The organism is Alitibacter langaaensis DSM 22999 (assembly GCF_003096995.1).
Classification (GTDB): domain Bacteria; phylum Pseudomonadota; class Gammaproteobacteria; order Enterobacterales; family Pasteurellaceae; genus Exercitatus; species Exercitatus langaaensis.
Genome location: NZ_QENU01000003.1, coordinates 169,778 through 210,995, shown reverse-complemented (window position 1 = coordinate 210,995; position 41,218 = coordinate 169,778). Strand labels below are relative to the sequence as shown.

Below are 41,218 nucleotides of genomic sequence, written 5' to 3'. Positions count from 1 at the left end.
GGAATGTGAATTTCGGTTTAACTTTGGAACACCCAAAATGCAGCTAAAAACATTGCGAAAATGGTGTGAAATTTAGGGCTAATCTACGTCAGCCCCATAATTTATATAAAATGTATCAATCTTTCCCAATGCTAATAGATCGCAGATTTAGTAATCTCGGTTTTCAATCTACTCAGCCTATTATAAATGGAGAGCTATTTTTTAAATATATTGAACACTATCGAGATAATTATATTTTTCTCTTTAATAAGCAAAAAGGTTTTTTGAGAAAAAGTGATATTTTTAAAGATAAATTAAAAGAAAAATATAGTGGGTTATTAGATTTTATAGATAGCTATCCAGGAGCTTACCGAGTTGGAGATAAGTATATTAAGAACTTATTTCAATGTTTAATTATGCTTTACTACGATAAATTTTGTCAAAAAGGGATAGAAATGTCTGAAAATCAGTCTAGAAATCTAATTCAAGCGATAGAAAAATGTTTTAGATGGTGTTATCGTATTCGATTAATGCAAACCCGAGTATTTTATAGCACTATAGAAAAAGAAGTTTATGGTAAAGATAGCCTTTTCTCTCACCTTTTAAAATCAGATAGTCCAAGAGAATTTCTTGAGTTTGTTATTAATAGATATGAACAAAAATTTGATAAAAATGATAAGACAGGTTTAAAAGGTCTATTAGAATCTGATTTGGAGAAATAAAATGAGTACTGATTCAGTAAAAATGCTATCGATAAGTGAACTATGTAATGACGATAGATATGTAATCCCTATTTATCAGCGTAATTATGCTTGGGAAGTAGATGAAATTGAGTTGTTGATTGGAGACATTTTAGAAGCTCAAAAAAAGAATGGAAAAAATAATTATTATATTGGCAGTTTAGTAGTTGCAAAACGAAAAGATGGTTATGAAGTAGTTGATGGTCAGCAACGATTGACCACATTAAAACTCTTATTAACTTATTATAATAAAGTTTATGAGGATAATAGAAATATTGATTTAGCTTTTGAATATCGCAAGGATTCTAATGCTAGTTTAGCTAATTTAAATGGAAAAAATGAATGCAAAAATAATATAGAAGTTGGATATAAAACTATCTCTAATATATTATCTAAGAAAGATAATGAAGATAATAATATTAATACTAAAGATTTCTTTAATTTTCTACTAAAAAATGTAATGATTGTACGTACTCAACTTCCTGAAGAAACAGATCTTAATCATTATTTTGAAATTATGAATACAAGAGGAGAGCAACTAGAACAACATGAGATATTAAAAGCTCGGTTGATGAGTTTCCTAAATGATGAAGATAGAAAACTATTTGCATTGATTTGGGATGCCTGCTCTGATATGAGTGTATATGCGATTAAACGTTTTCCTTATTCTCAAGATCCTACGAAAACTATAAGAACTTCAGAACATTTTTTTGGCTCTGATTTAAATAGAATACCAACACCAACATCAAAAGATTTTGATGAAATGAAGAAAGTTTCAAATCTTGAAGAAAATAGTAATAGATCAAACTCAGGGACAATTTTGTCTGTTTTATCAGATGAAAATGATAAGAAAAATAACCCAAACAAACAAGATAAACAAAATGATGAGAATGATGATGGGAAGTTTAACTCTATTATTGATTTTCCAAATTTTTTAATGATGGCTTATAAGATCTTTAAACAAGAAACTTTAGAATCTGAAGAAACCCCATTAAATGATAAATATCTTCTTGGTAAAATAAATTTTACTGATAAAGAAGAAATTACTGATGAAGATAAAAATAAAGTTAAGGAATTTATCATTCTCTTACTAAAATTAAGATTGATTTTTGATAGATATATTATTAAAACAAAGGAGAATAAAGAAGGATGGGTTCTAAATAGACTAAAAATATATAATAATAGTAAGGGCTCTAATTTTAACGAGGTAAATACTTTTGGAAATGAAGAAGATAATAATTTATCTCAAGATAAAATAATAATGCTATTATCAATGTTTCATGTGTCATTTAGACAAAGAATATATAAAAATTGGTTGTTTGAATTGTTATCTGAATTGTGTGGCAGTAGCAAGTTAGAAAATAAATATAATTTAGAACAAACTGAATATGAGACAATTTTAGAAAATTTAGCTCGTAAATATTATGAGAAAAACTCTGATATAGATAAACTACTTAAATCTGGGCAAGAGATTCCTAATTATATTTTCAACTACCTAGATTATCTCTTGTGGAGAGATTGGGATAGTGTAAATAAAAATGAAGAAGAATATAAATTCTTAAATAAAACTCAATTTGTATTTTCATTATCTTGAAATTCTGTTGAGCATTATTTCCCTCAAAGTAAAAATGATAATGAAGAATACAAGGATATAGCAAAATATTCAAATTGGTTAGGTAATTTATGTTTAATTTCTCAATATCAAAATTCATCTTTGAATAATAAATCCACATCAGAAAAAAGGAATGAATATGAGTTTGGACGTCTAAAATGTATGAGTCTTAAACAAGCTTTAATGCTTTCTTATGATGATTGGGATGAGAACAAAATTAAAGAGCACCACAAGAATATGATAGAACTTTTAGATAAAAATGCTATCGAAAACAACACTAAAAGCTAACCAAATGAATCTAATAATTCTATAGAATAGTGGTTTCTAGTGCTAAATGTCTAAATATTTACTGAGTTATTTAGCTAAGTATAAATATAACAAGGTATTTAAATTTTAGAAAACTGTAATAAATAGATCTTAAAAAGCGAGAAATAATCATCTCGCTTTTTTATTACTGCTATATCGAGCTTTGTTTGTATGAAATTTTATATTTTGAATAAATTATTAGGTATTTTCTCAAGTTACTTTCAGCACTTCGACTAATCTTTTTAGACTATAAACTCTTAGATCGTTTCGTAAACCAACGCAGATTATTTCATTGACAATTTACATGCACTCTCTATAATTTTCTGTAAATAAAAACAGATTAAAGAATGTTATGGATATTTCAGAATTACTTGATGGCTTAAATGATAAACAGCGTGAGGCGGTGGCGGCACCACTGGGCAATTATTTAGTATTAGCAGGGGCGGGTTCCGGCAAAACGCGGGTGTTGACACATCGTATTGCGTGGTTGATCGCCATTGAGGGGATTTCTGAAGGTTCGATTATGGCGGTGACGTTCACCAATAAAGCCGCCGCAGAAATGCGCCAGCGTATTCAAGCTACATTGGCTCAGCATTCTCAACAGTCTATTTTTGGTATGTGGGTGGGGACGTTTCATAGCATCGCCCACCGTTTATTACGCTCTCACTACGCCGATGCAGGCTTGCCACAAGATTTCCAAATTTTAGATAGCGAAGATCAGTTGCGTTTAATGAAACGTTTGCTGAAATTGCACAATTATGATGAAAAAATGTTTCCAGCTAAGCAAGCCTGTTGGTACATCAACAATAAAAAAGATGATGGATTACGACCGCACATGATCGATGATATGAATGTTCGTCAAGAAAAAGAGTGGATTCGGATTTATCAAATTTATCAAGATGCTTGTGATCGTTCTGGTTTAGTGGATTTTGCGGAAATTTTGCTGCGAGCCTATGAGCTATTCCTAAAAAAGCCGTTAATTTTGCAAAGTTATCAACGCCGTTTTCATCAAATTTTAGTGGATGAATTTCAAGACACGAATAACATTCAATATGCGTGGATTAAATTGTTAGCAGGGGAAACGGGCAAAGTGATGATTGTGGGCGATGATGACCAATCTATTTACGGCTGGCGTGGTGCGCAAATTGAAAATATTCAACGCTTTCTCGATGACTTTGCACAAGCAAAAACTATTCGTTTGGAGCAAAATTACCGTTCCACTGGCAATATTTTAAAATCCGCTAATGAATTAATTTCCAATAATGAGAATCGCCTTGGTAAAGAGCTTTGGACCGCCGATGACGAGGGCGACCCTGTGGGGATTTATGCGGCATTTAATGAATTAGATGAAGCCTTGTTTGTGTCATCACAAATTAAAATTTGGTTGGAAGATGGCGGCAAGTTAGAAGATTGTGCCATTTTATACCGCAGCAATAGCCAATCTCGTGTGATGGAAGAAGCGTTAATTCGCGCCAATATTCCTTATCGTATTTATGGCGGTATGCGCTTCTTTGAACGCCAAGAAATTAAAGATGCTTTGGCTTATTTGCGTTTAATTAATAATCGCCATGACGATGCTGCCTTTGAACGTGTGATTAATACGCCAACACGCGGCATTGGCGAGCGCACTTTAGATATTTTGCGCCAGCTAACCCGCGAGCGACAAATCACCTTATGGCAAGCGACACAAGTGGCAATCCAAGACAATAAATTGGCTGGGCGAACCGCCACCGCATTGCTGCGTTTTGTGGAATTGATTAATTCATTGGCGCAAGAAACCAGCGAAATGCCCTTATTCGCACAAACGGATTTTGTGATTAAGCATTCGGGCTTGTATCAAATGTATGAGCAAGAAAAAGGGGAAAAGGGCGAAGTGCGCATTGAAAACTTAGAAGAATTGGTTTCTGCCACCCGAGAGTTTATCAAGCCTGATGAAGCTGAAGAAATGACGGATCTCACCGCATTTCTCACCCATGCCTCGTTAGAAGCAGGGGAAGAACAAGCCAGTCCGCATCAAGCCTGCGTGCAAATGATGACGCTGCATTCCGCCAAAGGGCTAGAGTTTCCACGGGTATTTATAGTGGGCGTGGAAGAAGGCATTTTCCCAAGTTTTCTCTCTTTAGAAGAGCCAGGGCGCTTAGAAGAAGAACGCCGTTTGGCTTATGTGGGGATTACGCGTGCGAAGAAAAAACTCACGTTATGTTATGCGGAAAGTCGCCGTTTATATGGCAAGGAAGAGCGCCATATTCCATCACGTTTTATCAATGAATTGCCCGAATCTTGTGTGCAGACGGTGCGTTTGCGTGGCACAGTAACACGAGCTTATAATCAAAGTGCGGTCGGAACGGCAAAAGTTTTGTCTAACAACGAAAACGGTTGGAAAACAGGGCAAAAAGTACGCCATGAAAAATTTGGGCAAGGAACGGTGATTAATGTCGAGGGCGCGGACAATAATACGCGCTTACAAATTGCTTTCCAGGGGCAGGGCATTAAATGGCTGATCGCTCATTTAGCGAAATTAGAAAAGCTATGATTAAAGAACTGTGATTTAAAAGCGATGGTTTAAAAACGATAATTGTAGAGCAACGATGATTAAAGGTATCCTGTTTTCTGTGACAGCTTCCGTGCTTTTCGGCATTGTGTATTTTCTGTCAACCGTATTGCAGCCAATAGAAGGAACGCAGTTATTTGGTGTTCGCACATTGGTGACGGTGCCCTTTGTGCTGTTTGCTATGGTGTTGTTGCATAAAAAACAGGAATTTATTGCCTATTTAAAACGACTCAAAGAGCAACCCTATTTGCTAGCTTTGGTGGCATTTGGCGGCTTAAATATGGGATCGCAAATGTGGCTATTTTTATACGCGCCAGTGAGTGGCAAAGCCATTGAAGTGTCTATGGGCTATTTGCTTATGCCCTTAGTGATGGTGCTGTTTGGTCGCCTATTTTTCCGAGAAAGGCTAACCACCATTAAATTGCTTGCCATATTATTTGCTTTGATTGGCGTGTTAAGCAAGGTGATTTTAACGGGCGCATTTTCATGGGAAACCGCCTTTGTTTGCGTGGGCTATCCTGTTTATTTTGCGGTGCGTAAGCATTTTAATATGCTGCACATTTCAGCCTTTGCAATGGAAATGTTAGCCATGGTGCCTGTGTCCCTTTATTTTACTTGTCAAATTGATTTTTCATTTGCTGAAATGCAAAACCCTAATATTTATTGGGGGCTATTTCTGTTGGGGTTAGTAGGCGGTAGTGCCTTTATTTTGTATGTGACGGCGAGCCAAATGTTATCCATTAATTTATTAGGTCTATTGGGTTATCTCGAGCCGTTAATGATGCTACTTGTGGCATTCATTATTGGCGAACGTTTAGACCAAACTTCTTATATTTTAATGGCTTGTTTATTTGTCGCCATTAGTTTGTTGATTTTAGACGGCGTTGTTCGTGTAAAAGCAAGGCTGCTTTATTAGCAATAATCGTGATGAATAAGTGGTGATGAGTAAGTGCCTGATGAGTAACAAAGATAGGTAATAAAGATAAGTAATAAAATGAGTAATGAATAAGCAAAGTGCGGTCAAAAATTTACATTTTTTTGACCGCACTTTGGCTTTATGTATAAGTGTGCATTATGGACGCATAGCTGCGCATTAACCCACGGGTTTGGCGTCTTCCACAATCACTGGGGATTTAGGTGTAGTTGGCGCAGGAACCGCCTGAATTGGCGCAGCAGGCTCTGCAGGTTTAGCGGGTTCGCCTGCTGGTTGTGCTTCATACACAGGTGCTGATGTTTCACTGCCAGCACAGAAATTTTGGTCTTTATCTGCCCACACAGGAATATTTCGCACAGGGCTATAACAATTCCAACTACCGTAACTATTAATCCCTACCATTTTAATTGCTTTAGGTTTTTCGGGCTTCAATGGTTTCGCAGAAGTGCGTTGTAGATAGTTTTTATAAAGGTATAAAGCACCGCTTGCCCCCGTTAGTTTAGTGTCGCCATTATCATCACGCCCCACCCAAACCGTCGTTACATTTTCGCCGTCAATTCCCACAAACCAAGTGTCGCGCGCATCATTGGTTGTGCCCGTTTTTCCTGCTAAATGCAAGTCAGCGAAATCATTCATTAAACTACGCCCTGTGCCACGTTCCACCACTTGCTGCATGGCATAAAGGGTTTGATAGGCTGCTTCAGCAGGCACCACTTGCTCTGGCGTGGTATCGTGCTGATACAATACATCGCCTTGACGTGTGCTGATGCTATCAATGGTGGTGAGCTGAATTTTTCCCCCATTGTTGGCAATGGTTTGATAGAGTTTTGTTACATCATAAGGGGAAATCGAGTAAGCACCGAGCAATGTCGCAGGCACGCGCGGAATTTTTACCTTATCCCAGCCCATAGCTTGCTGAGTGGCAATCACTTTGCTCAGCCCTACTTTCATACCAATATTCACCGTAGGAATATTCAGTGAACGAGCCAACGCATCCATTAGCATGACCGAACCGCCATATCGGCGATCATAATTGCGCGGCTGCCACGGCGGGCTGCCTTTAACGTTGATAGTAATAGGTTTATTGTTTATCGGCGTATTTAAACGGAACATTTCTGGCTGCGAAAGTGCGGTCAAATAAACGGAAGGTTTTACCAATGAACCAATTTGACGCTGCGCCATTGTGGCACGGTTGAAACCTGCATAATTAATTTGAGTGCCACCTACAACCGCACGGATTTCACCACGTTTATAATCAGCAACTACCATTGCTGATTGTAATGCCGGATTTTTAGTTTTTAACTGCAATTCCGCCGTGGCATTCACCACCGCTTGCTCTGCATAGCGTTGTTGGTTGGGATCAAGTGTGGTGAAAATACGCGCACCTAATAATTTTCCATCTTGATTTTCGCCAAGATTTTCGCGCAATTCTTTTTGCAAGGTTTGAATAAAAGCAGGGTAGTTGCGCGCAATATTCCCTTTGGCTTGAACGCCAAGCGGGCGTTGGCTGAGCGTTTGATAGAGTTCATTATCGATCATTTTATGTTCAAGCATTAAACGCAACACCACATTGCGGCGTTCAAGGGCATTCGTTGGATTGCGCCAAGGGTTATACAAAGACGGCCCTTTCACCATTCCCACTAATAGCGCGATTTGGTCTAGGCTAATTTCACGAATGGAATGCCCGAAATAAAAATGGCTTGCCAATTCAAAACCATGAATTTGCGAATCACCATTTTGCCCGAGATAAATTTCATTCAGATAGGTTTCAAGAATCGTATTTTTGTCATAACGGAAATCCAACATCACCGCCATAAAGGCTTCGTTGATTTTGCGCGTGACCGAGCGTTCGTTGCTCAAAAAAAGGTTTTTCACTAATTGTTGGGTCAGCGTACTTCCGCCCTGCACCGTATGCCCTGCGCGCAAATTGGTGTACATCGCACGAGCTATACCTAATGGGCTAATGCCGCCGTGTTCATAAAAGCGGCGATCTTCCGTTAAAATTAGGGTATCAATCAATAAACGCGGATATTGTTGCAAGGGAATGGCAAGGCGTTCTTCTTTGTCTTCATCCGATTGCAACATCGCGATTAATTTAGGCGCGAGGCGAAATTCAGGAACGGCTTTAACCGCGACCAAATCTTCGATGGCGGATAATCTTCCGTTGTCAAAACGTAAACGCAACACACGTTGCGGTTCTGGCTGCGTTGGGAAAGGAAAGGAACGGCGTAATAATACAATGCTGTTATCTTCAATTTTGAAATCGCCCGGCGCGGCAATTAATGTGGTTTGACGATAATCATTGTCGAGCAAGCGTTGTTTTATTTGCTCTAATGAGAGTTTATCTTGCACACGAATACTTTCTATACGGCTATAAACTTCGGCGGGCAAACGCCAAATTTGTCCGTCCATTTTGGAACGAATTTGTCCGTCTAAATAAATGCCGTAAAAGGCAGCAAGGCTGATGCCAGTCAACGCAAATTTTGCCACTGTGCCTTTCCAAGTACGATACCAAGGCTTGACTCCTTGGCGAGTTTCATTATTTTGAGATTGATTTTTTTGTTGCTCTGCAGACATTTGTTGTTGCTCACTTCCCTAAAAAACGGACAAATTCTACCATAAATCCTTGGCGCCTGTTGAGCTTTGTTTTCAGTTGGGTTGCTGTTCAGATTCTGTTAAGCAAAGCAGATCCTAAAAGTGCGGTCAGAATTTGAGAAATATTTTGATGTGGAATAAGAAAATTAGCCGTGAGGCTAGGGAATATGGGGGAAAACCAATAGCCGTTAATGTGAAAAACAGGCAAAAAAATAACCGCACTTTAGCGGTTATGGATAAAATTTAAATAGGATTTCAGGAATTGTTCAAAATCTTCTAATCCGCAAAAGGCGATGCTTTCTTCATCATAATAGTGAAAATCCTGTTCTAATTCATCATCTTGAGAAAAGGCTAAATTATTGGCGCGCACCAACACTTCATCGCCATCAATAAATAGGCTATATTCTTTGCCGACAAGACGGATTTCTTGCCCCAAATTAAATTGTTTGGCTTGCTCCAGCGCATCAAGTGCGGTGGAAATCAGAGCTGGATTTAGCGGCAATTCAGTATTCAGCCAATTTGCCACGGCAATATGCTCCATAGAGCATTTTGCGATGACATTTCCTTGAAATGCGCTGAATTGGAAATCCATAATCAACCTAAAATTTAGATGCTAAATGATGAGCCACAGCCGCAAGTGCTTGAGGCATTTGGATTTTGCACCACAAAGCGAGAACCCTCTAAGCCCTCGGTGTAATCCACTGTCGCACCGATCAAATATTGCAAACTCATCGGATCAACCACTAAGTTTACGCCTGAATTTTCTATGGTTAAATCGCCGTCATTGATTTTTTCATCAAAAGTGAACCCATATTGGAAGCCGCTGCAACCACCACCAGTGATATAGACGCGGAGTTTTAAATCTGGATTTTCTTCATCTGCAATCAATGCTTTTACTTTATTGGCAGCCGCATCAGTGAAGATGAGCGGCACTGAAATATCTGTCATAACTTACTTTCCCTTTAAAAAAATTGGCGTCTATTATCTAATAACCCATTAGAACGTTCAAGATATTTTCACTCTCTGTGGATTAGTGCTATTATACGTCCCGATTATTTTAGGAGAGAATTTATGGCAATCCCATTAAGAACAGAAGAAGAACTCGCTAAAATCCGTATTGCGTGCAAATTAGCCCAAGATGTGTTGGTGATGATTGAACCACACGTGAAAGCAGGGGTGAGCACCGGTGAGTTAGATCGTATTTGCCACGAGTATATGGTGAATGAGCAAGGCACGATTCCCGCGCCGTTGAATTATCACGGATTCCCCAAAGCGACCTGTATTTCCATTAACGAAGTCGTCTGCCATGGCATTCCAAGCGATGATCGAATTTTGAAAAATGGCGATATTGTGAATATCGACATCACGGTAATCAAAGACGGTTATTATGGCGATAACTCAAAAATGTATGTGGTTGGCGATATTCCTATTCGTAGCAAAAAATTAGTTGAAGCCGCGCAAGAAGCGCTTTATATGGGCTTGCGTGCGGTGAAACCAGGTGTTCGTTTAAATGAAATTGGCAAAGCCGTACAAAAATATACGGAAAGCCAAGGATTCAGCGTGGTGCGTGAATATTGCGGACATGGCATTGGCACGGAATTCCACTGCGAACCGCAAGTATTACATTATTACGCAGACGATGGCGGCGTGATTTTACAAAAAGGTATGGTTTTCACCATTGAGCCGATGATCAACGCTGGCAAAAAAGAAACCCGTCTAATGGGCGATGGCTGGACAGTGAAAACCAAAGATCGCAGCCACAGCGCCCAATACGAGCATCAAATTGTGGTCACAGACAACGGCTGCGAAGTGATGACCATTCGTGAAGAAGAAGAAAAAGCGGGCAGAATTTCCCGTATTATGGTGAATATCTAACCATTTTCTGGTAAAAAGGAAGTCCTTTGGTAAGACAAAATAATCGCGCCAGTCAAAAAATTGGCGCTTTAGTCGAACCATTGGGCTTTCTTTTTTATATGCGGAAGTATAAAAAGCCAGTGCGCAAATAATCTTGAACAACAAGAATATGACCATTAAAATGCCCGAAGTGCGCATTGCACGAAAAACGCTGATTCTCGCCACCTAAACATAACATTTTCCCCTATTGATATGCTATTAACACCGCAACAAGTAAAATCTCAAAAAGACAGGCTCAAGCAATCTGAGCTTGAACACTTTTCTCAAACTGATATAAATTCTCTTATTTCTGACCGCACTTTATTTTGCGATAACCTGCTGAAACAGCTGTGGGCGCAATTTGAGTTAGATAAAACTGAGCTGGCTTTAGTAGCAGTGGGCGGTTATGGTCGCAAAGAAATGTTCCCCCTGTCAGATTTGGATTTTTTGATTTTAAGCGAACAGCAAAATTCGCCAGAACTTGCTCAAAAAATCAGCCAGTTTATTCAGTTTTTATGGGATTGTGGTTTTGATGTGGGCGCAGCCGTACGAACATTGGCGGAATGCGATGCGGAAGGGCGCAAAGACATAACCATTGCTACGAATTTGCTGGAAAGCCGTTTGCTGATTGGCAACGAAAAAATTTTCAAAAAATTGACCGCACTTTTATGGCCGCCAGATTTTTGGGATCGCGAAACCTTTTTTAACGCCAAGGTGCAAGAAAAAACAGAGCGATATCAGCGTTATCACAACACGAGCTACAACTTAGAACCCGATATTAAACACAGCCCCGGTGGCTTGCGTGATTTGCATTTGATCTATTGGATTGCCTTGCGACATTCCAACGTGATGACCTTAGATGAAATTTTGCAATCGGGTTTTATTTATCCCGAAGAATATAGCCTGTTGCAAGAGAGTCAGCAGTTTTTATTTAAAGTGCGTTTTGCTTTGCACCTGATTTTAAAACGCTATGACAATCGTTTATTGTTCGATCGCCAAATTAAAGTGGCAGAGCTGCTTGGCTTTGAGGGCGAGGGCAATCAAGGCGTAGAACGCATGATGAAACGTTTTTTCCAAGCATTGAATAATATTTCCAGCCTGAGTGATCTGCTTACCAAACATTATCGTGAACATTTTCTAAGACAAGTTTCTTGTGGAAAAATAGAAGCGCTGGATAGCAATTTTGCCATACAAAATAATGAAATTGTCTTACGCAATGAACATATTTTTATGCAACAGCCCGATACGATTTTGGATTTATTCGCCCATCATGCGAATCAACCGCAAACGGAAATTCATTCGGCAACGCTGCGAAAATTGCATTTAGCCTTAAGTCAGTTGCAAGCCCCATTAAGCCAGCAGCCACTTGCTCGCGAGAAATTTTTGCGCCTGTTTAACTTGCCCAAAGCCATTCGCCGAGCTATCTCGCCGATGCATAAATATGGCGTATTGACCGCCTATCTGCCGCAATGGAAAGCCATTGAAGGCTTGATGCAATTTGATTTGTTTCACGCTTACACCGTTGATGAACATACATTGCGCGTATTGCAAAAATTGGAGAGTTTTTTAGAAGAAGATCAGCGAGAGCTACACCCAATTTGCGCCCGAATTTTCTCTGCATTTTCTGACCGCACTTTGCTTTATATTGCGGCATTATTCCACGATATCGCGAAAGGGCGCGGTGGCGATCACGCCAAACTTGGTGCGCAAGATGTATCAGAATTTGCACAGCAACATGGTTTTGAACGCCGTGAAATTGAGACAATGGCGTGGCTTGTGGAACAGCATTTGTTAATGTCGATCACTGCACAACGCCGCGATATTCATGATCCAGAAGTGGTATTAAATTTCGCAGAAAAAGTAAAAAATAAAGTGCGCTTAGATTTGCTGATTTGTTTAACTGTCGCCGATATTTGTGCAACCAGTAGCACCCTTTGGAACAGCTGGAAACGCGCTCTGTTCACCAGCCTTTATGAATACACTAATCAACAATTTGCACAGGGTATGGATGAGCTTATCGATACGGATGAGCAAGTCCAAGACAACAAGAAACAGGCGTTAGCGTTGCTACAATCTCAAGGTTTTATGGACGATGTCACCGCATTATGGGCGCGTTGTTCAGATGATTATTTCCTGCGCAACACGCCAAAACAATTGGCATGGCACGCCACCTTATTGACGGATTTTTGCGATGATATTTTGGTGAAAATCAGCAACCGCTTTTCCCAAGGGGGAACGGATATGTTCCTTTATTGTCAGGATCAAGCGCAATTATTTCATAAAGTGGCAAGCACAGTGGCGGCGAAAAAATTCAGCATTCACAGTGCGCAAATTAGCACGAGTTTAGACGGCTATGTGCTCGATACCTTTGTGATCACGGAATTAAATGGCATCCCCCTTAAAAATGCTCGCCGCCGCGAATTAGAAAGTGCCATTACAGACACTTTGCGCAGCGGAAAAACACCAAAAGTCGGCACATTAGGCAATCAAAAGCTACAACATTTCAACGTGCAAACGGAGGTTCGTTTTTTAGCCATGAATAGATCTGATCATACAGAAATGGAACTTTTTGCTTTAGATAAAGCCGGGTTACTGGCTGAAGTGAGCCAAGTTTTTGCGGAATTAGGGCTTAATTTATTGAATGCTAAAATCACCACGATTGGCGAAAAAGCCGAAGACTTTTTTATGCTCACCAACAAAAACGGCACAGCATTAACCGAAACTGAACGCAAGGAACTCGAAGTGCGGTTAAAAAATCAATTAAATTAAGAACGGTATGTGCTCGAGAAATGGCGAAGTATTTTCGATAGTTTGCCCTATTCATATCGGGGCATTTCTTAGCGATGACTGAATATTCCCATTTATGTTAGAATAGCGGCCAATAAAAAAGGCAATAATTATGACATTCACTGAGTACGTTGATATTTTACAAGCACTTCACCCGGAAAAACGCGTTCATCGTTTTGATTTTGAAGGACAATCTTATTGGTTAAAACAACCTGAGCAATCTCAAGGCAGCCAACGATTATTAAAACCCTTTTCAACTCAGGCATTTAAACAAGAAATCCAACGGATTAAATGGTTGATGCTACAAAAAGCACAGATTCCTGAAGTCAAAATTATTAATAATCATTGTCTAGTGATGGAAGACGCTGGTCGCACGGTACGCTCTTTGCTAGAAAGTGATCTTTCTGAACATCAAAAGCTACGTATTTTAGATGACTGCGTTAAGGCATTAATTCGTTTGCATGAACAAAATATTGTCCATGGTCGTCCATTGCTCAAAGATATTTTGTGGCAAAATGGCAAAGTCAGCTTTATTGATTTTGAAGTGGCTTCCCATTCACCGAATAAAAAATGGCAGAAAATTCGAGATTCGATACTTTTTATTTATGGAGTGTGCTGCGAAACTTCACCAAAACAAATTCAGCATACCATTGAAACATTTTCACGTTATGCGGACAGCCATATTTGGCAGGGGCTATTATATTTGATAAAAAAATATCGCTTTATTTACTATTTTTTACTGCCATTTAAACCCTTTGCTAGAAAAGATTTAATGGGCATCTATGCGCTATTTGAAAATTTATTAACGAAATGAGTTGAAACGTTTTTGCTAATAAATTGATTGTTATTTCTTAAGATTGACTATTGCTACCGAAACCACAATCAGCAATCCGCCGATGATCATACGTAGGCTTGGGATTTCGCCAAGCCAAATCCAAGCAATGATAATCGCATACACAGGTTCTAAGGAAATAATCATAGCCGCAGTGCGGGCATTAATGGTTTTAAGGCTGGATACAAATAATGTGTAAGCGAGGCTGGTGCAGAGTAAGCCGATGCAGGCGATCCAAAACCAATCCAGCGCTGGAACGGTAGGAAGTTGTTGATAGGAAAAGGGGAGCAGTACCAAAATCCCAAAGAAATATTGCCAAAAACTGGCTTGTGAGCCAGATAATTTACTGGCATTTTTGCGATTAAACACGGCGAGTAAACCGTAAATTGCCCCTGATAAAATCCCCCACAATAAACCTTGAGTGGCGCGATCACCAAATTCAAAGCTTGGCGTGACTAAGATTAAGCCGAGAGAAATTGCAATTAATAACCAAAATTCGCGGTATTTTAACCGCTCTTTAAATAGCAACGTTTCTGACAATGCGGCAAAGCCAGGAAAACTGGCAAAACCCAATGTACCAACCGCGACACCGCCGGCTTTAATAGCAATATAGAATGTGACCCAATGCGCCATTAGCATCATACTGAGTAAAATCTGAAAGCTAAAATCGCGCTTGCAGAGTTTGGTTAAGGGCTGTCGTTTGATAAGAAAAAATAAGCCTAAGGCAGAGCAAGCAATGATGACTCTGCCTAGCACCAAAACTTTAGGTGAGCTCTGAATCACCGCCCCCAATACGCCAGTTAGACCGAATAATACGGCGGTGAAATGGACTTTTAGTAAGGTGAGATTGTAATTGTCGTTCATGAATGACAACATTTTCCTGTGAAGCTATCAATAATCGGGCAGTGTTCGCTATCATCGCCTGGGCATTGCTCTGCTAGTTCTGCGAGTAATTTGCGCATGGATTGTAGCTGAACGATTTGTTTATCAATTTCATCAATGCGCACCAAGGTGCGTGCTTTCACATCGGCACTACGGCGATGGGGATTATTGTATAGATCGAGCAAATCTTTGCATTCTGCTAAAGAAAATCCGACTTGGCGAGCTTGGTGTAATAAATTGAGTTCATCAATATGCACTTGGGTGTAGGTGCGATAACCGTTGGCAGCGCGAGCGGGCGGCGTGATGAGTGCTTTTTGTTCATAAAAGCGAATAGATTTTGGCGTGAGTTGAGTGAGCTTTGCCACTTCATTAATATTCATCATATATCCGTTTTTTCTTTGTATTCGCAGAGATCTTCAATAATACAAGAACCGCAACGTGGTTTGCGGGCAACGCAAGTGTACCGTCCGTGCAAAATCAACCAATGATGAACATCTACCTTAAATTCCGCTGGCACTACTTTCAGTAATTTTTCTTCCACTTTCAGCACATCTTTTCCTGGCGCGAAACCCGTACGGTTAGCCACACGGAAAATATGGGTATCCACTGCAATTGTAGGGTGTCCAAACGCCGTATTAAGCACCACATTAGCAGTTTTGCGCCCCACACCCGCTAAGGCTTCAAGGGCGCTGCGATCTTCTGGCACTTGGCTGTTATGCTTTTCAATCAGATCTTTGCAGGTTTTAATAATATTTTCAGCTTTGCTGTTAAATAGCCCAATGGTTTTAATGTATTCCTTTAACCCATCAACACCCAAAGCATAAATTGCTTCTGGCGTATTTGCCACAGGGAAGAGTTTATCCGTGGCTTTATTCACGCCTTTGTCCGTGGCTTGCGCTGATAAAATCACCGCGATCAATAATTCAAAGGGCGAACTAAAATTAAGCTCTGTTGTTGGCTGCGGATTGTGCTCTCGCAATCGGGTTAAGATTTCAATACGTTTTTGCTGATTCATGATTTACGGCGATCCAACATATTTTTAACGGCTAAAATAATCCCCAATCCAATAAATGCGCCAGGAGGAAGAATGGCGAGCAACAGGTTGCTGTCATTATGGAAAAATTCAATGCGTAGTGATTTTGCCCAATCGCCTAGCAATAAATGTATGCCATCAAATAATGTGCCATTGCCGAGAATTTCCCGTAGCGCACCTAATACAAACAAGCTTAAGGTCATGCCTAAGCCCATTGCAAAGCCGTCGAAAGCGGAATAGAGCACTTTATTTTTCGATGCAAATGCTTCCGCGCGACCAATCACAATACAGTTAGTCACGATTAACGGAATAAAAATCCCTAAGGATTGGTAAAGCGAGTAAGTATAAGCATTCATTAATAATTGCACCGCAGTCACGGTGGTGGCAATAATCATGACATAAATTGGAATGCGAATGGCGTAGGGAATATGCTGGCGGAACAATGACACCATCGTATTGGTGCAAACCAACACCAGCATGGTGGCAAGCCCAAGCCCTAATGCATTCATCGCGGAATTGGACACCGCCAATAGCGGGCAAAGCCCCAGTAGTTGTACGATGGCAGGGTTATTACGCCATAACCCCTGAGAAAATAATTCCGACCAAATAGATTGTTGTTTATCTGTCATATAAAACTCGTTAATTTTTGGCCGCACTTGATGAGCTGATCGCTTCCAATGCGGAGCGTTTCACTTGATTGACGACCGCGCGCGGAGTAATTGTTGCCCCAGAAAACTGATCAAATTTCCCCCCGTCTTTTTTCACTGCCCAGTCTTCCAGATTATCTGGGCTAATTTTTTTGTGATTAAAACTTAAAATCCAATCAGAAATACGCGTATCAATTTTATCGCCTAAGCCTGGTGTTTCTGCATGCTGTAAAACACGCACGCCTAAAACTTCGCCATCCACAGTCATACCGAACAACAAACGAATATTGCCAGAATAACCATCAGGCGCGGTGGCTTCAATCACATAGGCAGAGGGCTTGTTATGCAAAAGTGCGGTGCAAATTTTGTTAATTTCTCGCGAGTCAGGAGTTTTGCAATTCGCCATTACATCATTGTCAAAATAAGACTGTGGCAAAACTTGCAATAATAAGGTTTGCTGCTGTTCGGCGATTTCCGAGTCGATTTTATCTTTCGTTAGCAAATAAATGCCTGCAGAAATGGCGGTGCAGAGCAAAGCCACAATCGCCAAGATCACGCCATATTTAGCAGAAATTTTACTGATGTTCATTTTATTCCCCCGCTAACCTTTTCTATTTAACCCATAACCCGTCACACGTGGTCGTGTATATTGATCGATTAATGGCACACAAATATTGGCAAGTAAAATGGCAAAAGCAATGCCATCAGGATAGTTACCAAATTGGCGGATTAAGCAAACTAAAAATCCGACTAAAGCCCCGAAAATCCATTTCCCTTTTGGTGTTACAGGCGCGGTAACAGGATCGGTGGCAATAAAGAATGCACCAAACATCATTGCGCCACTGAATAATTGTCCGAATAGATTCAGGCTATGTGAGTTGCCGAATAACTCTATTGCGCCAGTGAAAATAACGGACATCAACAGCATTGCCACAGGTGTTTGCCAGTGAATCACTTTTTTCCAAATTAAGAATATTCCCCCGAGCAAAAAGGCAATATTGAGTTGTGTCCAGCCTAAAGCAAATTGGCTATGATCCATAAAAATAGGCAATGCGCTGATAGTATCCGCTACGCCGCCTGCTTTTAATAATGTTTTGGCGCTGTCTAATGGGGTGGCAGAGGTAATGCCGTCAATGGATGAAACCAGTTGCGACAAACTAAAACCATCACTTGTGACACCTGAAAAAATCAAGCTGAAACTATCCATAAATGTAGGCGGTTCATTTAACAAGCTAATTGTCGGCATCCAACCTGTCATTTGCACAGGGAATGAAATTAATAGCACAACATAAGCGACCATCGCAGGATTGAATAAATTCTGCCCAAGCCCACCATACACATGTTTGCCAAGCACAACGGCGATGAATGTGCCAATCAAAATCAGCCAATAGGGGGCGTAAGGTGGAATTGACATCGCCAATATCAACGCGGTTAGGGTGACACTAAAATCGCTCACATAAAATAAAGCTGGCTTTTTACGAAGTTTAGTGATCGCAAATTCCAAGATCAACGCACAGCTAATGGCGAGCGCGATCTGAAATAACACCCCGAAACCAAAGAAATACAGCTGTATCGCCAATGCTGGCAACATCGCAAAAATCACCCACAGCATAATGCGAGCAGTGAGTTTGCCTGAGTGAATATGAGGAGAACTGGTTAATTTAAACATTAATTTTTACTCGTTGGCAATATTGATAATTGAAATAAGATCGTTAGAAACAATGAACATTTTATTGCGTTTCCTTTTCTCGTTGTAGCGCGGCTTTCTTCGCTTTTGCACGCGCAATCGCTGCGGCAATAGCAGCTTTTTTCGGATCTTGTTCCGCAGGTTCAGTTGCAGAAATTTCTTCATTTTCGACCGCACTTTGACTTAGCGCAGACGTTGTCGCAGAACTTTGCGTAGAATTTGTCATAGCAGCTTGTTGTGCGGCTTTCTTCGTTTTTGCGCGAGCAATCGCTACGGCAATCGCAGCTTTTTTCGGATCTTGTTCTACAGGTGCTGTTTCAGAAATTTCTTCATTTTCGACCGCACTTTGGCTTAGTGCGGAAGTTGGTGCAGACGTTATCGTTGATGTTTGCGTAGAATTTGTCATCGCAGCCTGTTGCGCGGCTTTTTTCGCTTTCGCACGTGCAATCGCTGCAGCAACCGCAGCTTTTTTCGGATCTTGTTCCGCAAGTTCCGTTGCAGAAATTTCTTCATTTTTGACCGCACTTTGGCTTAGCGTAGATGTTGGTGCAGACGTTGATGCCGATGTTTGCGTAGAATTTGTCATCGCAGCCTGTTGTGCCGCTTTTTTCGCTTTCGCACGCGCAATTGCTGCGGCAACGGCGGCTTTTTTCGGATCTTGTTCTACAGGCGCTGTTTCAGAAATTTCTTCATTTTTGACCGCACTTTGGCTTAGCGCGGAAGTTGGTGCAGACGTTGGCGCAGATGTTTGCGTAGAATTTGTCATAGCAGCCTGTTGCGCGGCTTTTTTCGCTTTCGCACGAGCAATCGCGGCGGCAATCGCAGCTTTTTTCGGATCTTGTTCCGTTGATTCCGTTGCAGAAATTTCTCCATTTTCGACCGCACTATGGCTTAGCGCGGAAGTTTGCGCAGACGTTGTCGCGGATGTTTGCGTAGAGTTTGTCATAGCAGCCTGTTGTGCGGCTTTTTTCGCTTTCGCGCGTGCCAGTGCAGCAGCGATCGCGGCTTTTTTCGGATCAAGTGCGGTCGGATTTTCTGATGTTTTTTCTGTTTCTGATATAGCAAGCGAGCCGCAAGCGCCATTGGTTAAAGGGTTATTTTCTGCTTGTTGCTGACGAGCAAGGCGGCGCGCTTTGCGTTGCGCCATTAATGCGCTGTTGTCTGGCAAGGTTTCGCCCTGTTCAGAAATAATGGTTTTGATTTTTGCGTCTGCGTGAATGTCCGCTGTTTCGCCTGCTTTTTTCGCTTTTAAACGCGCTAAGGCGGCTTTTACGGGATCTTCCCCTTGGCTTGCGGCAATTTCTTCACGGCGAGCCGCGGCGGCACGTTGCGTACGCGCTTGGCGTTCTTGGGCTTCTTGTTCTAAGCGAGCTTGGCGGGCTTCAAAACGCATTTTGGCTTCTTCCGCTTTTTTCGCTTTTTCGGCGATGTCCCAAATTTGCGCTTTTTCTTGGCGGAAATATTGAATAAGTGGAATATGGCTTGGGCAAACATAGGCGCAAAGACCACATTCAATGCAATCCATAATGTTTTGTTTTTGCGCATTGTCATGGTCTTCCGCGCGGGAATACCAGTACATTTGCTGCGGCATTAAATGTACAGGGCAGGCATCGGAACAAGCGGAACAACGAATGCAAGATTGTTCTGTTGCAAGGGGATCGTATTCAAAATGATCGGGCGCAAGCAAACAGTTTGCGGTTTTGGTAATCGGCGCTTGAAGATTTGGCACCATCAATCCCATCATCGGTCCCCCCACAAAAACAGGGAAGCGTTTGTCGGCTTGATAGCCTGCGTTTTCGAGCACGAACTGAATTGGTGTGCCAAAACGCACCCATTGATTGCCCTTGTGAGGAATTTTATCGCCCGTGAGAGTTACTACGCGCTCAATTAACGGCTCATCATTGATCACCGCACGTTTAATCGCAAACACCGTGCCAACATTTTGCATCAGCACGCCAATGCTAGAAGACCGTTGTCCGTGTGGCACTTCCATGCCTGTTAAAATTTGGATTAATTGTTTGGCAGCCCCCGATGGATATTTGGTTGGGATCACGCGAATATCAATGTCATCCGCACCGTATAGAGCCTGTTCAAGGGCTTTTACGGCTTCTGGTTTATTGTCTTCGATAGCAATCACAATTTTTTCGGGGCGTAGGATATAACGCAGAATACGGCAGCCTTCGATAATTTCTTGGGCATAATCACGCATTAGGCGATCATCGCAGGTGATATAGGGTTCACATTCGGCGCCATTGATGATTAATAATTTTACTTTATTTTGAGCCGAATTCACTTTCGTTGCGGTAGGGAATACCGCGCCGCCCAAGCCTGCAATTCCCGCTTGATAGATTTTATCAATCAGCTGTTCTGGCGTGAGTTGTAAGAAATCATCCACAGGATTTTGCGGGCGCCATTGATCTAAGCCGTCTGCTTGAATATGAATAGCGAGCTCTGATAAACCTGAAGGGTGGGCTGCGACAAAAGGCGCAATTGCTTTAACCACGCCTGATGTAGGCGCGTGCACAGGCAAGGTACGCAAATCATTGCCTTGCGTCAAAGGTTGCCCTTTGAGCACGTTGTCGCCCACCTTGACTAAAATATTGCCTGCATTGCCAGCGTGTTGTTTTACTGGTACAAAAAAATCTTGCGCAAGGGGCGCAAAGGTAATTGGTGTTTGGTTTGATTGAGATTTCATTTCTGGGGGATGAGTGCCGCCATCAAAATCCCATAATTTACCTGAATTATAGCGGCTGAGTACGTCTGTCATTGTTTTCCCCCTGCCGCTTGCTCATGAATTTCTTTGACAGGAATGACACTTGGCATCATTTTCCAATCCCAATTATCAATATTTTTTTCCACTTTCACCATGACAATACAATCTGTTGGGCAAGGTGCAACGCAGAGTTCACAGCCCGTACATAAATCAGGAATAATGGTATGCACCGATTTATTGGTGCCGATTATGGCATCCACAGGGCAAGCTTGAATGCATTTGGTGCAACCAATACACATATCTTCATTGACGAAAGCCACTTTGACTTCGGGAGCTTCAGCCCCTTCCATTTGTGGCACATCAACACCGAGCAATTCTGCAATTTTCACAACGGTAGGCTGACCGCCCGGAATACATTTGGTAATGACATCACCGTTTACAATGGCTTGTGCATAGGGCTTACAACCAGGATAACCACATTGCCCACATTGGCTTTGTGGCAAAAGCGCGTCAATTTTTTCAGCGAGCGGATCGGCTTCTACTTTCAGTTTAAGCGAGGCAAAGCCTAATAATACGCCAAAGCATAGCGCCAACGCAGCGATGACGATTAAAATATAGAGTAGAATTTGTATTGTCATGGATTAAGCTCTCACTAACCCAGTAAATCCCATAAAGGCAAGGGACATGAGACCGGCTGTGATTAATGCAATAGATGCGCCACGAAATGGCATAGGCACATCAGCCCCCGCTAAACGCTCGCGTAATGAAGCAAATAGCACTAACACGAGGGCAAAACCAAGAGATGCGCCAAAGCCATAAATTACTGACTGTACCAAATTATGGGCGAGGTTGACATTTAATAAGGCAACGCCAAGCACTGCGCAGTTTGTGGTGATTAGCGGCAAGAAAATACCGAGCAGGCGATAGAGCAACGGACTAGTTTTGTGGATCACCATTTCGGTAAATTGCACCACAACGGCAATTAATAAAATAAATAATAGCGTTCGTAAAAATTCTGCATTGAGTGGTTTCAAAATATACGCATCCACCAAATAGGCACACAAGGACGCCACCGTGAGCACAAACATGGTGGCAAGCCCCATGCCGATTGCGGTATCGACTTTTTTAGAGACGCCCATAAACGGACAAAGCCCTAAGAATTTGACCAGCACAAAATTGTTAATGAGTGCGGTGGAGATGATGAGTAAAATATATTCCATGATTGCAGAGCTAATAATTCGCTAGAAAATAAATGGCATATTATCCTAGTTTTGCCGCCTTAGGACAATAGAAAATTCGGGGTAAATTGACCGCACTTTAGTGATCGTCTAGAGCTCAAGGGGTTCTGTTTCTGATGTGGAAGAATGATCCAAGGGTGGGGGTAATGGCTCTGGATTGCCCAAAAAGTGCGGTTGTTTTTCAATCAATAATTCCCAAAGCATTAATACCCGCGCTAATGCTTCACGCACACGAGTGCGAGAAAACAGCGAAGGGGAGTCCGCAGCAAAGCAGATGGCATTAATGTGATGATATTTCGCGATAAAAAGCGCGCGTTCGCAGTGAAAACGCTGAGTGACAATCGTCATTGGCTCTGCTTGGAAAACTTCTTTGGCACGAATAATGCTATCCAACGTACGAAACCCCGCATAATCAGGAAAGAGAAATTGTTCGCTAATTCCCATTTTGCGCAGATCGCGGCGCATTGTGCGGGGTTCGTTGTATTGCAAGGTGCGGTTATCGCCGCTTAATAATAAATAATCAATTTTTTGGGCGTTAAAAAGGCTGTTCGCGGCGAGCATACGTTGCTGATAAAATTGATTCGGCGTACCTTTTATGGTGTATTTTGAGGTGCCAAGAATTAAGCCATAAGGGCGGTAGGGAATGGTATTAATGTCGCTATAAACATCACTTTTGACATAATAGGCGATGCCACGATCAATCACAAAAATGATTGAGGTCAGCATAAACACACAAGCCACTAGCCATAATAATACGCGCTTTATCGGAAATTTCCCGAAAAACGAGCGCACACGAAGGAAAAGCTGGCTTAATGACATAAATCTGTTTTACTAACGACAAACTGCGACTAACCTTAATCAAAAGTGCGGTCAAATTCAAGTCAAAAATTTAGGGTTGATGATTTTTAGCCGTTTAGACGTCTAAAATTGCTTGACAAGAAACAGTGACAAAGGTAGTTTATGGCTAATTTTATTTGTTTAAAGCGAGATGTGGTATGAGCGCAGCACTCTAGCCACAGACAGCCACTAGCGGGATTTCAATGGCAGTACAGAAAATCACTCTTTTTACCGATCAGCCACTGCGCTTGGTTTTTGGTGGACAACTGGATAATATTGATGTGGTTTACCAAACTTATGGCACGCTGAACAGGGAAAAAAATAATGCGATTTTACTTTGCCATGCGCTAACGGGCGATGCAGAACCCTATTCAGATGAACCAAACCGTGCAGGTTGGTGGCAACAATTTATGGGGCACAATCTCGCATTTGACACCTCAAAATATTTCTTTATTTGTTCTAATGTATTGGGTGGATGCAAAGGCACCACGGGGCCTGCGTCTATCAATCCTCACACTGGCAAACCTTTCGGCAGCCAATTCCCAGCGGTAACGGTGCAAGATATTGTCCGTGTTCAAAAAGCCTTAATTAATTATTTAGGGATTGAGCATTTACACGCCGTCATTGGCGGCTCTTTCGGTGGAATGCAAGCAACGCAATGGGCAATTGATTATCCTGATTTTATGGATAATGTGATAAATCTGTGTTCATCCTTGACCTTTAGTGCCGAAGCCATTGGCTTTAATCATGTTATGCGTCAAGCCATTATTAATGATCCCAATTTTAATGGTGGCGATTATTATGAAGGCGAACCGCCAGAGAAAGGTTTAGCCATTGCCCGTATGTTGGGGATGTTGACCTATCGTACGGATATTCAACTTGCGAAAGCCTTTGGGCGTGCCACTAAAGCGGAAACGAATTATTGGGGCGATTATTTTCAAGTGGAAAGTTATTTAAGCTACCAAGGGCAAAAGTTTTTAGATCGTTTTGACGCCAATAGCTATTTGCATTTATTGCGTGCGTTGGATTTGTATGATCCTGCTTTGGGGTTTGATAATTTGAAAAACGCGCTGGAACGTATCAAAGCGCGCTATACTTTAATTGCGGTAACCAATGATCAGTTGTTTAAAATCAATGATTTGCATAAAAGTAAAACGGCATTAGAGCAAGCGGGCGTTAAATTGCAATATTATGAATTTGCCTCAGATTATGGGCATGATGCTTTTTTAGTGGATTACGATGCCTTTGAGGCTAAAATTCTGAGTGGCATTGAAAGCTCGATTGGGCAGGAAAAATAGAATTGACAAAATGCGATCTGAAAGGATCGCATTTTGTGTTTTAGGATAGGTGGTTGGCTAATTTATAGTTCAAAATTAAGTGTTATAAGGCTATTTTTCAGCTTGATTTATCCACGCTAATTCAGATTATTTTGCTTTTTTGATTAGCACCATTTTATGCTGCTCAAAATTTTTTCTTAAATTTTTGACCGCACTTTTGTTCGGTAAAACCAAGTTTGGTGCAATATCAAACAACGGCACAATCACAAATTCGCGATTTTGCATATCATAATGCGGCACGGTTAAACGTTCGCTTTGTATTTCTAAATCCCCATACAGCAAAATATCAAGATCTAAGGTGCGCTCGCCCCAACGGCGCAGCCGCACTCGCCCTTGCTCATTTTCAATGCGCTGTAATTCATCAAGTAACGTTATGGGGGAGAGTGTGGTTTCAATGCTTAGCACCGCATTAACATAATCTGGCTGATCCTGAGGCCCCATAGGTTTGCTGCCATAATAAGGGCTCACATCACCGAGCTTCGTTTGCGGCAACTGTGAAATAGCCAGAACAGCTGAATCCAGCTGTTCAATGGGGGTGTTGAGATTGCTACCCAGTGCAATATAAACGGTTGTCATTGGCGATTAATCCACGGCTTTAGCTTTGCGTTTTTTACGGGGGCGATAGTAACGTTTTTTAGATTTCGGCGCATGTTTATTCTGTTCTTGCAGCAAGGCATCACGCTGTTGAGTATTGCTAAATTGATATTCATGCCACCAGGTTGCTAACTCAATCGTTTCGCCCCCTTCAATTTCTGCACGCATTGCTAATAAATCATAAGCAGCACGGAATTTAGGGTGTTCCATTGTGCGTTCAGGTTGTTTCCCTGCACGTTTCATCAATTGTAATTGAAAAAACCAAATATCACGAATCACAGCGGTATGGCGGCGCGGCGCGGTGAGTGCACGACAAAATTGATTTAACACTTCATTACTTGCCAGTGCATAAGCATCGTGATTATTTAAGCCTCCCTCATTTTTAAGCATTTCTACTTTTTCACGCAATGGATACCAGTAAAAGGCAGCAAACAAGAACGCAGGATTTAAGCGTAATTTATCCGCCACGCGCTCATCAGTGGACTGAAGTGCGGTTAAAATCATGCGTTCTGCAAAGCTATCGCCCTTTTCGGTAAAAAACGGCATTAATGTCGGGAATAATTGCTCAAATAAGCCGTATTCACGCAATAATTGATAGGTTTTAACCCCAAATCCTGCTTGCAATAATTTGAGACTTTCATCAAATAAACGTGCAGGCGGAATATTTCTTAATAGTGGTGCCAGCTCATAAATAGGTTCTGCGCTTGGTTTTTCCAAGAACATATCTAACTTCGCCATAAAGCGGATTGAGCGCAACATTCGCACGGGATCTTCTTGATAACGAGTAACAGGATCGCCAATTAAGCGTAATTTGCCTGCTTTGAGATCATCAATGCCGTTGAAATAATCGTGGATGCAATTATCTTTGGGGCTGTAATACAGCGCATTGACGGTAAAATCACGGCGTTGTGCATCTTGCTCTAAGGTGCCATATACGTTGTCGCGTAATAGCATTCCTTCTTCACTTTGGCGAGCAATATTGTCATTGTGGCTTTCTGAATGATTCGCGCGGAAGGTGGCGACTTCAATCACATCTCGTCCAAACATAATATGGGCTAAACGGAAACGGCGTCCCACTAAGCGGCATTGACGTTGGAAAATTGCTTGAATTTGTTCTGGACGCGCATTGGTAGCCACATCGAAGTCTTTGGGATTTTTGCCGAGCAAAAGATCGCGCAAACAGCCGCCAACAACATAGGCTTCATAGCCATTGCGATTGAGCTTTTCGACCACGGTCAACGCATTTTTACTGATCATCCGTGGGGTAATGCCCACTTGGCTGGCTTTGAGAATGTGTTTGTTGTAATAAGGCGCTTGTTTTTCGGCTTTAGGACTTTTTTTGCTGCGAATATTGTGCGAGCTTTTTTTCTGTTCGTTAAAGTGCGGTTGATTTTGCTCGTGTTTTGTCTGTCCTTTTTTGCCGAGCAAGTTTTTGATGTAAGTTAAAATAGTCATACTCCAAACATAAAATAAGTGGGCAAAATGCCCACTAAACTTTTTTCAGGAAATTAATAACCCATTTGTTTTTCACGTACTTCTGCAAGTGTTTTGCAGTCGATACATAAATCTGCAGTTGGGCGCGCCTCTAGGCGGCGAATTCCAATTTCTACGCCACAAGAATCACAATAACCGAAATCTTCAGTTTCTAATTTTTTTAACGTACTTTCAATTTTCTTCATGAGCTTACGTTCACGATCACGTGCGCGTAATTCAAGGCTAAATTCCTCTTCTTGGGTTGCACGATCGGCAGGGTCAGGGAAATTAGCGGCTTCATCTCGCATATGGGTGACCGTGCGAGAAGTTTCTTCAATAATTTGGTTGCGCCAGGCTTCAAGAATTTTTTTGAAATGAAGCAATTGTTGCTCATTCATATATTCTTCGCCTTTCTTTTCTTTATAGGGTTTTACGCCCGCTAAAGCTAAAAGGCTTAAAGATGCTTTGTTTGTTGTTGCCATGTTGCATTTCTCCATCAACAAATACGTCATGTTGAACAGCATGGATGCAAAAATTGCCTACTGCTCAAAAATTGTAAAATTAGTTAGCGCTTTCTTTGAAAGGCGCTATAAATAACAGAACTTTTCCTATTAAGCAAATGAATTTACGCTTCATTACCAAAAAACGGGCTAAAAAGTTTCATTTTGTGATCTAGATTCCAATTTTGAGCTGCTAATTTTGCATAAATAAAAAAATTTTTTCATAGTTTTTCAATTTATGTAATAGGCAAAAGTACGGTGAAAAAGTGCGGTGAAAATATGCTGAATTTAGATCGATGTGCATTGATTTGTATTCTTATGGGCTTGAGCCTGTTGTTTACGCCGTCTGCGTTTCTCTTTCCTTGGCAGAATTGGGCATTGCTTATTATTGGGCTAACACTGGCCGCACTTTGTTTGTATTTATTGGGATATTTACAACGCCATTATCGCTTGCAAACTTTTCTGTTGGAATTAGGCATTGCCTTGCTCGCATTGGGCTATTTTCAATCTTCTGCGTTACACATTTATCAGCAGGCCAATAATGTTACTGCCCACAAAGCCACTCAAATTTTACGCATTGAAGAAATTTTACATCAGCAAGATTACCAAACCTTGATGGCCACCGCACAAACTGATGAAAAAGCTGAAAATCAGGCGCGAATTTATGTGAATTGGGCTGCCACATCGCAACCAAAAGTCGGTGAAATTTGGCAGGTGGAAGGTAAAGTTCGTCCGCTGTCAGCGCGTTTAAACCAAGGAGGCTTTGATCGGCAGCAATGGTATTTTGCGAAAGGAATTACTGCTGTAATGAATGTGAAAAGTGCGGTCAAAATAGCCGAAGATTTTTCCTGGCGAGAGCGCCGATTTTATGCTGCATTGGCAAACACGGAATCTTTATCGCAACAAGGGTTATTGTTGGCGTTGGGTTTTGGCGAACGCGCTTGGCAGAATTCGCAAACATGGCAGGTTTATCAGAAAACCAATACTGCGCATTTAATTGCCATTTCAGGGTTGCATATCGGTTTAGCGATGCTGCTTGGATTTGGATTGGCTCGTCTTGTGCAGATTACTTTGCCAACAACTTGGATTTCTCCCTATTTCCCACTTTTTTGTGGCGTGGCGTTTGCGCTGCTTTATGCACAGCTTGCAGGATTCGCTATGCCAACGTTTCGCGCGATCCTTGCTTTATTAGGCGTACTTTTGCTCCGATTATGGCGCGGCTATTGTACCGCTTGGCAACTATTTGCGCGCGTGATTGCGGTGTTATTGCTTTGCGATCCCTTAATGCTTTTGTCTAGCAGTTTTTGGCTATCCATTGGCGCGGTTGCCAGTTTAATTGTGTGGTATCAAATATTTCCGCTGCGATTTATACAATGGCGGGGAACACCCTTATCTTCCATGTCTTGGAAAGTGCGGTGGATTTTCAGTTTATTTCATTTACAGTGCGGCTTGCTCTGGCTTTTTACCCCCATTCAATTGGCAATTTTTGCTGGTTTTTCGTTGTATGGTTTAGTAGCGAATTTTATTGCCGTGCCCGTTTATAGCTTTTTATTAGTGCCTTTGGTTTTATTCGCCACGCTGACAAATAACGCCTTATTTTCGTGGAATATCGCCAACTTTATCGCTGATTTTATCACCACATTACTTGCCAATTTTGAGCAAGGCTGGATAACCTTAAATGATAAAACAATGCTGATTTTGACCGCACTTTTGGCTTTACTCTTTTGGCTTAGCGTGCATTGGTTTTATGGAAATAGCCGTTTGCAGAAAAAATCAACGCGGTATTTCAGTTTTATTCCCGATTGCGAAATGAACCCAGCGCTAAAACGCCGTATCACGATGATAACAATGGGCATTATCTTATTTTGTGTAGGGCGAGTGGGCGTTCAAATAATGACTGAACCCCAATGGCGTATGGAAAATTTAGACGTAGGGCAGGGGCTAGCGGTGTTGATTGTGAAAAATGGGCGAGCGGTGTTGTATGATACGGGAACGAGCTGGAGAAATGGCTCTATGGCGCAGAGCGAAATTGTGCCTTATTTGCAGCGGCAGGGTATTATCTTAGATTGGTTGATTTTAAGCCATGACGATAATGATCATTCGGGTGGCGCGACGACCATTTTACAGCAATTTCCGCAGGCAAAGTTAATGACCGCGTCCTATAAAAATTATGGAAAAACCGACCGCACTTTTTGCCAAGCGGGTGAACAATGGACGTGGCAAGGGCTGATCTTTAGCATATTGTCGCCTTATGGCACTGTTGAGCGAGCGGATAATCCCCATTCTTGTGTGATTTTGTTATCTGACGGCAAGCATCATGTCTTATTCACTGGGGATGCAGATACGGCGGCAGAACAGCAATTTGTGGCGCAATTGCCTAGCGTGGATGTGTTACAAATCGGGCATCACGGCAGCAAAACGTCTACAGGAAAAGCCTTGATTGATAAGGCAAAACCAAAAATCTCAGTGATTTCAAGCGGACGTTGGAACCCTTGGGGTTTCCCGCATCAACAAGTTTTAGAGCGATTAGAAAAAGCACAAAGTGCGGTCAAAAATACGGCAGTTTCAGGGCAAATCTCAATAGGGTTCAGTGAAACGGGGATAAATGTTTATAGCGCGCGATCCTATTTTTCCCCTTGGTTCCGTGGATTTATTGGCGAAAGTTCAAAATAAAGGTTACAATGCGCGGGATTTTGGTAAACGAAAGATTGGATTATGACGAAAGAAAAAGATATCTCAACCTTGAAAACCTTTAAGCGTTTGTGGCCAAACATTAAGCCTTATGGTTGGGTGTTATTGGGCGGCGCCATTATGCTAGTGTTAAATGCACTTATTGATTCAGGTTTGATCTATTTGTTAAAACCACTACTTGATGATGGTTTCGGCAATGCGGATCATGATTTCTTGAAATTAATGGCAATGCTTGTTGTGCTCTTTATTTTACTTCGTGGCATTACCAATTATTTCTCCGCCTATGCGTTGTCTTGGGTTTCTGGCAATGTGGTGATGACGATCCGCCGCCGATTATTCCGCCATATGATGTTAATGCCGGTCACTTATTTTGACCAAAACCCTGCGGGCCGTTTACTTTCACGCGTAACTTATGACACCGAAATGGTGGCAAATTCTTCGTCTAATGCCTTGGTCACCATTGTTCGTGAAGGGGTTTATTTAATTTCATTATTTGCCGTTATGCTTTATACCAGCTGGCAATTGTCATTGATTCTATTTGCTTTAGCGCCCATTATTGGTGGCTTGATTGGCGTGGTATCAAAACGTTTTCGTGAGTTAAGCCGTAATATTCAAGGCGCAATGGGCGATCTCACCACATCAACAGAACAAATGATCAAAGGGCATAAAGTTATTTTGTCTTACGGTGGTTATGATGTAGAAAGCGAACGCTTTGATAGCGTAAGTGATGATATGCGCCGCAAAGGGCTTAAAATTGTCGCCGCTGATGGTATTGCCGATGGCGTGGTGCAATTAATTGCGTCTTTGGCGTTATCCGCTGTATTGTATGCCGCTACGGTGGAAAGCCTGCATTTACACAGTTTAACCGCGGGTTCTTTTACCGTTGTCTTTTCTTCCATGATGGCAATGATGCGCCCATTAAAATCCTTAACTAATGTGAACTCACAATTCCAACGCGGTATGGCGGCTTGCCAAACTCTGTTTGATTTCTTAGATATTGAAACTGAAAAAGATAATGGCACAACACAAGTTGACCGTGCCCGTGGTGAAGTGGAATTCAAAAATGTTTCCTTCGCTTATGCTGGCAAAGATGAATTAGCGTTAAATAATATTAATTTAACCATTCCACAGGGCAAAACCGTGGCATTAGTGGGGCGTTCTGGTTCGGGAAAATCAACAATCGCTAGTTTGATCACGCGTTTTTATGATGTAACCGCTGGCGAAATTTTGCTCGATGGGGTGAATATTCAAGATTATAAATTGGCAAATTTACGCGAACAATGTTCGATTGTTTCTCAACAAGTCCATTTATTTAATGACACCATTGCCAATAATATTGCTTATGCGGCAAAAGGGAAATTTAGTCGTGAACAAATTATCGCCGCGGCAAAATCCGCCCATGCAATGGAATTTATCGAAAGATTAGAACAGGGCTTGGATACGGTAATTGGTGAAAATGGTGCGAGTTTATCTGGCGGTCAGCGTCAGCGTTTAGCCATTGCCCGAGCTTTATTGCGTAATTCGCCAGTATTAATTTTAGATGAAGCCACCTCCGCTTTGGATACCGAATCTGAACGCGCCATTCAATCCGCTCTGGAAGTGTTGCAAAAAGATCGCACGGTGGTGGTAATTGCTCATCGCTTGTCCACCATTGAAAAAGCCGATGAAATTGTGGTGATTGAAAATGGTGAAATCAAAGAACGTGGCAATCATAACGAATTGTTAGCGCAAAATGGCGCCTATAAACAACTGCACGCCATGCAATTTAGCCATTAGTTTTGATTAAACGGTTGGTGGTTTGCCAGCCGTTTCTTATTTAGGAATAACAATGAATTTCTGGTATTCAAATTCTAAAATTGCTTATCTTTTATTGCCGTTCTCTTTACTGTTCTGGCTAATCAGTACCATTCGCCGTTTTTTGTTTCAAACTGGGCTATTGAAATCTTATAAAGCCCCAGTCCCCGTGATTATTGTTGGAAATCTGTCGGTGGGCGGTAATGGCAAAACGCCTGTGGTGGTTTGGCTGGTCGAGCAGTTGCAGCAACGCGGCTTAACGTGCGGCGTGATTTCTCGCGGTTATGGCAGCCAGTCTGAGCATTATCCTTTATTAGTGAACGCTGAAACCGATCCTGTTATCGGTGGTGATGAGCCTGTATTGATCGCAAAACGTACTGGCGTGCCAGTGAGCATTTCGCCTAATCGACAACAGGCGGTTGAACTGCTGCTTGAAAGTCATGATTGTGATGTGATTATTAGCGATGACGGCTTGCAACATTACAAATTGCAGCGAGATGTTGAAATTGTGGTGATGGACGCCGCCCGAGAATTAGGCAATGGTTTTGTTTTGCCGGCAGGGCCTTTGCGTGAATTGCCTAGCCGTTTGAAATCCGTGGATTTGATTATTACGAATGGTGTCGAAAACCGTTATTCTGATGTGGTGATGCAGCTCGTGCCACATTTCGCGATTAATTTAGTGACGAATGAAAAGCGTGCGTTAGCAGATTTTCAACAAGGTGTTGCCATTGCAGGCATTGGAAATCCACAACGTTTTTTTGATATGTTACAGGGCTTAGGGATTCAATTAACGCAAACTCAAGCCTTTCAAGATCATCAAAAATTTACGGCAGAATTGTTTCAAACCTTGCCGTCTAATCAACCCTTATTTATGACAGAAAAAGATGCGGTCAAGTGCGGTCAATTTGCGCAAAATAATTGGTGGTATGTGCCAGTGGATGCGCAAATGCAAAGCCACAAAACTTCATCAAAATTGACCGCACTTTTTGCTCAAATCGAACAGCTTGTACAAGGAAAATAAAATGACAACGTTTACAGTAATTATTCCTGCTCGTTTTGCTTCTAGCCGTTTACCGGGTAAACCCTTGGCGGATATTGCGGGCAAACCGATGATTCAGCACGTTTGGGAAAAAGCGCAGCAATCTGGCGCAACACGAGTCGTGGTGGCAACGGATAATCTGAATGTGAAAGCTGCTGTGGAGCATTTCGGTGGCGAAGTTTGTATGACATCGGAAAGCCATAATTCTGGCACCGAGCGTTTGGCAGAAGTTGTGGAAAAGTTAGGCATCGCTGATGATGAAATTATCGTGAATATTCAAGGTGATGAGCCGTTGATCCCCCCTGTTATTGTGGCGCAAGTGGCAGAAAATTTAGCTAAATTTAAGGTAAAAATGTCAAGCCTTGCGGTAAAAATTGCGGATGCGGAAGAGCTTTTTAATCCCAATGTGGTTAAAGTGCTAACCGACAAAGACGGCTATGTTTTATATTTTTCCAGAGCGGTTATTCCATGGCATCGTGATCAATTTGCCCCAATCGCAGCTAAAACAAAATCCATTGATGAATTGCAATTAGAAGATTGCTATTTGCGCCATATTGGCATTTACGCTTATCGTGCAGGCTTTATCAAACAATATGTGCAATGGGCGCCAACCGCATTGGAGCAGATTGAAAGTTTAGAACAGTTGCGTGTGTTATGGAATGGGGAACGTATTCATGTGGAATTGGCAAAAGAAGTGCCAGCCGTGGGCGTGGATACTGCTGAAGATTTAGAAAAAGTGCGGTCAATTTTGGCTTAATTTTCTTCGTTTAACACCAATTATTTTATCGGGAGATTTTATGTTAGACAAAATTATAGGCTCTGTATTGAGCAATATGTTAGGCGGCGCGAGCCAAAGTAGCAATGCCAGTGGTTCGATTGTGACTGATGTGTTAGGTTCATTAGTGCGTCAGCAAGGCGGTATGGACGGCGTGATCAATCAAATACAAAAAGGTGGCTTGGGCGATTTATTAAATTCATGGATTGGCACCGAAAAAAATCAGCCAATGCATGCGAACCAAGTTAATGAAGTATTTGGCGATGACACTATTTCCAATGTTGCCCAACAAGCGGGTGTTGATAAATCACAGGCACAAGATATTCTTTCACAAGTATTGCCGCAAGTGATTGATATGTTAACGCCAAATGGTCGTGAAGGTGGCGTGACAACGGACCGCTTACAACAGCACGTTGAACGTCAACAACAGGATAACGGTTTTGGTTTAGATGATTTATTGGGTGGTTTATTTGGCGGTTCACAAGCACAGCAAGCACAACAGTCGTCACAACAGCCACAATCAAGCCAACAAGCTTCTATTCAAGATGTTTTAGGGCAAATTTTAGGTCAGCAACAACCAACCCGTACAAGCCAAACATCTGCACCAAGTTCAAACGATGAATTGGCTCAAGATATTGGCGCGGTGTTAAATAATTTCTTTAAATAATCTAACCGTTTTAGCGATAAATTAAGAGAGCATTGGCTCTCTTTTTTATTTTATAAATGAGAACTATTTACAACTAGGAAATTTGCCGTTATTCTCTGTGCGCTTTTTTAGTAACAAGAATGAGGTAGACAAATGATGAAAAAGACAATGTTATTTTTGACGCTTTTTTCGACCGCACTTTCAACGCAAGCACATCGTGTTTGGATACAAACAGATCATACTCACGGCGGTGAAATTTTAAAAGCTGATTTAGGATATGGTGAATTTCCAACGTTAGAGCAAATTCCAGAAAAACGTTTGAGCTTTTTTGAGCGTGGCGTTAGCTTATACACGCAAAATGGCAAACAAATGCTGATACAAAAAGGGGAGCATAACTATCATTTTGAAACAGAGAAGCCCATAGACGAAGGCAGCTATATTGTCGCGGGTGAATACAAACCCACATTTTGGTCAAAAAATGCAGAAGGTTGGAAGCAAGCGGATATGAAAGCAACGCCCAACGCCAGTTATTGTGAATTAACCGCGATGTACGGCAAAAATATTGTGAATGTTGGCCATGAAAGCGCAGGCATTAATGTCATCAGCAAACAAATTGGCCATGAACTCGAAATTGTTCCGATGGACAATCCTGCGAATATCAATGTGAGCGATCCTTTTAAAGTGAAAGTGTTATTCCGTGGCGAACCCTTAGCGGGGGCAACCTTAACTGCGACTTTTGATGGATTTGATACCGCGGATAACAGCAAAACTCATAAAGTTGAGGCGCAGGCATTTTCTGATGTCACAGGCGATGATGGCACCGTAGCGATTATTCCATTGCGCCAAGGTTTTTGGAAAGCGCAAATTACCCACGAAGTGCCATTTAAAGACGCGACCCAATGTCAAAAAGCAAAATACTACGCCACATTGACATTCAACATTGGACGCCAATATCATTAATTTGGGTAAAAATTATGTTAAAATTGACCGCACTTTTTTCGTGCGGTTTATTTTATGTTTGATTCTAAAACTTTCCTCAAAAATGTGACTCATGATCCCGGCGTGTATCGGATGTTTGATAAAACGGACACCGTGATTTATGTGGGCAAAGCCAAGGATTTAAAAAAACGCCTTTCGAGTTATTTCCGAACCCATTTAGCCAGCAAAAAAACTGAAGCGTTAGTGGCGTCCATTGCGCGGATTGAAACAACGATCACCACCTCTGAAACCGAAGCGTTGTTATTAGAGCATAATTACATCAAAACTTATCAACCGCGCTATAACGTGTTGTTGCGTGATGATAAATCCTACCCTTATATTTTATTAACCAAAGAACGCCACCCGCGGATTACGGCATATCGTGGTGCAAAGAAAATTCAAGGAGAATATTTCGGGCCTTATCCCCACGCAGGAGCGGTGCGCGAAACCTTATCTTTGCTGCAAAAACTTTTTCCGATCCGCCAGTGTGAAAATTCTGTGTATAAAAATCGCTCGCGCCCTTGCTTGCAATACCAAATTGGGCGTTGTGCTGCGCCTTGTGTGGAAGGCATTGTGAGCGATGAAGAATACAATGCGCAGGTGGATTACGCGCGCCTATTTTTGCAGGGCAAAGATCAACAAGTGTTGGATCATCTCATTGCTAAAATGGAGCAAGCGAGCCAACGGCTCGATTTTGAAAATGCAGCGCGCTATCGCGATCAAATTCAAGCGGTACGCGCGGTAACTGAAAAACAATTTGTCAGCAACGAACGCCTAGACGATATGGATATTATTTCCATTGCTTACCAACATGGCGTGGCTTGCGTGCAAGTGTTGTTTATTCGTCAGGGCAAAGTGTTAGGTAACCGCAGCTATTTTCCTAAAGTGCCAGCGAATACGAGTTTATCTGAACTCACCGCTACATTTGTGGGGCAATTTTATCTGCAAGCGCACCAAGGGCGTACCGTGCCGAATACGATTGTGGTGGATCATAAATTCGATGAGAAAGAAGAATTAGAAACTTTATTAACCGAGCAAGCTGGGCGCAAAGTGGCGATTCAAGACAGTGCTAAAGGCAATAAATCCAAATATTTGCACTTGGCGCAAATGAATGCCAAAGCGGCTTTAACCTTGAAACTAAAAGAAACGACCTTAATCAGCGAGCGTTATCAAGCCTTGCAAAATTTATTGGGCATGGAAAAAATTAACCGAATGGAATGTTTTGACATCAGCCATACCATGGGCGAACAAACTATCGCCTCTTGCGTGGTATTTAATGATGCAGGCCCATTCAAATCAGAATATCGCCGTTTCAACATTGAAGGAATTACGGGGGGCGATGACTATGCGGCAATGGAGCAAGCGTTAAAAAAACGTTACGACCGTGATTTAGAACCCGAAAAAATTCCCGATATTATTTTTATTGATGGCGGTAAAGGGCAGTTAAATCGTGCATTACAGGTGTTTCGTGAGTTAAATGTAAAATGGGACAAAAATCGACCGCACTTAATTGGGGTGGCGAAAGGGGTAGATCGTAGAGCAGGGCAAGAAACGCTAATCCTTAGCAAAGTGGGGCGCGAAATTAATCTTGATCCTGATAATTTAGCCTTGCATTTGATCCAGCATATTCGTGATGAAAGCCATAATCACGCGATTACAGGGCATCGCAAAAAACGCCAAAAAGCCTTTACGCAAAGTGGTTTAGAAACCATTGCAGGAGTAGGCGCAAAACGGCGCCAAGCCTTGTTAAAATATCTGGGGGGAATGCAAGGAGTGAAAAATGCGACTTTAGATGAAATTGCCTCGGTGCCAGGGATCTCGCAAACTTTAGCCGAAACGATTTTTGAAACCTTGCGCAGTTAATACAGATATTAGCGGTAAATTGATCGCTTTAACGATGATTCCGCTACACATCAAATAAGAGAAAATATTATGACAGAATTACCCGTTGAAACCCATCCGTTCCCACCTATTTTGCCGCCACAGGCTACGGTGATGATGATGGGGACATTCCCGCCAACACCCGAAAAACGTTGCATGGAATTTCATTATCCGAATTTCCAAAATGATATGTGGCGTATTTATGGTTTGGTGTTTTTCAATGATAAAAACTATTTCCAAGTCAAAGATGAAAAATGCTTTGATGCGGAACGAATAAAAGCCTTTTTGAGAGAGCGTGGCATCGCTTCTTGCCCTACGGTGTGGAAAGCCATTCGTGAGCAAGGTAACGCCTCAGATAAGTTTTTGCAGATCGTTGAACCCGTGCCGTTGGCTAAAATTTTGGCGCAAATTCCACAATGCCAATGGATTTTCACCACAGGCGGCAAAGCAACAGAAGTGTTATTTAGCCTTGTGCCAGAAAAATTAAAAGAGCCTAAAACCAATGAATGGATTGATTTTCCCTTTGCAGGGCGAGAGTTAAAACTCTATCGTGTTCCCTCCACTTCGCGAGCTTATCCCTTGAGCTTAGAGAAAAAAGCGGAAGCCTATCGCCGTTTCTTTCAATTAGCAGGGATTTTATAACAAATTAAAAGCGCATATAATGCAAACAGCGTTAACTCAAAAGGAGAGAAAAATGCAAGAAAATTTGACCGCACTTCAAGGCGCGTTAAATGAAACCGTGGCAAATACGATTCGTTTAACGCAATACAGCCATGGCGCAGGTTGTGGTTGTAAAATATCTCCTAAGGTATTAGGGACAATTTTACAAACCAAGCTTGACCAGTTTGTCGATCCCCATTTATTAGTGGGCAATGATACCGCCGATGATGCAGCGGTTTATGATATTGGCAATGGTGTTGGGATTATCAGCACCACTGATTTTTTCATGCCGATTGTTGATGATCCTTTTGATTTTGGGCGCATTGCTGCCACTAATGCGATTAGCGATATTTTTGCGATGGGCGGCAAACCGATTATGGCGGTCGCTATTTTAGGTTTCCCGATTAAATTATTACCGCCAGAAGTGGCGCAACGTATCGTAGATGGCGGACGTTTTGCCTGCCTACAAGCAGGAATTGCATTGGCTGGTGGACATTCAATTGATGCGCCAGAGCCGATTTTCGGTTTAGCGGTTACAGGGGTAATCAACACCGAAAAAGTGAAAAAGAATGCGTCGGCGGAAGAGGGCTGTAAACTGTTCTTAACCAAACCGCTCGGTATTGGCGTATTAACCACTGCAGAGAAAAAAGGCAAATTAAAATCAGAGCATCAAGGATTGGCAACTGAAGTGATGTGCCAAATGAATCTGGTGGGATCGGTTTTCGCTGAAATTGAAGGCGTTACGGCAATGACGGATATCACAGGCTTCGGCTTGCTCGGGCATTTAGCTGAAATTTGTGAAGGCTCAGGATTAAGTGCGGTGGTTAAATTCGATAATATTCAAACCCTTGATGGCGTTACTGAATATATTGAAAAAGGCTGTGTGCCTGGTGGGACAAATCGTAACTTTGATAGTTATGGCAATAAAATTGGCGTGATGACAGAAGAGCAAAAAGCGATCCTTTGTGATCCGCAAACCTCAGGCGGCTTGTTGATCGCAGTGCGTCCTAGTGCGGTTGAACAGGTAAAAGCTGCGGCGGAAAAAGCAGGTTCTTCTCTGTTTGAAATCGGTGAATTATTGCTAAAACGTGATGACGGCATTGTGATTACCGTGGACTAAAAACAGTCGTCTTAAGCGAACTAGAGCCAACTAAAATAGCAGATTGTTCTGCTTAAATATAACTCGTTGTGATAAACCGTTGCGTGCGCAGCGGTTTTTCTTTTGGGTGTAAACCTGTATAATTGCCGAAATTTTTTCGCTGAGAGATGACCATGAAATTTATTATCAAACTTTTCCCCGAAATCATGATTAAAAGCGATAGCGTACGCAAGCGTTTTATCAAGATTTTAACCAGTAATATCCGCAACGTACTCACCCGCGATTTTGACGTGGCAGTGGTGCGCCATTGGGATTTTATTGAAGTACGTTCGCAACAAGAAGAATTAAAACAACAAATTATTGAAAGTTTACAACGCATTCCTGGCATTCACCATTTTTTAGAAGTGGAAGAGCAGCCCTTCACAGATTTACACAATATTTTTGAGCAAACCTTGCAACGTGTGCGTTCCGAATTAGAAGGCAAAACATTCTGCGTGCGTGCAAAACGCCGCGGCAAGCATTCATTCAGTTCCTTAGAAATAGAGCGTTATGTTGGTGGTGGGCTAAACCAACATATTGAAACTGCAAAAGTAAAATTAAAAAATCCTGATGTAACGGTGCGCCTTGAAGTGGAAGATGACAAATTGCTGTTTATCAACGCACGTTATGCGGGAATTGGTGGCTATCCAATCGGTACGCAAGAAGATGTCTTATCATTGATTTCGGGGGGCTTTGATTCTGGCGTTTCAAGTTATATGCTGATTCGCCGCGGCTCACGGGTACATTATTGTTTCTTTAACCTTGGCGGTGCGGCCCATGAAATTGGCGTAAAACAAATGGCATACCATATTTGGAGCCGTTACAGCACTTCTCACAAAGTGCGGTTTATTGCCATTAATTTTGAAGATGTGGTCGGCGAAATTTTAGAGAAAATTGATAACGGACAAATGGGCGTGGTGCTTAAACGTATGATGGTTCGTGCAGCCAGCAAAGTGGCAGAGCGATTTAACATTGAAGCTATCGTAACAGGCGAAGCCTTGGGGCAAGTGTCGAGTCAAACTTTAACCAATTTACGTTTAATTGATGAAGCCGCAGAAGCATTAGTGCTGCGCCCATTGATCACCCACGATAAAGAACAAATTATTGCGCAAGCCCGTGAAATTGGTACCGATGATATTGCGAAATCCATGCCAGAATTTTGTGGAGTGATTTCAAAAAATCCAACGGTGAAAGCCATTCGTGAGAAAATCTTGGCAGAAGAGCAAAATTTCAATTTTGATGTGCTGCAAAGTGCGGTCGAAAATGCACAATATTTAGATATTCGTGACATTGCCGAGCAAACAGAGCGCGAAGTGGTTGAAGTGGATGCAGTTTCTGTATTGGGCGAAAACGATGTGATTTTAGATATTCGCAGCCCAGAAGAAACAGACGATAAGCCTTTTGAATTAGTGGGTTATGAAGTGAAATTATTGCCATTTTATAAACTATCATCACAATTTGTCGCACTCGATCAAAACAAAAATTATGTGCTGTATTGTGAGCGTGGGGTGATGAGTAAATTGCAAGCCTTATATTTAAAAGAAATCGGTTTTACCAACGTAAAAGTATTTAGCAAGCATCGCTAGTTAAGTTCTAGTTAATTGCGAGTTATTAAAAATAACAAATCCCCAAATTGTTACCAAGTGTGGTGAAAATTTGGGGATTTTTATGACTTCCAAGGCGTATCAAATTGCCATTTTTTGTGTGACTAATGATTTAATCACAACTGAACAGACTTAATGCCTTGTGCTATTGAGAATTATTGTACCAATAAATAGAAATTATTTTCGCCACGCAAAATATTGAGCGCTACCGCTGCGGGTTCTTGCTCTAAAATTTTACGCAAATCACTTAAGTTTTTCACGCTATCACGGTTCACACCCACAATGATATCGCCTGCTTTTAAGCCACGTTGCGCTGCTGGCGAATTTCTTTCTACTTTGCTGACTTTAACGCCTTTATCATCATTGGTTAAATCCGCGCCTTCAAGCGATGGCAATAAATTATCCGATTTTCCACTTGCAGATTGTGCTGTTTTTCCGTCATCAGATTGCAAGGTCACATTCACATTTTCAGTTTTGCCATCACGCAATACGGTTAATGCTAAGGTTTTTCCTGCGCCTGATGTCGCAATTTTAGCGCGGAGTTCAGCAAAGCTGGTGATTTTTTGGTCGTTTAACGCCACAATCACATCGCCTGCTTTAAGGCCAGCTTTGGCTGCGGCAGAGTTTGGTAACACTTCGCTGACAAATGCGCCTTGTTGTGCATCGATATTAAAGGCTTTCGCCAAGTCTGCATTCAGCTCACCACCTGTAATGCCAAGCATTCCGCGGCGCACTTCACCAAATTCAATAATTTGTTGTACTAAATTATTTGCCATATTCGATGGAATAGCAAACGCGATACCTGCATTGCCACCACTTGGCGAAAGGATCGCAGTATTAAT

At 41.7% G+C, this 41,218-nt stretch carries 35 protein-coding genes and 2 pseudogenes (1 of these 37 only partly in view); 20 read left to right on the top strand and 17 right to left on the bottom strand.

What is annotated here, in order from left to right:
* From C8D76_RS03985 to rarD, 6 genes and pseudogenes are all read left to right on the top strand, one after another.
* Positions 1 to 76: pseudogene (locus tag C8D76_RS03985) on the top strand (IS1595 family transposase); the annotation flags it as partial.
* Entirely contained in the window at positions 66 to 701 is a 636-nt protein-coding gene (locus C8D76_RS03980; RefSeq protein ID WP_207774997.1) for a DUF7834 domain-containing protein, read from the top strand. The pseudogene C8D76_RS03985 and the gene C8D76_RS03980, both read left to right, overlap by 11 nt.
* A 1-nt stretch (position 702) precedes the next feature.
* On the top strand, positions 703 to 2,313 hold the full coding sequence (locus tag C8D76_RS03975) for a DUF262 domain-containing protein (protein ID WP_243405807.1): 1,611 nt from the start codon (positions 703 to 705) through the stop codon (positions 2,311 to 2,313).
* 18 nt (positions 2,314 to 2,331) lie between these two features.
* A pseudogene (locus C8D76_RS10020) lies at positions 2,332 to 2,619 on the top strand (GmrSD restriction endonuclease domain-containing protein); the annotation flags it as partial.
* A gap of 370 nt (positions 2,620 to 2,989) precedes the next feature.
* Positions 2,990 to 5,170, top strand: a complete 2,181-nt coding sequence (gene uvrD / locus C8D76_RS03970; RefSeq protein WP_116631503.1) for a DNA helicase II — start codon at positions 2,990 to 2,992, stop codon at positions 5,168 to 5,170.
* Between the two features lie 55 nt (positions 5,171 to 5,225).
* Positions 5,226 to 6,104, top strand: a complete 879-nt coding sequence (rarD, locus tag C8D76_RS03965; protein ID WP_116631502.1) for an EamA family transporter RarD — start codon at positions 5,226 to 5,228, stop codon at positions 6,102 to 6,104.
* A 177-nt stretch (positions 6,105 to 6,281) separates the two neighbouring features.
* Here rarD and mrcB read toward each other — a convergent pair whose 3' ends face one another.
* The 3 genes from mrcB to erpA form a co-directional block, all read right to left on the bottom strand.
* Positions 6,282 to 8,699 carry a penicillin-binding protein 1B gene (mrcB, locus tag C8D76_RS03960; RefSeq protein WP_116631501.1) on the bottom strand — a complete coding sequence of 806 codons (2,418 nt, stop codon included), beginning with the start codon at positions 8,697 to 8,699 and terminating at the stop codon, positions 6,282 to 6,284.
* Positions 8,700 to 8,940: 241 nt separating this feature from the next.
* Positions 8,941 to 9,309: a YacL family protein gene (locus tag C8D76_RS03955; RefSeq protein WP_116631500.1), complete on the bottom strand. Its 369-nt coding sequence runs from the start codon at positions 9,307 to 9,309 to the stop codon at positions 8,941 to 8,943.
* A gap of 14 nt (positions 9,310 to 9,323) precedes the next feature.
* Complete coding sequence (gene erpA, locus C8D76_RS03950; protein WP_116631499.1) at positions 9,324 to 9,665, bottom strand: iron-sulfur cluster insertion protein ErpA; 342 nt, start codon at positions 9,663 to 9,665, stop codon at positions 9,324 to 9,326.
* A gap of 123 nt (positions 9,666 to 9,788) precedes the next feature.
* Here erpA and map point away from each other — a divergent pair, with 123 nt between their 5' ends.
* The 3 genes from map (at position 9,789) to C8D76_RS03935 (ending at position 14,211) form a co-directional block, all read left to right on the top strand.
* Entirely contained in the window at positions 9,789 to 10,592 is an 804-nt protein-coding gene (map, locus tag C8D76_RS03945; protein ID WP_116631498.1) for a type I methionyl aminopeptidase, read from the top strand.
* Between the two features lie 231 nt (positions 10,593 to 10,823).
* On the top strand, positions 10,824 to 13,379 hold the full coding sequence (glnD, locus tag C8D76_RS03940; protein WP_116631497.1) for a bifunctional uridylyltransferase/uridylyl-removing protein GlnD: 2,556 nt from the start codon (positions 10,824 to 10,826) through the stop codon (positions 13,377 to 13,379).
* Positions 13,380 to 13,509: 130 nt separating this feature from the next.
* Positions 13,510 to 14,211 (top strand): RIO1 family regulatory kinase/ATPase domain-containing protein, encoded by a 702-nt coding sequence (locus C8D76_RS03935; protein ID WP_116631496.1) that lies wholly within the window; start codon positions 13,510 to 13,512, stop codon positions 14,209 to 14,211.
* A gap of 30 nt (positions 14,212 to 14,241) precedes the next feature.
* Here the strand turns inward: C8D76_RS03935 and C8D76_RS03930 are convergent, their stop codons facing one another.
* The 10 genes from C8D76_RS03930 to C8D76_RS03885 all read right to left on the bottom strand — a co-directional run bounded on the left by C8D76_RS03930 (position 14,242) and on the right by C8D76_RS03885 (position 23,248).
* The gene (locus C8D76_RS03930) at positions 14,242 to 15,105 is read right to left on the bottom strand and encodes a DMT family transporter (RefSeq protein ID WP_243405806.1); all 864 of its coding nucleotides are present in this window, start codon (positions 15,103 to 15,105) and stop codon (positions 14,242 to 14,244) included.
* Positions 15,090 to 15,494, bottom strand: a complete 405-nt coding sequence (cueR, locus tag C8D76_RS03925; protein WP_243405805.1) for a Cu(I)-responsive transcriptional regulator — start codon at positions 15,492 to 15,494, stop codon at positions 15,090 to 15,092. The genes C8D76_RS03930 and cueR overlap by 16 nt, the downstream gene beginning before the upstream one ends.
* The gene (gene nth / locus C8D76_RS03920) at positions 15,491 to 16,126 is read right to left on the bottom strand and encodes an endonuclease III (protein ID WP_116631493.1); all 636 of its coding nucleotides are present in this window, start codon (positions 16,124 to 16,126) and stop codon (positions 15,491 to 15,493) included. Before nth ends, cueR begins: the two co-directional genes overlap by 4 nt.
* Entirely contained in the window at positions 16,123 to 16,773 is a 651-nt protein-coding gene (locus tag C8D76_RS03915; protein WP_116631492.1) for an electron transport complex subunit E, read from the bottom strand. The genes nth and C8D76_RS03915 overlap by 4 nt, the downstream gene beginning before the upstream one ends.
* Before the next feature lie 10 nt (positions 16,774 to 16,783).
* Positions 16,784 to 17,380, bottom strand: a complete 597-nt coding sequence (gene rsxG, locus C8D76_RS03910) for an electron transport complex subunit RsxG (RefSeq protein ID WP_116631491.1) — start codon at positions 17,378 to 17,380, stop codon at positions 16,784 to 16,786.
* 12 nt (positions 17,381 to 17,392) lie between these two features.
* Positions 17,393 to 18,460, bottom strand: coding sequence for an electron transport complex subunit RsxD (gene rsxD / locus C8D76_RS03905; protein ID WP_116631490.1), 1,068 nt, complete (start codon positions 18,458 to 18,460; stop codon positions 17,393 to 17,395).
* 61 nt (positions 18,461 to 18,521) lie between these two features.
* Positions 18,522 to 21,245, bottom strand: a complete 2,724-nt coding sequence (rsxC, locus tag C8D76_RS03900; protein ID WP_116631489.1) for an electron transport complex subunit RsxC — start codon at positions 21,243 to 21,245, stop codon at positions 18,522 to 18,524.
* Positions 21,242 to 21,829, bottom strand: coding sequence for an electron transport complex subunit RsxB (gene rsxB / locus C8D76_RS03895; RefSeq protein ID WP_116631488.1), 588 nt, complete (start codon positions 21,827 to 21,829; stop codon positions 21,242 to 21,244). The genes rsxC and rsxB overlap by 4 nt, the downstream gene beginning before the upstream one ends.
* A 3-nt stretch (positions 21,830 to 21,832) precedes the next feature.
* On the bottom strand, positions 21,833 to 22,414 hold the full coding sequence (gene rsxA, locus C8D76_RS03890) for an electron transport complex subunit RsxA (protein ID WP_116631487.1): 582 nt from the start codon (positions 22,412 to 22,414) through the stop codon (positions 21,833 to 21,835).
* A gap of 105 nt (positions 22,415 to 22,519) precedes the next feature.
* A complete protein-coding gene (locus C8D76_RS03885) occupies positions 22,520 to 23,248 on the bottom strand; it encodes a SanA/YdcF family protein (RefSeq protein ID WP_116631486.1) in 729 nt (242 codons plus the stop codon).
* Between the two features lie 221 nt (positions 23,249 to 23,469).
* On the opposite strand from C8D76_RS03885, the gene metX reads away from it, so the two are divergent.
* Entirely contained in the window at positions 23,470 to 24,564 is a 1,095-nt protein-coding gene (gene metX / locus C8D76_RS03880; protein ID WP_116631485.1) for a homoserine O-acetyltransferase MetX, read from the top strand.
* 126 nt (positions 24,565 to 24,690) lie between these two features.
* Here metX and folK read toward each other — a convergent pair whose 3' ends face one another.
* Genes folK through dksA form a run of 3 tightly spaced genes read right to left on the bottom strand, consistent with a single transcriptional unit; the run spans position 24,691 to position 27,152 of the window.
* Positions 24,691 to 25,179 carry a 2-amino-4-hydroxy-6-hydroxymethyldihydropteridine diphosphokinase gene (folK, locus tag C8D76_RS03875; RefSeq protein WP_116631484.1) on the bottom strand — a complete coding sequence of 163 codons (489 nt, stop codon included), beginning with the start codon at positions 25,177 to 25,179 and terminating at the stop codon, positions 24,691 to 24,693.
* Between the two features lie 6 nt (positions 25,180 to 25,185).
* Complete coding sequence (gene pcnB, locus C8D76_RS03870) at positions 25,186 to 26,652, bottom strand: polynucleotide adenylyltransferase PcnB (protein ID WP_116631483.1); 1,467 nt, start codon at positions 26,650 to 26,652, stop codon at positions 25,186 to 25,188.
* Positions 26,653 to 26,705: 53 nt separating this feature from the next.
* Positions 26,706 to 27,152: an RNA polymerase-binding protein DksA gene (gene dksA / locus C8D76_RS03865; RefSeq protein WP_116631482.1), complete on the bottom strand. Its 447-nt coding sequence runs from the start codon at positions 27,150 to 27,152 to the stop codon at positions 26,706 to 26,708.
* Between the two features lie 297 nt (positions 27,153 to 27,449).
* Between dksA and C8D76_RS03860 the strand changes: the two genes are divergently transcribed.
* The 10 genes from C8D76_RS03860 (at position 27,450) to thiI (ending at position 40,358) form a co-directional block, all read left to right on the top strand.
* The gene (locus C8D76_RS03860) at positions 27,450 to 29,843 is read left to right on the top strand and encodes a DNA internalization-related competence protein ComEC/Rec2 (RefSeq protein WP_116631518.1); all 2,394 of its coding nucleotides are present in this window, start codon (positions 27,450 to 27,452) and stop codon (positions 29,841 to 29,843) included.
* A gap of 42 nt (positions 29,844 to 29,885) precedes the next feature.
* On the top strand, positions 29,886 to 31,637 hold the full coding sequence (msbA, locus tag C8D76_RS03855) for a lipid A ABC transporter ATP-binding protein/permease MsbA (protein WP_116631481.1): 1,752 nt from the start codon (positions 29,886 to 29,888) through the stop codon (positions 31,635 to 31,637).
* 52 nt (positions 31,638 to 31,689) lie between these two features.
* On the top strand, positions 31,690 to 32,676 hold the full coding sequence (gene lpxK / locus C8D76_RS03850) for a tetraacyldisaccharide 4'-kinase (RefSeq protein WP_116631480.1): 987 nt from the start codon (positions 31,690 to 31,692) through the stop codon (positions 32,674 to 32,676).
* Between the two features lies 1 nt (position 32,677).
* Entirely contained in the window at positions 32,678 to 33,451 is a 774-nt protein-coding gene (gene kdsB / locus C8D76_RS03845) for a 3-deoxy-manno-octulosonate cytidylyltransferase (RefSeq protein WP_116631479.1), read from the top strand.
* Positions 33,452 to 33,491: 40 nt separating this feature from the next.
* Complete coding sequence (locus C8D76_RS03840; protein ID WP_116631478.1) at positions 33,492 to 34,136, top strand: YidB family protein; 645 nt, start codon at positions 33,492 to 33,494, stop codon at positions 34,134 to 34,136.
* A gap of 132 nt (positions 34,137 to 34,268) precedes the next feature.
* A complete protein-coding gene (locus C8D76_RS03835; protein WP_243405803.1) occupies positions 34,269 to 35,075 on the top strand; it encodes a DUF4198 domain-containing protein in 807 nt (268 codons plus the stop codon).
* Between the two features lie 54 nt (positions 35,076 to 35,129).
* The gene (gene uvrC / locus C8D76_RS03830; protein ID WP_116631477.1) at positions 35,130 to 36,956 is read left to right on the top strand and encodes an excinuclease ABC subunit UvrC; all 1,827 of its coding nucleotides are present in this window, start codon (positions 35,130 to 35,132) and stop codon (positions 36,954 to 36,956) included.
* A gap of 69 nt (positions 36,957 to 37,025) precedes the next feature.
* Positions 37,026 to 37,616, top strand: coding sequence for a DNA glycosylase (locus C8D76_RS03825; protein ID WP_116631476.1), 591 nt, complete (start codon positions 37,026 to 37,028; stop codon positions 37,614 to 37,616).
* 97 nt (positions 37,617 to 37,713) lie between these two features.
* On the top strand, positions 37,714 to 38,754 hold the full coding sequence (gene selD, locus C8D76_RS03820) for a selenide, water dikinase SelD (RefSeq protein WP_116631516.1): 1,041 nt from the start codon (positions 37,714 to 37,716) through the stop codon (positions 38,752 to 38,754).
* Positions 38,755 to 38,906: 152 nt separating this feature from the next.
* The gene (gene thiI, locus C8D76_RS03815; RefSeq protein WP_116631475.1) at positions 38,907 to 40,358 is read left to right on the top strand and encodes a tRNA uracil 4-sulfurtransferase ThiI; all 1,452 of its coding nucleotides are present in this window, start codon (positions 38,907 to 38,909) and stop codon (positions 40,356 to 40,358) included.
* A gap of 173 nt (positions 40,359 to 40,531) precedes the next feature.
* Here the strand turns inward: thiI and C8D76_RS03810 are convergent, their stop codons facing one another.
* Positions 40,532 to 41,218, bottom strand: the end of a protein-coding gene (locus tag C8D76_RS03810; RefSeq protein ID WP_116631515.1) for a Do family serine endopeptidase. 711 nt of this gene lie beyond the right edge of the window; the window shows 687 of its 1,398 coding nt (coding positions 712–1,398); its start codon lies off the right edge, out of view; its stop codon occupies positions 40,532 to 40,534.

Bases quoted from the DNA above. Each gene is read 5' to 3' on its own strand.
- C8D76_RS03975 (WP_243405807.1), top strand. From the start codon at position 703: ATGAGTACTGATTCAGTAAAAATGCTATCGATAAGTGAACTATGTAAT.
- uvrD (WP_116631503.1), top strand. From the start codon at position 2,990: ATGGATATTTCAGAATTACTTGATGGCTTAAATGATAAACAGCGTGAG.
- rarD (WP_116631502.1), top strand. From the start codon at position 5,226: ATGATTAAAGGTATCCTGTTTTCTGTGACAGCTTCCGTGCTTTTCGGC.
- mrcB (WP_116631501.1), bottom strand. From the start codon at position 8,699: ATGTCTGCAGAGCAACAAAAAAATCAATCTCAAAATAATGAAACTCGC.
- C8D76_RS03955 (WP_116631500.1), bottom strand. From the start codon at position 9,309: ATGGATTTCCAATTCAGCGCATTTCAAGGAAATGTCATCGCAAAATGC.
- erpA (WP_116631499.1), bottom strand. From the start codon at position 9,665: ATGACAGATATTTCAGTGCCGCTCATCTTCACTGATGCGGCTGCCAAT.
- map (WP_116631498.1), top strand. From the start codon at position 9,789: ATGGCAATCCCATTAAGAACAGAAGAAGAACTCGCTAAAATCCGTATT.
- glnD (WP_116631497.1), top strand. From the start codon at position 10,824: ATGCTATTAACACCGCAACAAGTAAAATCTCAAAAAGACAGGCTCAAG.
- C8D76_RS03935 (WP_116631496.1), top strand. From the start codon at position 13,510: ATGACATTCACTGAGTACGTTGATATTTTACAAGCACTTCACCCGGAA.
- C8D76_RS03930 (WP_243405806.1), bottom strand. From the start codon at position 15,105: ATGTTGTCATTCATGAACGACAATTACAATCTCACCTTACTAAAAGTC.
- cueR (WP_243405805.1), bottom strand. From the start codon at position 15,494: ATGATGAATATTAATGAAGTGGCAAAGCTCACTCAACTCACGCCAAAA.
- nth (WP_116631493.1), bottom strand. From the start codon at position 16,126: ATGAATCAGCAAAAACGTATTGAAATCTTAACCCGATTGCGAGAGCAC.
- C8D76_RS03915 (WP_116631492.1), bottom strand. From the start codon at position 16,773: ATGACAGATAAACAACAATCTATTTGGTCGGAATTATTTTCTCAGGGG.
- rsxG (WP_116631491.1), bottom strand. From the start codon at position 17,380: ATGAACATCAGTAAAATTTCTGCTAAATATGGCGTGATCTTGGCGATT.
- rsxD (WP_116631490.1), bottom strand. From the start codon at position 18,460: ATGTTTAAATTAACCAGTTCTCCTCATATTCACTCAGGCAAACTCACT.
- rsxC (WP_116631489.1), bottom strand. From the start codon at position 21,245: ATGACAGACGTACTCAGCCGCTATAATTCAGGTAAATTATGGGATTTT.
- rsxB (WP_116631488.1), bottom strand. From the start codon at position 21,829: ATGACAATACAAATTCTACTCTATATTTTAATCGTCATCGCTGCGTTG.
- C8D76_RS03885 (WP_116631486.1), bottom strand. From the start codon at position 23,248: ATGTCATTAAGCCAGCTTTTCCTTCGTGTGCGCTCGTTTTTCGGGAAA.
- metX (WP_116631485.1), top strand. From the start codon at position 23,470: ATGGCAGTACAGAAAATCACTCTTTTTACCGATCAGCCACTGCGCTTG.
- folK (WP_116631484.1), bottom strand. From the start codon at position 25,179: ATGACAACCGTTTATATTGCACTGGGTAGCAATCTCAACACCCCCATT.
- pcnB (WP_116631483.1), bottom strand. From the start codon at position 26,652: ATGACTATTTTAACTTACATCAAAAACTTGCTCGGCAAAAAAGGACAG.
- dksA (WP_116631482.1), bottom strand. From the start codon at position 27,152: ATGGCAACAACAAACAAAGCATCTTTAAGCCTTTTAGCTTTAGCGGGC.
- C8D76_RS03860 (WP_116631518.1), top strand. From the start codon at position 27,450: ATGCTGAATTTAGATCGATGTGCATTGATTTGTATTCTTATGGGCTTG.
- msbA (WP_116631481.1), top strand. From the start codon at position 29,886: ATGACGAAAGAAAAAGATATCTCAACCTTGAAAACCTTTAAGCGTTTG.
- lpxK (WP_116631480.1), top strand. From the start codon at position 31,690: ATGAATTTCTGGTATTCAAATTCTAAAATTGCTTATCTTTTATTGCCG.
- kdsB (WP_116631479.1), top strand. From the start codon at position 32,678: ATGACAACGTTTACAGTAATTATTCCTGCTCGTTTTGCTTCTAGCCGT.
- C8D76_RS03840 (WP_116631478.1), top strand. From the start codon at position 33,492: ATGTTAGACAAAATTATAGGCTCTGTATTGAGCAATATGTTAGGCGGC.
- C8D76_RS03835 (WP_243405803.1), top strand. From the start codon at position 34,269: ATGATGAAAAAGACAATGTTATTTTTGACGCTTTTTTCGACCGCACTT.
- uvrC (WP_116631477.1), top strand. From the start codon at position 35,130: ATGTTTGATTCTAAAACTTTCCTCAAAAATGTGACTCATGATCCCGGC.
- C8D76_RS03825 (WP_116631476.1), top strand. From the start codon at position 37,026: ATGACAGAATTACCCGTTGAAACCCATCCGTTCCCACCTATTTTGCCG.
- thiI (WP_116631475.1), top strand. From the start codon at position 38,907: ATGAAATTTATTATCAAACTTTTCCCCGAAATCATGATTAAAAGCGAT.